General features: G+C 76.5%; 49 protein-coding genes and 3 pseudogenes (1 of these 52 running past the window's edge). 35 read left to right on the plus strand and 17 right to left on the minus strand.

Features of this window, described 5'->3' with window-relative positions:
• The 6 genes and pseudogenes from ABD994_RS22300 to ABD994_RS22325 form a co-directional block, all read left to right on the plus strand.
• A pseudogene (locus ABD994_RS22300) lies at nucleotides 1-460 on the plus strand (hypothetical protein); the annotation flags it as partial.
• 176 nt (nucleotides 461-636) lie between these two features.
• Nucleotides 637-2268 (plus strand): chaperonin GroEL, encoded by a 1632-nt coding sequence (gene groL, locus ABD994_RS22305; RefSeq protein WP_345420334.1) that lies wholly within the window; start codon nucleotides 637-639, stop codon nucleotides 2266-2268.
• Between the two features lie 80 nt (nucleotides 2269-2348).
• The gene (locus tag ABD994_RS22310; protein ID WP_345420337.1) at nucleotides 2349-3998 is read left to right on the plus strand and encodes an AMP-binding protein; all 1650 of its coding nucleotides are present in this window, start codon (nucleotides 2349-2351) and stop codon (nucleotides 3996-3998) included.
• 2 nt (nucleotides 3999-4000) lie between these two features.
• Nucleotides 4001-5026, plus strand: a complete 1026-nt coding sequence (locus ABD994_RS22315) for a zinc-dependent alcohol dehydrogenase family protein (protein ID WP_345420340.1) — start codon at nucleotides 4001-4003, stop codon at nucleotides 5024-5026.
• Between the two features lie 64 nt (nucleotides 5027-5090).
• Entirely contained in the window at nucleotides 5091-6389 is a 1299-nt protein-coding gene (locus tag ABD994_RS22320) for an MFS transporter (RefSeq protein ID WP_345420343.1), read from the plus strand.
• 44 nt (nucleotides 6390-6433) lie between these two features.
• Nucleotides 6434-6862, plus strand: coding sequence for a YccF domain-containing protein (locus tag ABD994_RS22325; protein WP_345420463.1), 429 nt, complete (start codon nucleotides 6434-6436; stop codon nucleotides 6860-6862).
• An 11-nt stretch (nucleotides 6863-6873) separates the two neighbouring features.
• Here ABD994_RS22325 and vapC read toward each other — a convergent pair whose 3' ends face one another.
• From vapC to ABD994_RS22345, 4 genes are read right to left on the minus strand one after another with little or no spacing between them, the layout of a single operon-like run.
• Complete coding sequence (gene vapC, locus ABD994_RS22330) at nucleotides 6874-7281, minus strand: type II toxin-antitoxin system VapC family toxin (protein WP_345420346.1); 408 nt, start codon at nucleotides 7279-7281, stop codon at nucleotides 6874-6876.
• Entirely contained in the window at nucleotides 7272-7484 is a 213-nt protein-coding gene (locus tag ABD994_RS22335; protein WP_345420348.1) for a type II toxin-antitoxin system VapB family antitoxin, read from the minus strand. The genes vapC and ABD994_RS22335 overlap by 10 nt, the downstream gene beginning before the upstream one ends.
• A gap of 36 nt (nucleotides 7485-7520) precedes the next feature.
• Nucleotides 7521-8048: a cysteine dioxygenase family protein gene (locus tag ABD994_RS22340; RefSeq protein ID WP_345420351.1), complete on the minus strand. Its 528-nt coding sequence runs from the start codon at nucleotides 8046-8048 to the stop codon at nucleotides 7521-7523.
• A 20-nt stretch (nucleotides 8049-8068) separates the two neighbouring features.
• Complete coding sequence (locus ABD994_RS22345; protein ID WP_345420354.1) at nucleotides 8069-8602, minus strand: GNAT family N-acetyltransferase; 534 nt, start codon at nucleotides 8600-8602, stop codon at nucleotides 8069-8071.
• A 240-nt stretch (nucleotides 8603-8842) separates the two neighbouring features.
• Here ABD994_RS22345 and ABD994_RS22350 point away from each other — a divergent pair, with 240 nt between their 5' ends.
• A complete protein-coding gene (locus ABD994_RS22350; protein ID WP_345420357.1) occupies nucleotides 8843-10099 on the plus strand; it encodes an NAD(P)-binding domain-containing protein in 1257 nt (418 codons plus the stop codon).
• Here ABD994_RS22350 and ABD994_RS22355 read toward each other — a convergent pair.
• The 5 genes from ABD994_RS22355 to ABD994_RS22375 all read right to left on the minus strand — a co-directional run bounded on the left by ABD994_RS22355 (nucleotide 10076) and on the right by ABD994_RS22375 (nucleotide 15305).
• Entirely contained in the window at nucleotides 10076-12646 is a 2571-nt protein-coding gene (locus ABD994_RS22355; protein WP_345420359.1) for an AAA family ATPase, read from the minus strand. The two genes, ABD994_RS22350 and ABD994_RS22355, sit on opposite strands and share 24 nt — an antisense overlap.
• Complete coding sequence (locus ABD994_RS22360; RefSeq protein ID WP_345420362.1) at nucleotides 12643-13086, minus strand: GNAT family N-acetyltransferase; 444 nt, start codon at nucleotides 13084-13086, stop codon at nucleotides 12643-12645. The genes ABD994_RS22355 and ABD994_RS22360 overlap by 4 nt, the downstream gene beginning before the upstream one ends.
• The gene (locus ABD994_RS22365) at nucleotides 13086-13478 is read right to left on the minus strand and encodes a hypothetical protein (protein WP_345420365.1); all 393 of its coding nucleotides are present in this window, start codon (nucleotides 13476-13478) and stop codon (nucleotides 13086-13088) included. The genes ABD994_RS22360 and ABD994_RS22365 overlap by 1 nt, the downstream gene beginning before the upstream one ends.
• Before the next feature lie 13 nt (nucleotides 13479-13491).
• A complete protein-coding gene (locus ABD994_RS22370; RefSeq protein WP_345420367.1) occupies nucleotides 13492-14670 on the minus strand; it encodes an NAD(P)/FAD-dependent oxidoreductase in 1179 nt (392 codons plus the stop codon).
• A gap of 62 nt (nucleotides 14671-14732) precedes the next feature.
• Entirely contained in the window at nucleotides 14733-15305 is a 573-nt protein-coding gene (locus ABD994_RS22375; protein ID WP_345420370.1) for an OsmC family protein, read from the minus strand.
• 213 nt (nucleotides 15306-15518) lie between these two features.
• Between ABD994_RS22375 and ABD994_RS22380 the strand changes: the two genes are divergently transcribed.
• From ABD994_RS22380 to ABD994_RS22400, 5 genes are all read left to right on the plus strand, one after another.
• Nucleotides 15519-17936, plus strand: coding sequence for an ATP-binding protein (locus tag ABD994_RS22380; protein ID WP_345420372.1), 2418 nt, complete (start codon nucleotides 15519-15521; stop codon nucleotides 17934-17936).
• Complete coding sequence (locus ABD994_RS22385; protein ID WP_345420374.1) at nucleotides 17933-18100, plus strand: LuxR C-terminal-related transcriptional regulator; 168 nt, start codon at nucleotides 17933-17935, stop codon at nucleotides 18098-18100. The genes ABD994_RS22380 and ABD994_RS22385 overlap by 4 nt, the downstream gene beginning before the upstream one ends.
• A 32-nt stretch (nucleotides 18101-18132) precedes the next feature.
• On the plus strand, nucleotides 18133-18597 hold the full coding sequence (locus ABD994_RS22390) for an ester cyclase (RefSeq protein ID WP_345420376.1): 465 nt from the start codon (nucleotides 18133-18135) through the stop codon (nucleotides 18595-18597).
• A 49-nt stretch (nucleotides 18598-18646) separates the two neighbouring features.
• Nucleotides 18647-21241, plus strand: coding sequence for an AAA family ATPase (locus ABD994_RS22395; protein WP_345420378.1), 2595 nt, complete (start codon nucleotides 18647-18649; stop codon nucleotides 21239-21241).
• 63 nt (nucleotides 21242-21304) lie between these two features.
• Nucleotides 21305-21721 (plus strand): MaoC family dehydratase, encoded by a 417-nt coding sequence (locus ABD994_RS22400; RefSeq protein ID WP_345420380.1) that lies wholly within the window; start codon nucleotides 21305-21307, stop codon nucleotides 21719-21721.
• A 10-nt stretch (nucleotides 21722-21731) separates the two neighbouring features.
• On the opposite strand, the gene ABD994_RS22405 is transcribed toward ABD994_RS22400, so the two are convergent.
• Nucleotides 21732-23441: a DNA repair helicase XPB gene (locus ABD994_RS22405; protein ID WP_345420382.1), complete on the minus strand. Its 1710-nt coding sequence runs from the start codon at nucleotides 23439-23441 to the stop codon at nucleotides 21732-21734.
• 512 nt (nucleotides 23442-23953) lie between these two features.
• Between ABD994_RS22405 and ABD994_RS22410 the strand changes: the two genes are divergently transcribed.
• From ABD994_RS22410 to ABD994_RS22425, 4 genes are read left to right on the plus strand one after another with little or no spacing between them, the layout of a single operon-like run.
• On the plus strand, nucleotides 23954-28417 hold the full coding sequence (locus ABD994_RS22410) for a nitrate- and nitrite sensing domain-containing protein (protein ID WP_345420384.1): 4464 nt from the start codon (nucleotides 23954-23956) through the stop codon (nucleotides 28415-28417).
• A complete protein-coding gene (locus tag ABD994_RS22415) occupies nucleotides 28414-28836 on the plus strand; it encodes a roadblock/LC7 domain-containing protein (protein WP_345420387.1) in 423 nt (140 codons plus the stop codon). The genes ABD994_RS22410 and ABD994_RS22415 overlap by 4 nt, the downstream gene beginning before the upstream one ends.
• Nucleotides 28837-28858: 22 nt before the next feature.
• Nucleotides 28859-29536, plus strand: a complete 678-nt coding sequence (locus tag ABD994_RS22420) for a DUF742 domain-containing protein (RefSeq protein ID WP_345420390.1) — start codon at nucleotides 28859-28861, stop codon at nucleotides 29534-29536.
• Between the two features lie 10 nt (nucleotides 29537-29546).
• The gene (locus ABD994_RS22425; RefSeq protein WP_345420393.1) at nucleotides 29547-30122 is read left to right on the plus strand and encodes a GTP-binding protein; all 576 of its coding nucleotides are present in this window, start codon (nucleotides 29547-29549) and stop codon (nucleotides 30120-30122) included.
• Nucleotides 30123-30244: 122 nt separating this feature from the next.
• Here ABD994_RS22425 and ABD994_RS22430 read toward each other — a convergent pair whose 3' ends face one another.
• Nucleotides 30245-32617, minus strand: a complete 2373-nt coding sequence (locus ABD994_RS22430; protein WP_345420395.1) for a helicase-associated domain-containing protein — start codon at nucleotides 32615-32617, stop codon at nucleotides 30245-30247.
• Between the two features lie 140 nt (nucleotides 32618-32757).
• Between ABD994_RS22430 and ABD994_RS22435 the strand changes: the two genes are divergently transcribed.
• From ABD994_RS22435 to ABD994_RS22455, 5 genes and pseudogenes are all read left to right on the plus strand, one after another.
• Entirely contained in the window at nucleotides 32758-32967 is a 210-nt protein-coding gene (locus ABD994_RS22435) for a hypothetical protein (RefSeq protein ID WP_345420398.1), read from the plus strand.
• Nucleotides 32968-33020: 53 nt separating this feature from the next.
• Nucleotides 33021-33563, plus strand: a complete 543-nt coding sequence (locus ABD994_RS22440; RefSeq protein WP_425550102.1) for a nucleotidyltransferase family protein — start codon at nucleotides 33021-33023, stop codon at nucleotides 33561-33563.
• Entirely contained in the window at nucleotides 33560-35023 is a 1464-nt protein-coding gene (locus ABD994_RS22445) for an NAD-dependent malic enzyme (protein ID WP_345420401.1), read from the plus strand. The genes ABD994_RS22440 and ABD994_RS22445 overlap by 4 nt, the downstream gene beginning before the upstream one ends.
• On the plus strand, nucleotides 35016-35504 hold the full coding sequence (moaC, locus tag ABD994_RS22450; protein ID WP_345420404.1) for a cyclic pyranopterin monophosphate synthase MoaC: 489 nt from the start codon (nucleotides 35016-35018) through the stop codon (nucleotides 35502-35504). Before ABD994_RS22445 ends, moaC begins: the two co-directional genes overlap by 8 nt.
• A 22-nt stretch (nucleotides 35505-35526) precedes the next feature.
• Nucleotides 35527-36407 (plus strand): annotated as a pseudogene (locus ABD994_RS22455) (molybdenum cofactor biosynthesis protein MoaE).
• 46 nt (nucleotides 36408-36453) lie between these two features.
• On the opposite strand, the gene ABD994_RS22460 reads toward ABD994_RS22455, so the two are convergent.
• The gene (locus ABD994_RS22460) at nucleotides 36454-37074 is read right to left on the minus strand and encodes a LysM peptidoglycan-binding domain-containing protein (protein ID WP_345420407.1); all 621 of its coding nucleotides are present in this window, start codon (nucleotides 37072-37074) and stop codon (nucleotides 36454-36456) included.
• 524 nt (nucleotides 37075-37598) lie between these two features.
• Here ABD994_RS22460 and ABD994_RS22465 point away from each other — a divergent pair.
• The 3 genes from ABD994_RS22465 to ABD994_RS22475 are packed head-to-tail and all read left to right on the plus strand — an operon-like array spanning nucleotide 37599 to nucleotide 40930.
• Entirely contained in the window at nucleotides 37599-38495 is an 897-nt protein-coding gene (locus ABD994_RS22465) for an AAA family ATPase (protein ID WP_345420410.1), read from the plus strand.
• A gap of 28 nt (nucleotides 38496-38523) precedes the next feature.
• Complete coding sequence (locus tag ABD994_RS22470) at nucleotides 38524-39765, plus strand: vWA domain-containing protein (RefSeq protein WP_345420413.1); 1242 nt, start codon at nucleotides 38524-38526, stop codon at nucleotides 39763-39765.
• Nucleotides 39758-40930, plus strand: a complete 1173-nt coding sequence (locus ABD994_RS22475; RefSeq protein ID WP_345420415.1) for an XdhC family protein — start codon at nucleotides 39758-39760, stop codon at nucleotides 40928-40930. The genes ABD994_RS22470 and ABD994_RS22475 overlap by 8 nt, the downstream gene beginning before the upstream one ends.
• Nucleotides 40931-40934: 4 nt before the next feature.
• Here the strand turns inward: ABD994_RS22475 and ABD994_RS22480 are convergent, their stop codons facing one another.
• A complete protein-coding gene (locus tag ABD994_RS22480; protein ID WP_345420418.1) occupies nucleotides 40935-41771 on the minus strand; it encodes a class I SAM-dependent methyltransferase in 837 nt (278 codons plus the stop codon).
• Between the two features lie 155 nt (nucleotides 41772-41926).
• Between ABD994_RS22480 and ABD994_RS22485 the strand changes: the two genes are divergently transcribed.
• The 7 genes from ABD994_RS22485 (at nucleotide 41927) to ABD994_RS22515 (ending at nucleotide 49879) form a co-directional block, all read left to right on the plus strand.
• Nucleotides 41927-44569: an AAA family ATPase gene (locus ABD994_RS22485; protein WP_345420421.1), complete on the plus strand. Its 2643-nt coding sequence runs from the start codon at nucleotides 41927-41929 to the stop codon at nucleotides 44567-44569.
• 82 nt (nucleotides 44570-44651) lie between these two features.
• Nucleotides 44652-45347 carry an AzlC family ABC transporter permease gene (locus tag ABD994_RS22490; protein WP_345420424.1) on the plus strand — a complete coding sequence of 232 codons (696 nt, stop codon included), beginning with the start codon at nucleotides 44652-44654 and terminating at the stop codon, nucleotides 45345-45347.
• Nucleotides 45344-45673 (plus strand): AzlD domain-containing protein, encoded by a 330-nt coding sequence (locus tag ABD994_RS22495; RefSeq protein WP_345420427.1) that lies wholly within the window; start codon nucleotides 45344-45346, stop codon nucleotides 45671-45673. Before ABD994_RS22490 ends, ABD994_RS22495 begins: the two co-directional genes overlap by 4 nt.
• A complete protein-coding gene (locus ABD994_RS22500; protein ID WP_345420430.1) occupies nucleotides 45670-46377 on the plus strand; it encodes a PIG-L deacetylase family protein in 708 nt (235 codons plus the stop codon). Before ABD994_RS22495 ends, ABD994_RS22500 begins: the two co-directional genes overlap by 4 nt.
• A 120-nt stretch (nucleotides 46378-46497) precedes the next feature.
• Nucleotides 46498-47808, plus strand: coding sequence for an iron-containing alcohol dehydrogenase (locus tag ABD994_RS22505; RefSeq protein WP_425550103.1), 1311 nt, complete (start codon nucleotides 46498-46500; stop codon nucleotides 47806-47808).
• A 5-nt stretch (nucleotides 47809-47813) separates the two neighbouring features.
• On the plus strand, nucleotides 47814-49205 hold the full coding sequence (locus ABD994_RS22510; RefSeq protein ID WP_345420433.1) for a MadS family sensor histidine kinase: 1392 nt from the start codon (nucleotides 47814-47816) through the stop codon (nucleotides 49203-49205).
• The gene (locus ABD994_RS22515; RefSeq protein WP_345420436.1) at nucleotides 49202-49879 is read left to right on the plus strand and encodes a MadR family response regulator transcription factor; all 678 of its coding nucleotides are present in this window, start codon (nucleotides 49202-49204) and stop codon (nucleotides 49877-49879) included. The genes ABD994_RS22510 and ABD994_RS22515 overlap by 4 nt, the downstream gene beginning before the upstream one ends.
• A gap of 100 nt (nucleotides 49880-49979) precedes the next feature.
• Here the strand turns inward: ABD994_RS22515 and ABD994_RS22520 are convergent, their stop codons facing one another.
• Entirely contained in the window at nucleotides 49980-50864 is an 885-nt protein-coding gene (locus ABD994_RS22520) for a sigma-70 family RNA polymerase sigma factor (RefSeq protein WP_345420439.1), read from the minus strand.
• A 78-nt stretch (nucleotides 50865-50942) separates the two neighbouring features.
• Between ABD994_RS22520 and ABD994_RS22525 the strand changes: the two genes are divergently transcribed.
• The gene (locus tag ABD994_RS22525; protein WP_345420442.1) at nucleotides 50943-51395 is read left to right on the plus strand and encodes a carboxymuconolactone decarboxylase family protein; all 453 of its coding nucleotides are present in this window, start codon (nucleotides 50943-50945) and stop codon (nucleotides 51393-51395) included.
• Nucleotide 51396: 1 nt separating this feature from the next.
• On the opposite strand, the gene ABD994_RS22530 is transcribed toward ABD994_RS22525, so the two are convergent.
• Nucleotides 51397-51933, minus strand: coding sequence for a winged helix-turn-helix transcriptional regulator (locus ABD994_RS22530; RefSeq protein ID WP_345420445.1), 537 nt, complete (start codon nucleotides 51931-51933; stop codon nucleotides 51397-51399).
• Nucleotides 51934-51998: 65 nt separating this feature from the next.
• On the opposite strand from ABD994_RS22530, the gene ABD994_RS22535 reads away from it, so the two are divergent.
• Nucleotides 51999-53381, plus strand: coding sequence for an MFS transporter (locus ABD994_RS22535; RefSeq protein ID WP_345420448.1), 1383 nt, complete (start codon nucleotides 51999-52001; stop codon nucleotides 53379-53381).
• A gap of 32 nt (nucleotides 53382-53413) precedes the next feature.
• Entirely contained in the window at nucleotides 53414-53938 is a 525-nt protein-coding gene (locus ABD994_RS22540; RefSeq protein WP_345420453.1) for an OsmC family protein, read from the plus strand.
• 114 nt (nucleotides 53939-54052) lie between these two features.
• Here the strand turns inward: ABD994_RS22540 and ABD994_RS22545 are convergent, their stop codons facing one another.
• Together ABD994_RS22545 and ABD994_RS22550 are read right to left on the minus strand one after the other, a co-directional pair.
• Nucleotides 54053-55159: an FAD-binding oxidoreductase gene (locus tag ABD994_RS22545; RefSeq protein ID WP_425550104.1), complete on the minus strand. Its 1107-nt coding sequence runs from the start codon at nucleotides 55157-55159 to the stop codon at nucleotides 54053-54055.
• A 792-nt stretch (nucleotides 55160-55951) separates the two neighbouring features.
• On the minus strand, nucleotides 55952-56776 hold the full coding sequence (locus ABD994_RS22550) for a hypothetical protein (protein WP_345420459.1): 825 nt from the start codon (nucleotides 56774-56776) through the stop codon (nucleotides 55952-55954).
• Nucleotides 56777-57325: 549 nt separating this feature from the next.
• Here ABD994_RS22550 and ABD994_RS22555 point away from each other — a divergent pair.
• Nucleotides 57326-57671: pseudogene (locus tag ABD994_RS22555) on the plus strand (hypothetical protein) (its annotated part continues 63 nt past the right edge of the window); the annotation flags it as partial.

Genomic DNA, 57671 nt, shown 5'->3' on the forward strand with positions numbered 1-57671 from the left:
CCGCCCGGGACCGCCGCCGGTGCCGCCGGTCGGCCGCGTCGCGCCCGTGCGACCGGCCCCGCCCGCCGCGCCGGTGTCGGCCGTGCCCGCGGCGACCCCGGTGCCGCCGGCGACGGACGACGGTCAGCGTGCCGAGCCGGTCGAGGCCCGCCGCCCGACGGACGAGGTCCCTCCGGAGCGGCCCCCGTCCGGCCCGCTCCCGGCGCGCCCCGGGCCGCCCCCGCCGCACGGCCCCTCCGGCCCGTTCCCGGCGCCGCACACCCACCCCGGCGGGCCGCCGTCCGGGCCGCTGACACGGTCGTCGGTGGCCCCGCCGATGCGGCTGCGCGACCCCCTGCCGCCCGACCGCGACGGCTCGTTCGCCCGCGACGGCGGCCGGGTCCCGGCGCCGTGGATCCCGATCACCGCCGGCGTCGTCGTGGTGCTGCTGGTCGTGCTGCTCGTCGTGCTCCTGGGGTGAGGCGACACCCCGGTGCGGGGTCGGTTGCACTCGCCTGACCCGAGTGCCAGCATGGACTTGGCACTCGGTATCGTCGAGTGCCAGGTCGGGACGGTGAGGCCGGCGCCATGGATGCCGGTCGTCCGTCGCGGGCACCGCGCCTGGCCGAGCACGTCTCTCATCGGAGGACCACCCGCATGGCCAAGATGATCGCGTTCGACGAGGAGGCCCGCCGCGGCCTCGAGCGGGGCATGAACAGCCTCGCGGACGCCGTCAAGGTGACCCTCGGCCCCCGCGGCCGGAACGTCGTCCTGGAGAAGAAGTGGGGCGCCCCCACCATCACCAACGACGGCGTCTCGATCGCGAAGGAGATCGAGCTCGAGGACCCCTGGGAGAAGATCGGGGCCGAGCTCGTCAAGGAGGTCGCGAAGAAGACCGACGACGTCGCGGGTGACGGCACGACCACCGCGACCGTCCTCGCCCAGGCCCTCGTCCGCGAGGGTCTGCGCAACGTGGCCGCCGGTGCCAACCCGATGTCGCTGAAGAAGGGCATCGAGAAGGCCACCGAGGCCGTCTCGCAGCAGCTCCTGAAGTCGGCCAAGGAGGTCGAGACCAAGGAGCAGATCGCCGCCACCGCGTCGATCTCCGCCGGCGACTCGCAGATCGGCGAGCTCATCGCCGAGGCGATGGACAAGGTCGGCAAGGAAGGCGTCATCACCGTCGAGGAGTCGCAGACCTTCGGGCTCGAGCTCGAGCTCACCGAGGGCATGCGCTTCGACAAGGGCTACATCTCGCCCTACTTCGTCACCGACCAGGACCGGATGGAGGCGGAGCTGGATGACCCGTACATCCTGCTCATGTCCTCGAAGATCTCGTCGGTGAAGGACCTCCTCCCGCTGCTGGAGAAGGTCATGCAGTCCGGCAAGCCGCTGGCGATCATCTCGGAGGACGTCGAGGGCGAGGCCCTGGCCACCCTGGTCGTCAACAAGATCCGCGGCACCTTCAAGTCGGTCGCCGTCAAGGCCCCCGGCTTCGGCGACCGCCGCAAGGCGATGCTGGCCGACATGGCCATCCTCACCGGCGGCGAGGTCATCTCGGAGGAGGTCGGCCTCAAGCTCGACACCGCCGACCTCAGCCTGCTGGGCCGCGCCCGCAAGGTCACCGTCTCCAAGGACGAGACCACGATCGTGGACGGCGCGGGCCAGGCCGACCAGATCCAGGGCCGCGTGCAGCAGATCCGGTCCGAGATCGAGCGCAGCGACTCCGACTACGACCGCGAGAAGCTCCAGGAGCGTCTCGCCAAGCTGGCCGGCGGCGTCGCGGTGATCCGCGCCGGTGCCGCCACCGAGGTCGAGCTCAAGGAGCGCAAGCACCGCATCGAGGACGCGGTCCGCAACGCCAAGGCCGCGGTCGAGGAGGGCATCGTCGCCGGCGGCGGCGTCGCCCTGCTGCAGGCCTCGGTGGGCGACGTCTTCTCGGGCCTCGGGCTCGACGGGGACGAGGCCACCGGCGCCAACATCGTGCGCACCGCGCTCGAGGCGCCGCTGAAGCAGATCGCCCACAACGCCGGCCACGAGCCCGGCGTCGTGGCCGAGAAGGTCCGTGGGCTCAACACCGGTGAGGGCCTCGACGCCGCCACCGGCGAGTACAAGGACCTGATCGCCGCGGGCATCATCGACCCCGCCAAGGTCACCCGCTCGGCGCTGCAGAACGCCGCGTCGATCGCCGCGCTGTTCCTGACCACGGAGGCCGTGGTCGCGGACAAGCCGGAGAAGGGCGGTGGCGCCGCTGCCGACCCGACCGGCGGCATGGGCGGCATGGACTTCTAGTCCACGCCGACACCGGCACCCGAAGGGCCGCACCCCCGCGAGGGGTGCGGCCCTTCGTCGTCTCGTCCACCATCGACCCGGTGACCGAACGCCCGGCCGTCGTCCCGCACCCGGTCTCGCACTTCCCCGCCCCGGGCGAGCGGCCCGCCGACCTCCCGGACCTGCTCGGGCGCCTCGCCCGCCGCGACCCCGACGTCACGGCCGTCATCGACACCACCGAGGACGGCGTGACGCACCCCGTGACCCGCGGCGAGCTGTGGCGGCGGGTCCGCGGGCTCGCCGAGGAGCTGCGGGGGCACGGCGTGGGCGCGGGCGACGCGGTCGGGGTGTGGATGCCGAACTGGAGCGACGCCCTGGTCTGGCAGTGCGCCGTGGCCGCGCGCGGGGCCCACGTCGTCGGGATCAACACCCGCTACGGCGTCGAGGACGTCGCGCACGTGCTCGGGCGCGCCCGGCCCGGGCTCGTCGCGGTCGCGCACGGCTTCCATGGTCTCGACCTGCGCGACCGCCTGCGCACGGCGGTCGAGCACAGCGGGGTCGTGCCGGCGGTCGCGGTGGTCACCGGGCCCGGGGGCAGCACGGCCGACCCGGCCCCTTACGACGTCGGCGCCGGCGCCTGGACCCCGCGGCGCGACGACGGCCCCGAGCCCGCCCCGTCGGACCCGGACGCCCTGGCCGTCGCCTTCACGACGTCGGGCTCGACCGGCCTGCCCAAGCTCGCGGCCCACACCACCGCGTCCGTGCTCACCCACGCCGTCGCCGACGCGGCCGTGCTCGGGCTGGGCGAGGGCGACGTCGTGCTCGGCGCGCTGCCGCTGTCGGGCGTCTTCGGCTACAACGCCGTGACGGCCGGGCTCGCGGCCGGCGCCACCGTGCTGCTCGAGCCGGTGTTCGACGCCGACCGCGTGCTCGACCACGTCGCGCGGCACCGCGTCACCCACCTGGCCAGCGGCGACGACCTCGTCCTGCGCCTGCACGAGGTCTGGACGGCGAGACCGCGCGACCTGTCGAGCTGGCGGTGGTGGGGCGTCGCCGACTTCCAGGGCCGCTCGGCCGAGCTCGCGGCGTGGCTCGGCGGGCACGGTGTGCGGGTCGCCGGCGTCTACGGCTCGTCGGAGGTCTTCGCCCTGGCCGCGACGTGGCCCGACGACGAGCCCGCGCCGGGGTGTGTCGTCGGCGGCGGGCGCGTGGTGCACCCCGGCATCGGCGTGCGCGTCGTGGACCCGGACACCGAGGAGCTCCTCGCGCCCGGCCAGGAAGGTGAGATCCAGTTCCGCGGGCCGAACGTCGTCGACGCCTACCTCGGCGCCGAGGTGCCCGAGGTGTGGACCGCCGACGGCTGGTTCCGCTCGGGCGACCTCGGCGCGCTGGTGGACGAGGGCGCGTTCGTCTACGTCTGCCGCCGCGGCGACGCCCTGCGCCTGCGCGGCTTCCTCGTCGACCCCGCCGAGATCGAGCTGCGGCTCGCGGCCCACCCCGGGGTCGCGACCGCCAAGGTCGTCGGCGTGCCCGGCCCGGACGGCGCCACGATCGCGGTCGGGTTCGTCGTCCCGGCGGCGGGCGCCGCCCCGGCGGGGGACGATCTGGTGGCGTGGTGCCGCGAGGCGCTGGCGGCGTTCAAGGTGCCGGCGGCGGTGCACGTCGTCGACGCGATGCCAACGACGTCGGGCACCAACGGCACGAAGATCCGGGCGGCCGAGCTCCGCCGCTGGGCCGCCGAGAGGAGCTGAGCGTGCGCGGTGTCTACCTCCCGGGCGGGCGGCGGATCGAGCTGCGGGAGGTGCCCGACCCCGTGCCGGGCCCCGGCCAGGTCGTCGTCGACGTCCGCGCCTCGACGATCTGCGGCAGCGACCTGCGGGCCATCTACCGCGAGCACCTCGGCGAGGGCCCCGAGGCCTACCAGGACGTCGTCGGCGGGCACGAGCCGAGCGGGCAGGTCGTCGCGGTCGGCCCGGACGTCGAGCGGATCCGCGTCGGCGACCGGGTGGTCGTCTACCACATCAGCGGCTGCGGCCAGTGCGACGAGTGCCGCCGCGGCTACCAGATCAGCTGCACCTCGCCGCGGCGGCGGGCCTACGGCTGGCAGCGCGACGGCGGGCACGCCGAGGCGCTGCTCGCCGAGGAGCGCGACCTGCTCGTGCTGCCCGACACGCTGACGTTCCTCGACGGCGCGTGCGTCGCCTGCGGCTTCGCGACGGCCTACGAGGCGCTGTGCCGGGTCGCGCTGGCCGGCGGCGAGCAGGTGCTGGTCACGGGTCTGGGGCCGGTCGGGCTGGCGGTCGGGATGCTGGCGTCGGCGATGGGCTCGCCGTGGGTGGTCGGCACCGACCCATCGCCCGAGCGCCGGGCGCTGGCCCGGGACCTCGGCGCGGTCGACGTGGCCGTCGAGGGCGACGAGGACGAGCTCGTCGACCTGCTCGGGGACGGTGCCGAGGTCAGCGTCGACTGCGCCGGCGTCGGCGCCGCCCAGCTCACCGCGCTGCGCCACACCCGCCGTCACGGCCGCTGCGCGCTCGTCGGCGAGGGCGCGACGCTGACGGTCGACGTCAGCGCCGTGCTCATCCACCGCCAGCTCACCGTGCACGGCTCGTGGGTGGCGCCGACCTGGCGGATGGCCGAGCTGCTCGAGCGCCTCGCCCGCTGGGACCTGCACCCCGAGCGCGTCGTCACCGACCGGTTCGCGCTCGACGACGCCGCCCGCGCCTACGAGGTCGCCGACGCGGGCCGCGGCGGGAAGGTGGGGATCGTCCGCGCGTGACACTTCACCCGCCTCACACGCTCGACTACGCTCCGTCGCACGGGGGCGAGCGGGAGGAGCACGGATGAGCCAGGTGTCCGATCGGACGAGTACCGAGCGCCACCGGTTGCCGGTACGCACGCTCGTCGCCGCGAGCGTCGGCAACGCGATCGAGTGGTTCGACTGGACGATCTACGCGACGTTCGCCGTCTACTTCTCGTCGCAGTTCTTCGACAAGTCCAGCCCGACGCTGGCGCTCATCGGCACGACGAGCACCTACGCGCTCGCGTTCTTCTTCCGCCCGCTCGGCGGGATCCTGCTCGGCCGGCTCGCCGACCTGCGCGGACGCCGGTGGGCGATGCTCGTGACGATCCTGCTCATGGCGGGCGGGTCGCTGATCATCGCGGTCCTGCCGACGTACCAGGCGGTCGGCTGGCTCGCGCCGATCCTGCTGCTGCTCGCCCGGATCGCCCAGGGTCTGAGCCTCGGCGGCGAGGTGTCCAACGCCAGCGCCTACCTCGGCGAGATCGCGCCCCCGGCCCACCGCGGCCGCTACTCGAGCTTCTTCTACATCTCGACGGGCATCGCGCTGCTGCTCGCGAGCGTCCTCGGCCTGCTGCTGACGACGACGCTCACCCGCCCGCAGCTCGAGTCGTGGGGCTGGCGGATCGCGTTCCTCGTCGGCGGCGTGCTCGGGCTGGTCGGGCTGTGGCTGCGCCGCACGCTGGCCGAGACCGAGCAGTTCGAGGAGAACGCCGAGCGGGCACGGGCGACGCGCAACCCGCTGCTGCTGACGCTGCGGGAGCACCCGAAGGCCGTGCTGCAGCTCTTCGGCTTCACGCTGCTCTCGACGCTGTGCTTCTACACGTTCTTCAGCGCCCTGACGCCGTTCGCCGTGCAGTTCCGCGGGGCCGACGGCGGCGAGGTGTTCCTCGCGCTCTCGATCGGCACGCTCGTGTTCATCGCGCTGCAGTACCCCATGGGCGCCGCCGCGGACCGGTGGGGACGCAAGCCCCAGCTGCTCGTCTGGTCGGGGCTGATGACCGTGATCACGGTGCCGCTGAGCCTGCTGATCACCGACCGGCCGCCGCTGCTCAACCTCGTCATCGTGTTCGTCGTCGGTCTCGGGCTCTACACCTTCATGTCCTCGATCGCGCCGGCGATCATGAGCGAGCTGTTCCCGACCGAGCTGCGGGCCCTGGGGATCGGTGCCTGGTACAACCTGACCGTCGCGCTGTTCGGCGGCACCGCGCCGCTGCTGATCGCGGTGTTCTCGGGCGCCGGCCGTCCCGACCTCTTCTTCTGGTACGTCGCGGCCGGCGCGCTGATCGCCTTCCTCATCATCCTGACGCTGCCGGAGACGAAGGGCCGGCAGCTGACGTAACGGACGATCCACGCGGACGGTGGCAGGCTGGGTCCATGAGCCTGCTGCGGACCCTGCTCAACCTCGTCTGGCTGGTGCTGGCGGGCGTGTGGATGGCGCTGGGCTACCTGGTGGCGGGCGTCATCTGCTGCATCCTCATCGTCACGATCCCGTGGGGCATCGCGTCGTTCCGGATCGCGCTGTTCGCGCTGTGGCCCTTCGGCAGCCGCATCGAGCGTCGAGCCGACGCCGGCGTCGGCTCGACGCTGGGCAACATCGTCTGGTTCGTCGTGGCCGGGTGGTGGCTCGCGCTCGGCCACGTCGCCACGGCCATCGCGCTCGCCGTGACGGTCGTCGGCATCCCGTTCGCGTGGGCGAACCTCAAGCTCATCCCGGTCTCGCTGACCCCGCTCGGCCGCCGGATCGTCGACGTGGACGACCCGGCGGCCTTCGGCGTCGGCGACCACCGGACCCCGGTGCCGGCCCGCCGCTGAGCGACGGTCGGTCAGCGGAGCGAGCGCACCCGGAGTGCGGGGAGCGCGCGGGCGAGCGCGTCGAAGTCCCGGTCCCGGTGGACCAGGACAGCGCCCGTGCGCGCCGCGACGACGGCGATGAGACAGTCGACGAGCGTCCGTACCGTGGCGCCACCGGCGCGGGCGGCCCGGTACACGTGAGCAGCGTCGTGGTAGTCCGCTCCGCCGTTCACCCGGAGCAGGCGCAGGCCGTTCGTCAGCGTCTCCAGCTGGGTGAGTGCCCGATCGTCGCGGGCCCCGGCGAGCAGCTCCATGACGATCGGCTCGGTCGTGACGACGTCGGAGAGCTGCTCGTGCAGGAGGCGGCGGACCTCGATGGCGGCCGGCGAGCCGGTGGCCCGTAGGTACTCGATCCAGGCCGACGAATCGATCAGCTCCACCCGCTCGCCTCGGCACCCCGCATCTCGTCCAGGTCACCGACCCACCCGATGCCCTCGAGGCTGTCCAGGAACTCCGGGGAGAGGCGTGGCCCGACCAGCCGTCTCAGGGCGAGGTCGACGGCATCCTTCTTGGTGGTCAACCCGTAGCGCCGCATGGCCTCGGCCACCAGCTCGTCATCGAGGTCGATGTTGGTGCGGGCCATACACCAACGATACACCTTCCTTGGGCGGCGCCCGGGTCAGCCGATGACGGGCAGGTCGTAGCGGCGGCGGATGCTCGAGCCGCGGCGGGAGACGTCGAGCCCGTAGACGTGCAGCGAGATCGCGGTGCCCGGCGCGGTGTTGGTGACGCGGTGGATGTCGCCGGGCGGCAGCAGGCCGGTCACGGTCCCCGGCCCGGCGACGGTCTCGCCGGTGACGACGAGGCCGTCGCCCGCGCGCCCGTAGGTGGTCTCGTGCTCCTCGCCGGTGTGGACGCCGACCACGCACCACGACAGGTGGTCGTGGATCGGGGTCGTCTGGCCGGGCAGCCACACGAGCGCCACCAGCGAGAACGCGCCGTCGTCGGCGACGTGCAGCAGGTGCTGGCGGTAGTGCTCGGGGTCCCCGACGCACTGGTCGGGCCGGAGCAATCGTGGATCGCCGAGGTGCGGGGCCAGGGCATGGGCGACGGCGTCGACGCGCTCGGCGCCGGGGACGCTGTCGCGCACGGCGGCGTCGAGGTCGGTGGTGAGGGCGGTCAGCGGAGTGGTGAGCGCGGTGGTCACGGCGGGTCTCCCGGGGTCGGTCAGGCGGCCGCGCGGGCGAGCGCGGTGATGCGGGTGGGCAGGGCGGCGCGGAGGTCCGCGACGAGGGTGGTCTCGGGCCCGTCACTCTCGACGGACAGGATCGGCAGCACCGAGGCGAGCAGGACGCGCATGCCGGTGTTCTCGGTGAGCACGTCGGCGACGAGGCGCGTGTAGCGCTCCTCGCGGCCGCGGGCGGCGACGGCGGTCAGCAGCCGGCGGCCGATGCCGCGGCCCTGCCACGCGTCGACGACCTCGATGCCCAGCTCGGCGTCGCGCAGGCCGAGGGACACCAGGCGGGCGATGCCGATCGGCTCGCCCTGCGGGCCGTGGGCAGCGACGGCCAGGTGGCGGCGGCCGTCGACGGCGGTCAGGTGGCGGCGCACCGCACCGGTGAGCCGGGGCGTGGCGCCGTGGAAGCGCAGGTAGCGGCTGCGGTCGGACAGGCCGGCGAACACCGCGTCGAGCACCTCGGTCTCGCCGGGGCGCAGCTCGCGCACGGTGACCGCGGGCGGCCGGAGCTCCGTGACGGTCATGGGGATTCCCCTCCTCGCGGGCCGGACGGGGGTCGTCCGGCGACGTCACCGAGCGTGGCCTTGGGCAGGGCCGCGCCTCGTCGGGAGCGACCACCCATCTCCGCTGCAGTACCTGCCCATGCCGGGCGGGACGTGGGGAGATGGGCAGTCGGGGCGCCCGGAGTGGGCACGCGCTCCCGATGGCCGCGGCGCCCGCCGTCCCTAGCGTCGGTCGCACCGACGGAGGAGAGGGAGACGACGATGGACGTCACGGACGTGGTCGTGATCGGCGCCGGGCAGGCCGGGCTCGCGATGAGCCGCTGCCTGACCACCCGCGGCCTCGGGCACGTGGTGCTCGAGAAAGGGCGGGTCGGACAGCGGTGGCGCCACGAGCGGTGGGACTCGTTCACGCTGCTCAGCCCGAACTGGCAGACCCGCCTGCCGGGCCGGCGCTACACCGGCGACGACCCCGACGGCTTCATGACCGGCCGCGAGGTGGCCGACATGCTCGCCGGCTACGCCGCCGAGACCGGCGCCGACGTGCGCGAGGGCGTCACCGTGGAGGCCGTCGAGTGGGGCACCGGCGGGTGGTGGCGGGTGCGCACCGCCCGCGCCGACGGGGAGAGGAGCGACGTGCTCGCGCGCGCCGTCGTCGTCGCCACCGGCGACCTGGACCGGCCCGTCGTGCCGGCCCTCGCCGCGTCGCTGCCGGCGCACGTGGCCCAGGTGCACACCCGCGACTACCGGCGTCCCGACCAGCTCCCGCCCGGCGCGGTGCTCGTGGTCGGCGCGGGCCCGTCCGGGCAGCAGATCGCGGGCGAGCTCGCCCGTGCCGGGCGCACCGTGCACGTCGCGGTCGGGCGGCACAAGAGCCTGCCGCGGCGCTACCGGGGCCACGACACCTACTGGTGGATGGACCGCATGGGCACGCTGGGTCGGACGCGCGCGTCGCTGCCGGACCCGTCGGCCACGCGCACCCCGAACGCCGTGCTGACGGGCGGCGTCCGCGACCTGGACCTGCACCGGCTCGTCGCCGAGGGCGTCGCGCCGCACGGCCGGCTCGTGGGGATCCGGGACGGGGTCGCGACGTTCGACGGCTCGTTGCCGGGGATCGTCGCCGACGCGGAGGCCAACGCCGTGCGCTTCCGCGCCCGGGTCGACGGCTTCGTCGCGCGCCGCGGGCTGGACTGCCCGGCCGAGGAGCCGCGGGCGGCCCGCGAGGCGCCCTGGGCGGCCGGCGCCGCCGCGACGCTCGACCTCGCGGACGTGGGCGGCGTCGTGTGGGCCACCGGGTTCCGGCGGGACTTCTCCTGGGTGGACGCCGACGTGCTCGACGCCGCCGGCGAGCCCGTGCACGACCGCGGGGTGACCGCCGCGCCGGGCCTGTGCTTCCTGGGCCTGAAGTGGCAATACCGGCGCTCGTCGAGCTTCCTCGACGGGGTGGGTGCCGACGCCGAGTACCTCGCCGACCACCTGGCCGTCGAGCTCGCCGCCTCACGCGCCCTGGTGGCGGCCTGACCAGCGCGCCGCGGCCTCGCCCCGCGTCCCCACGCCGAGCTTCTCCAGCACGGCCGACACGTGGTGGTCGACGGTGCGCACCGAGAGCACGAGGTGCTCGGCGATCGCCGCGTTGGTCAGCCCGTCGGCCAGGAGGGCGAGGATGTCGGCCTGGCGCGGGGTGAGGCCGTCGGGGTCGGCGCGGGTGCCGGCCTGCGGCCCGCGGGGGATGCGGCGCACCCCGCGGGCCTGCAGGCGCCGCCGAGCGAGCCGGGCGGCCGGAGCGGCGCCGAGCTCGTCGAGCGTCCGCAGGCCCTCGACCACCTCGGCGTCGGTGCCCTCGATCAGCTCCAGCGCCTGCTCGTAGGGGTGCCCGGACCAGGCCGCGGCGGCCGCGGTGTGGTCGCCCGCGAGGGCCAGGGCGTGCCGGGGCCAGAGGTCGTCGTCGGGCGCCGCGTCGAGGCCGCAGCGCCGGGCCTGGCGCAGCAGGTCGCCGCGGGGCCCGGCGAGGCCGGGGCGGCGGGAGCGGTCGACCAGCGCGCGCAGGCGCGCGTGCTCGCGCGCGCCGTCGCCGTCGCCCCAGGCCCGCTCGGCGAGCGCGGCCCCGGTCGTGAGCAGCACCGGGAGGCTGTCGGCGCGCGTCGCGAGCGCCCACGCCCGCGCCAGGACGTCGTCGGCGTCGGGGTCGCCGCGGCGCGCGAGGAGCCGGCCCAGCGGCGGCAGCGTCTCGCGGGCCAGGATCCCGGCCTCCGGCACCGTGGCCACCAGCCGCCGCAGGCCGGCCTCGGCCGCGTCCCACCGGCCGTCGTCGACCATGAGCTGCAGCCCGAACGCCTCGAGCGAGTAGCCGTGCGAGAGGAAGTCGCCCGACCGCGTGCGGGCCAGCCCCTCGGCGACGGCGGCCGGGACCTCGTCGTCGCGCCCGAGCCGGCGCAGCGCCTTGACCAGGCTGGTGTAGCCGCGCGCGACGTGCTCGCCCTGCCCGGCGGCCTCGGCGGCGTCGAGCCCGGCGCGCACGAGCGCCGGCCCGTCGGCCTGCCCGAGGAACGCGCGGCCCAGCCCGCGGTAGACGGTGCCCAGGGCGGCGAGGCCGGGCTCGGCGGCGGCGCCGACGTCCGCGAGCTCCGCGATGCCGGCCTCCTCGTCGTCGGCGAGCACGCGCAGCACCCCGCGGTGGGTGCGGGCGAGCACCGACGACGGGTCGAGCGCGACCGCCCGCTCGAGGGTGGCGGCGGCGTCGGCGACGTCGCCGCGGATGTAGAGGTGGCGTGAGAGCCCGACCAGCGCGCGGACCGTCGCGGCCGTGTCGTCGCCGGTCTCGCGCAGCGCCACCGCGCGGCGGGCCATCGCGACGGCGTCCTCGACGCGGTGGGCGCAGTAGAGCTCCCACGCGTGCTCCAGCGCGATCGCCGCGCGCTCGGCGTCGGGGAGGTGGTCGACGTGCGGCTCGAGCTGGACGAAGAAGGCGAGCGCCTGCTGGTGGGCGCCGGCCGCGGCCGCGGCGCGGGCGGCGAGGGGCGCGTGCGCGAGCACCGCGTCGACGTCGACGCCGGGCGCGGCGTGGTGCAGCACGCGGGCGTGGTCGGTCGGGTCGCGCCGCCGCAGCGCGTCGAGCACCGCCTGCTCGCGGGCGAGCCTCCGCGCCGCCGGCAGGGACACCTCGACGGCCTGGCGCGCGAGCTCGTGGCGGAAGGCGACGGCGTCGCCGGGCAGCTCGACGATCCCGCGTCGCTCGGGGACCTCGAGGGCCGCGGGCCAGCCCGGGGCCAGCTCGTCGAGCAGCGCCCGCTCGGCGCGGCCGGGCACGACGGCGAGCAGCTCGAGCAGCTCGCGCGACGGCGCGGGCAGGTCGGCGACCCGGGCGAGGACGGCGTCGCGCACCGACACCGGCAGCCCCTCGCCGCGGGCCGCGACGAGCTCGGTGACGAGGAACGGGTTGCCGCGGGTGGAGGCGTGCACCCGCAGCCCGCCGTCGCCGGCGAGCTCGCCGACGGCGGCCACCGACAGCGCGGGCAGCGGCGGGCGCCGGGTGGCCCGCGCCGGCAGGCCTCCGAGCAGGCGCTGCAGCCGGGAGCCGGCGTCGACCTCGTCGTCGCGGTAGGTCAGCACGAGCACCGCGGGCAGGCGCTCGATGCGCGCGGCCGCAACGGCGAGGACGTCGAGCGTGGCCTCGTCGGACCAGTGCACGTCCTCGACCGCCAGGACGGTCCCCGGCTGTGCCCCGTGCGGCAGCTCCGCTCCGCTGCGTGCCGCGGCCAGCTCCGCGAGCACCGCGTCGTGCACCGCCCCGGCGTCGCCCGCCCGCAGCGCTGTGCGCAGGCCGTCGGCGGCGTCGCGGGCCAGGTCGTGCAGGGGGCCGAACGGGCGGGCGGTGACGAGGTCGTCGCACGCGCCCGCCAGCAGGCGGGTCCCGCGGGGCAGTCCGGCGGTGAACGTCCGCAGCACGGTCGTCTTGCCGATGCCGGCCTCGCCGGCGAGCAGCACGACGCGGCCCTCGCCGGCGCGGGCGTCGGCCAGGGCCGCGTCCAGCTCGGCGAGGGCGGCGTCGCGCTCGAGGACCGGGCTCACAGGAGCATCTCCATGCGGATCGCCGGGCCGAACCGCGTCGGCGCCGACCCGACCGTGCGGAAGCCGGCACGCACGTAGAACCCCTCGGCCCGCGGGTTGGCCGTGACGACCATCCGCGCGGCACCCGCGGCGCGGGCCCGGCCCGCCGCGTCCGCGACGAGCCGGGCCCCGATGCCGCGGCGCATGTGGGCGGGCCGCACGAACAGCCCGTCGAGCTCGACGTCGCCGTCGGGCAGCGGCAGCACGGCGGCGAAGCCGGTGACCTCGCCGCCCTGCTCGTCCACCCGCACACGAAGCGCGCGGACCTGCGCGACCGGGACCTCGATGGCCTCGGGGTGCGCGAGGAGGTCGGCGCGGTACTCGTCCCAGATCAGCGACGCCTCGCGCTGGACGTCCTCGAGCAGCGCGACCTCGTCCTCCCGCGCCCACCGGCAGCCCATCACACGATCGTGCCCGCCGTGTCGAGCAGGATCACCGCGGCGGCGAGGCGGCGGCCGGTGCGCCGGTGGTGCTCGATCCGGGGCCGGGTGCCGGCCCGGCCCTCCCGCCGGTCGTCGACCCGGTCGTGCGCGTCGAGCAGGCCCGCCAGCCGGTCGAGGTCGGCGTCGGGCAGCGGGTGCAGCGCGAGGGCCGCGACGATCTCTCGGGCCGGCGGGTCGGGGTCCCGGCCCACGGCCCGCCAGTGCAGGCCGCGGGCCACCTCGAGCGCCTCGGCCTGGCGCATCCCGCGCCAGAGGAAGGCGGCGGTGGCGTAGTCGTGGATGCGGGCGACCTCGTCGGGGTGCAGCGACCCCAGGCGGACGGTCAGTTCGGGGTCGATGATGGTGGTCACGGCGGTTTCCTCCTCAGGCGGCGAGCGTGGTGGGGGTGTCGAGCGCGGTCAGGGCCGCGGTCTCGGGACGCATGGCCCGGCTCAGGGCGGGCAGCAGGTCGCGCAGCTCGGCGAGGTCCCAGGCGTAGGACGCGATCCGTTCGGTGATCGCGGCGACGTCGGCCGAGAGCCGGTCGCGGGTGTCCTGGTAGTCGCGCAGCGCGTCGCGGCGGGCGGTCCCGCCGCCGGGTGACGCGGTGACGGCGCGGGCCAGCAGCTCGGCGTCGCGCAGGGCGTCGGTGATGCCGTGGGCGGTCAGCGGGTCCTTGAAGTAGCCGGCGTCGCCGACCAGGGCCCAGCCGGGCCCGGACGCGGTGCGGTGGAAGCCCGCCGCGCCAGGGAAGCCGCGGACCGGACCCTCGACGGTGCCGGCGGCGACGTCGGCGGCCAGCGCCGGCGAGGTCTCCGCGAGCAGCCGGCGGAAGCCGCCGTCGAGGTCGTGGTGCAGCTCGGCGAACCGGGCCGCGGGGGCGCCGGTCCACACGCAGGCCAGGCCGTCGTTGGTGGGGACGACGCCCGCGGTGCTGCCGGGGCGGTAGCACCACCGGTAGCGGTCGCGCGGCAGCCCCGCGACGTAGGTGTAGAGCACGGCGCTCGACGCGGTCCCGGCGTGCTCGACGGGGGCGTCGACCGCGGCGGCGATCGTGGAGCGCCGCCCGTCGGCGCCGACGACCAGGGGGGCGTGGGCACGGCCGGCCGCGCGGGTCCCGCGCGTCAGGTGCTCCACGCCGCACACCGCGCCCCGCGGATCGCGCAGGACGCCGGTGACCCGGGTCGAGAAACGGACCTCGGCGCCGGCCGCCGCGGCCGCGTCCACGAGGACGCGGTCGAGGACGGTGCGCCGGGGGGCGCGCAGCGGGCTCTGGCCGGGACGGACGTGCACGGTGGTGACGTCGTCGTCCCCGTCGTCGAGGTAGTGGAACTCGGTGGCGCGCACGGCGGGGGTGCCGGCGCGGTCGATCGCGCCGGTGAGCCCCCAGCGCTCGAGCTGGACCACCGCGCCGCGCATGAGCGCGTGGGTGGAGAGGGTGTCGGTGCCGGGGCGCCCGGTCTCGAGGACCAGGACATCGAGCCCGGCGCGGGCCAGCAGCAGGGCCGTCGCGGCACCGGCAGCCCGGCCGCCGACGACCACGACGTCGTGGCGGGTGGTCATGGCGTACCTCCGTGGGTGGGGCCGCCGGTGGCCGGGCGGGTCGCGCCCGGCCACCGGGGAGCTCAGTCGGTGACGACGTCGACGGTGACCGGCACGCCGTGGGTGATGCTGTCGAACACCACCGAGCGGTCGGTGCCGCGCTGCACGACCTCGCGCAGCTTCTCGGGCGTGGCCTCGCCGGCGATCCGGATGGTCATGCGGATCTGCTGGAAGCCGTTGCGCACGTCGTCGTCCAGGCCCATCGCGCCCATGACGTCGAGGTCGCCCTCGAGCGTCGAGGAGACCGCGGTGAGCTTCACCTTGCGGGCGGACGCGGCGTAGACCAGCGAGGTCGTCACGCACGCGGCCAGGGCGTGCAGCAGGAACTCGGCCGGGTTGGGCCCGTCGTCCTCGCCGATGAGGATCGCCGGCTCGCCGGCGTCGAGGGTGAACGGCGCCTCCCGGGAGGTGTCCTCCCCGCCCGCGGCGTAGAAGTCCTTGATCGTGCTGCGGTTGTGCGAGCCGCCCATCCAGGTGTTGTTCGCCCGGAACCGGAACTTGGCGAGCTCGGGCTGGCCCTTGAGCACGTCGAGCGTGGCGAACAGGTTGGTGGTGTCCACGCCGTTGCGGACGGTGTGGGTGACGGTCTCGGTCATGGTGGGCTCCTCGGGGAGTGTGTGGCTGTCGGTGTCTTCCGATGGCCACCACGGTCGGCCCCCGACCCACCCCCGGGCATCGGTGGCACCTACCCATCCCGGCGCGGCCGGTGCCCACGTCGGCACCCGTTGCGAGAGATGGGTACCGACGCGCGAGATGTGGGTGGTCCGGCCGCTTCTCGGCCTCCGTGCCCGTCCCTAGCGTCGGGCGGCGTGGACGGGACGCTGCTGGAGCGCGCGGGGGAGCTGGCCGCGCTGGACGCCGCGCTGGAGCGCGCGGCGGGCGGCGCCGGCTCGGTCGTCCTCGTCGCGGGCGAGGCCGGGATCGGCAAGACGAGCCTGGTCCGCGCCTTCCTCCGCGCCGTCGGCGACCGGGCCCGGGTCCTCCAGGGGGCCTGCGACGACCTGGTGACCCCGCGGACACTCGGCCCGCTGCGCGACGCCGCGCGCACCACCGACGGCCCGCTCCCGCGGGCGCTGGCGAGCGGCGACCGCGACGCCGTGCTCGCGGCCGTCCGCGCCGAGCTCGGCGACGGGCGCCGGCCGACGGTGCTCGCCGTCGAGGACGTGCACTGGGCCGACGGCGCCACCCTCGACGTCCTGCGCTACCTGGGGCGGCGGATCGACGCGCTGCCGGCGGTGCTGGTCCTGAGCTACCGGGACGGCGAGGTGGGCGACGAGCTGCAGCGCCTCCTCGGCGCGCTGGGCGGGGCGTCGGTGCACCGCCTGCGTCCCGCGCGGCTCTCCCGCGCGGTCGTGGCGCGCTGGGCGGGCGGCACGAACGTCACGTCGGCCGAGCTGTACCGGCTCACCGGCGGCAACCCCTTCTACGTCTCCGAGGTGCTCGCCGGCGACGGCGCCGACCTCGCCCACGTGCCGCCGACGGTCGTCGACGCGGTGCTCGCGCGCGTGCACCGCCTGCCGGCGGAGGCCGCCGGGGCCCTGGAGCAGCTCGCCGTCGTGCCCGCCGCGGTCGACCTCGCGCTGGCCCGGGAGCTGCTGGGTGACCTCGCGGTGCTCGGCCCGGCCGAGGCGGCGGGGATCGTCGAGGTCAGCGCGCAGGTCGTGGGGTTCCGCCACGAGCTCGCCCGGCGGGCCGTCGAGTGCGCGCTGCCGGCCACCACCCGCATGGCCCGCCACGCCCGGGTGCTCGCCGCGCTGGCGGCCCGGCCCGACGCCGACCCCGCGCGCCTCGTGCACCACGCCGTCGCGGCGGGCGACGACGCCGCCGTCGTGGCGCACGGCCCCGAGGCGGCACGGCAGGCCGGCCGGGCCGGGGCGCTCGCGCAGGAGATCGCCCTCTACGAGCACGTCCTGAGCCGCCGGCACCTGGTCCCCGACGCCGACCGCGCGGCCATGCTCACCGCCTGCGCGTCGGCGCACTTCACGCGCAACCAGCTGGCCCTCGCGCTCGTGGCGGGGGAGGCCGCGGTACGGCTGCGCGAGCAGCTGGGCGACCCGGTCGCGCTCGGCGAGGCGCGGGTGCCGCTGGGGCCGACGCTGTGGGGCCTGGCCCGGCCGGCGGAGGCGATGGCCGCCGCGGACCGGGCCGTGGCCGACCTGGAGCAGGGCGGCCCCGGGCCCTCGCTCGCGTTCGCGCTGTCCTACCGGGGCCTGCTGCTCTCGACCCTCGACCGCTACACCGAGGCCCTCGCGGTCGCCGAGGTCGCGCTGCCGATGGCCCGGGCCGTGGGGGTGCCGGCACTCGAGGCGCTGGCGCTGATGCTGCGCGGCCGGACGCGGGTCCTGCTCGACGACCCCGAGGGCGACGCCGACATGACCCGCGCCCGCGAGCTGGCGGTGGCCGCGGGGCACCACGTGTTCGCGATGCACGGCTTCGTCCTCACCGTCCAGGACCTCTGGGAGGTCGGCCGCTGCGCCGAGGCGGTGGCCGTCGCGGAGGAGGGCATCGCCTACGTCGAGGAGCGCGACCTCGACCTCTACCGGGAGCACCTCGAGGCCCACCTCCTGCGGTGGCGGGCCGTGCGCGGGGAGTGGGACGCGGCGGAGGCCGGGCTGCGGGCGTTGGCCGGCCACCGCGACGGCGGCGAGTCGGCCGCGACCCGCTACACGCTGCCCGGGCTCGCCCGGCTGCTCGTGCGGCGGGGCGCCGACGACGCCGCGGACGTCGTCGCGTGGGCGCTGGACTACGGACACCGCGCCGACAGCCGCTACGAGCTGGTGCCCGCGCTGCTCGCCGAGGTCGAGCAGGCCTGGCTCGCCGGCGACACCGCCCGCGCACGAGCCGCGCTGGACCGCCTCGGCGCCCGCCTCCGCGGGCCCGGCCCGGCCCGCCAGCGCGCCGAGCTGGTGCGCTGGCGACGGCGCCTCGGCGACGACGTGACGCCGTTCCCGGGGTGCCCGGAGCCCCTGGCCGCCGGCATCCGCGGTGAGCACCGGGCCGCGGCCGCGGGGTGGCGCGACCTCGGTGCGCCCTACGAGCAGGCCCTCGAGCTGCTCGAGGGCGGCGTCGACGACGTCCTCGAGGCCCTGGCCCTGCTCGACGGCCTCGGCGCGCGGCCCGCGGCCGCCCGGGCCCGGCGCCGCCTGCGCGAGCTCGGCGTGCGGTCGGTACCCCGGGGCCCGGGACGCGCACGAACCCCGCGGGCCTCACCGAGCGCCAGCTCGTGATCCTCGGCCGCCTCGTCGCGGGGCGCACCAACGCCGAGATCGCCCAGGACCTCGTGCTCTCCGTCCGCACCGTCGACCACCACGTCTCCGCCGTGCTCCAGAAGCTCGGCGTGCCCGGGCGCCGCGAGGCGGCCGCCGTGGCCGCCGGGATGGACCTGCCCTGACCCGCACCGCCCCGTCCGATCGGAGGACGATCATGAACCCGACCACCACCGACCTCGTCGACCGGCTCATGGACCTGTGGTCCCGCCCGCTGCCCGACGACGACGCGGCCGCGCTGGCCGCGTTCGGCGCGCTCTACACCGACCCGGTGGAGGTCAACGGCGCGAGCCTCACCCTCGCGGACATGCTGGCCCGCGCCCGCGCGGTCCAGGCCGCCTACAGCGACATGGACCGCGTCGTGCTCGAGCGGGTCGAGGCCCCCGGCAAGCTCGTCGTCGCCTTCCGCATGCTCGGCACCCACACCGGCCCGCTGCCGACGCCGCTGGGCGTCGTGGCCCCCACCGGCGGACCCGTCGACCTGCGGGTCATCGACGTCCTGACGCTCACCGGCGACGGCCGGATCCGCGGCATCGTCGTGGTCGGCGACGAGCTCGGGAACCTCGTCCGCCTCGGTGCCGTGGCCCTCGCCGGTCATGAGCCCGTCGGACGCCACGGGTAGGCAGTACGGACGGTAGCGACCGTCCGGCGTGTCGCGGGACCATCGGTGCGTGTCGGGGGGACTGCTCGAGCGGGACGTCGCGCTCGGTGCTCTCGAGGCCGCCCTCGCGGGCGCCGAGGCGGGCACCGGCGGGCTGGTGCTCGTGTCCGGCGAGGCCGGCATCGGCAAGACCACCCTCGTGCGCGCCTTCGCCGCGGCCGCGGCCGACCGGGCCCGCGTCCTGCTCGGGGCGTGCGACGACCTGCTCACGCCACGCGCGCTCGGCCCGCTGCACGACGTCGTCGCCGCGGCGCCGGGCGGGCCGCTCGCCGCCGCCCTCGAGCGCGGGCGGGACGAGGCGCTCTCCGCGCTCGGCGCCGAGCTCAGCACGCCGGGGCGCCCGACCGTGCTCGTCGTCGAGGACGTGCACTGGGCGGACGAGGCGACCCTGGACGTCCTGCGCTGGGTCGGGCGGCGCGTGGCCGGGCTCCCCGCCGTCGTCGTGCTGACCTACCGCGACGGCGAGGTGGACTCGGCCGCCCTGCGCCGCACCCTCGGCGAGCTGCAGGGTCCCGCGGTGCACCGGGTGCGGCTCGAGCCGCTGTCCCGGAGCGCGGTGGCCCTCTGGTCGGGCGGTACCACCCTGACCACCGCCACGCTCTACGCGATGTCCGGGGGCAACCCCTTCTACGTCTCCGAGGTCCTCGCCGCGCCCGACGGCGCGGTCCCGCCGACCGTCGTCGACGCCGTGCTGGCCCGCGTCGGGCGGCTCGACCCGGTGTCGCGGAGCCACCTCGAGCAGCTCTCCGTGGTCCCGTCGCGCGTCGGGCTCCCGCTGGCGCGCGCCCTGCTCGGCGACCTGGACGCCGTGGGCGACGCCGAGCGCCACGGCATCGTCGAGATCCGGGAGCACGCGCTCGCCTTCCGCCACGAGCTGGCGCGCCGGGCGATCGAGGGCGCGCTGACCGCGGGCGAGCGGATCCGGCTCAACGCCCGCGTGCTCGCCGCGCTGCTCGCCCAGGACGGCCCGGACCCGGCGCGCGTCGTGCACCACGCGGCGGCGGCCGGCGACGACGTGGCCGTCGTGCGCCACGCCCCGCGGGCCGCGGCGCTGGCGGTGCGGGCCGGGGCCCCGCGCCAGGGCGCCGGGCACCACGAGCAGACCCTCGCCCGGGCGCACCTGCTCGACCCCGCCGAGCACGCGCGCGTCGCCGAGGCCTACGCGTGGACCCAGTACCACGCCGACCGGCCCGGGGCGGGCGTCGCCGCCGGGGAGACCGCGGTCCGGCTGCGCGAGGAGCAGGGCGACCCGGAGGCGCTCGCGACCGCGCTGGCCAGCCTCTCGGTGCTGCAGTGGGCCGATCTGCGCATCGACGCGGCCCTGGCCTCCGGCGAGCGCGCGGTCGCCCTGCTCGAGGGGCGGGGCGACACCCCGGCCCGCGTCTACGCGACGGTCTTCCTCGGCACGCTGCTGGTGAACATCGACCGCGAGGCCGAGGCGATCACGCTGTTCGACACGGCGCTCGCGGCGGCCCGCCGGTCGGGGTGGCACGACCTCGACGGGATCGCCCGCGTGTTCCGCGGGCGATCGCTGATGCAGCGCGGCGACCCGGACGGCCTGGCCGACTGCGACGCGGGCATCGCGCTCGCCCGCCGGGCCGCCGACCACCAGGGCGTCATGATCGGCTACCTCAACACCGTCTGCGGCCTCTGGCGCGCCGGCCGGTACGACGACCTCGGGCGCTACCTCGACGCGGGCGCCGCCTACGGGCGCGACCGCGAGTACCGCACCCTCGACCTCAACCGGGAGTGGTACCGCTACCAGGACCTGCTGCGGCGCGGTGACTGGGACGCGGCCGAGGCCGGGCTGACGGCGATGCGCGGCCCGGAACCGGGCGACGACGGGCTCGACCGGTTCGCGCTGCCCGACCTCGCACGCCTCGCGGTCCGCCGCGGCGACGACGGGGCGGCGGCGCTGCTCGCTGCCGCGCGGGCGAGCTCGGCCCGCTCGCGCAGCAGCTTCACCTCGACGACCACCGCGCTCGCGGGGCTCGAGCACGGGTGGTCCCTCGGCGGCGCCGTCGCGCGGCGCGCGATCGCGGACGCCACCGCCCTGCTCGCCGAGCACCGGGGCCCGGGACGTGGGCAGCCGCGCGGCGAGATCGCGCGGTGGCTGCGCCGGGTGGGCGAGCCGGTGGCGGTCCCCGCGGGCTGTCCCGAGGAGTGGGCCGCGGGCCTGCGCGGACGGTGGCGGGACGCGGCCGACGCGTTCGAGCGCCTCGGCGCGCCCTACGAGCGGGCGCTCGAGCTGGCGGAGTCGGGGGACCTTGCCGCGACCGCAGAGGCCCTGGAGGTGCTCGACCGCCTCGGCGCGGCCCCGGCCGCCGCGTGGGCGCGGCGCCGGCTGCGCGCGCTGGGCGCCCGGACGGTGCCCCGCGGGCCGCAGGCCACGACCCGGGCGCACCCCGTGGGTCTCACCGGGCGTCAGGCCGAGATCCTCGGCCTGCTCGCCGACGGCCTGACCAACGCCGAGATCGCCGACCGCCTGGTCGTCTCGGTCCGCACCGTCGACCACCACGTGTCGGCGGTGCTGGCCAAGCTCGGCACGACGTCACGGCGCGACGCCGTCGCCGCGGCCGCGCGGCTGGGCGTGCTGGCGCGCTGAACCCGCCGGAGATGGGTGGTCGTCACCCATGACCGGCACCCGGCCGGTCCCGAGACTCGTGGCATGACCACCACACAGCACCCGACGGTCGGCGCGCGGGCCACCCGCTCCCGCCGCGTGACCACCGCCGACATCGAGCACTTCACCGCGATCTCCGGCGACCGCAACCCGCTGCACTACGACGAGGAGTACGCCCGCGCCTCGCGCTTCGGCGGCATCGTCGTGCAGGGCGGCGTCACTACCGCGGTGCTCAACGCCGTCGTCGCCGAGGACCTGCCCGGGCCGGGCAGCGTGTTCCTCCAGCTCGACCTGCGCTTCCTCGCCCCGGTCCGGCCCGGCGACGTGATCACCGGGTCGGCCGAGGTGACGGCGGCCCGCACCGACAAGCCCATCACCGAGCTGGCCGTGGCCGTGGCCCGCGACGACGGGGTCACCGCCGTCGAGGGCCACGCCGTGTGTTGGACCGAGCGGCCGGCCTGACCTGCTCGACCTACTCGGGGCCCTGGCGCTCGCTGTCCGGCTCGCCCTCGCTCTCGACGTCCGGCAGCACCGGGCCGAGCAGGTCGTCGGCGTCGACGATGCGGTAGGCGTAGCCCTGCTCGGCGAGGAAGCGCTGGCGGTGCGCCGCGTACTCGGCGTCGACCGAGTCGCGGGCCACCACCGAGTAGAAGTGCGCCTGGCGCCCGTCGCCCTTGGGGCGCAGGAGCCGGCCGAGGCGCTGGGCCTCCTCCTGGCGGGAGCCGAACGTCCCCGACACCTGGATGGCCACCGACGCCTCGGGCAGGTCGATGGAGAAGTTGGCGACCTTCGACACGACCAGCACCGGGATCTCCCCCCGGCGGAACCGGTCGAACAGCACCTCGCGCTCCTTGTTCTTGGTCGAGCCCTGGATCACCGGGGCGTCGAGGGCCACGCCCAGCTCGTCGAGCTGGTCGAGGTAGGCGCCGATGACCAGCGCGGGCTCGCCCTCGTGGCGGGCGAGGATGCTCTTGACCACCGGGATCTTGGTGCGCGCGCAGGCGCAGAGCCGGTAGCGCTCCTCGGCCTCCGCGGTGGCGTAGATGATCCGCTCGTTGTCGGTCATCGTGACGCGGACCTCGACGCAGTCCGCGGGCGCCACCCAGCCCTGGGCCTCGATGTCGCGCCACGGGGCGTCGTAGCGCTTGGGGCCGATGAGGGAGAAGACGTCGCCCTCGCGGCCGTCCTCGCGCACGAGCGTCGCGGTGAGGCCGAGGCGGCGGCGGGACTGCAGGTCCGACGTCATGCGGAACACCGGCGCGGGCAGCAGGTGCACCTCGTCGTAGATGATCAGGCCCCAGTCGCGGGAGTCGAAGAGCTCCAGCGCGCGGTACTCGCCCTTGGTCTTGCGCGTTATCACCTGGTAGGTGGCGATGGTGACCGGGCGGATCTCCTTGCGCTCGCCGGAGTACTCGCCGATCTCCTCCTCGGTGAGCGACGTGCGGGCGATGAGCTCGCGCTTCCACTGCCGCCCGGCGACGGTGTTGGTGACGAGGATCAGCGTCGTGGCGCCGGCCTTCGCCATCGCCGCGGCGCCGACGAGCGTCTTGCCGGCCCCGCAGGGCAGCACGACGACGCCGGATCCGCCGTGCCAGAACCCTTCGACGGCGTCGGCCTGGTAGTCGCGCAGCTCCCAGTCGCTCTGGTCGAGCTCGATGGGGTGCGCCTCGCCGTCGACGTAGCCCGCGAGGTCCTCGGCCGGCCAGCCGACCTTGAGCAGGGCCTGCTTGAGACGCCCGCGCTCCGAGGGGTGCACCGCGACGGTGTCGTCGTCGATGCGCTCGCCGAGCATCGGGGTGATCTTCTTGTTGCGCAGGACCTCCTCGAGCACGGCGCGGTCGTTCGACAGCATGACCAGGCCGTGGACGGGGGAGTTGGTGAGCTGCAGCCGCCCGTAGCGGCCCATGGTGTCGACGACGTCGACGAGCAGGGCCTGGGGCACCGCGTAGCGGCTGTACTGCACGAGCGCGTCGACGACCTGCTCGGCGTCGTGGCCCGCGGCGCGCGCGTTCCACAGCGCGAGCGGCGTCACGCGGTAGGTGTGGACGTGCTCGGGAGCGCGCTCGAGCTCGGCGAACGGCGCGATCGCCTGACGAGCGGCGGGGGCGGCCTCGTGGTCGACCTCGAGCAGCAGGGTCTTGTCGGACTGGACGATGAGCGGTCCGTTGCCGGGCTGGCTCAACCTCTCGACCTCCGGGCGCATCGACGGGTGGTCCCACCCATTGTCCTCCGGGGGACCGACAGTCCGTCGGGCGGAGCAGGGACACCGCTCGGGGAGCGCTCCGACGGTCCCGCTCATTCCGTCGGGTGCGACGGATACAGTGACCCTGCCCGACCCACCCCGCGGTCGACCCCGCCCTCGAGGAGTGACCGACCGAACCCGATGGGCTCACGGCGCGTAGGCGTCGGTGCCCGCCCCGCAGCGACGTGTGCGCGCGGTCCTGCCGTCCGCGCCCGTCGTGCCGACCGCTACGGACGCCTGACCACCCTGATGCGCCTGCCCGCCTCGCACCTCGTCCATCGTGCCGCCGTGTCACCACACGGACGCGCGGTGTCACCCGTGTGCCACCGCGCTGTCCGGTCTGAGCCGACCCTAGCCCATCCCTGGTCACCCAGCGTGGACCAGGGACGCGTTCGGCGCGTGGGGTCGCCGGACGCCGTCCGACCGACCGGCGGAACCGGGAGGACCTCCCCGTGACCACATCCGAGCGAGGACCCGAACGGGCACCCGAGCGCACGCCGGTGCGGTACGGCGAGGACCGGGGCGTCCGTCCCGGCGGCAGCGACCACGGGGCCGACTGGACCGAGCGCCTGGCGCTGCGCAACTGGAGCCTGCCGGTCAAGCTCACGGCCGTCCTGCTGGTCCCGACGATCTTCGTGCTCACGCTCGGCGTGCTGCGCATCGTCGAGCAGACCGAGGAGGCCGCGTCCTACGACGGCGTCCAGCAGGCGGTCTCGCTCGAGGACCGCACGTCGCGCCTGCTCGGCGAGCTCGCGTCCGAGCGCTCCGCGGCCGCCGTGTTCGTCGCGGCCAACCGCGCCGGCGGGTCCGCGCCGGTCGACCAGCGCGTCGAGGTCACCAACCGGGCCGTCACCGAGCTGCGGCAGGCCGACGGCGGCGCCGACTCGCTCGACGAGCAGACCCGCCTGGCGTTCGACCAGGCCAACGCCGAGCTCACCCAGCTCGACCGCATCCGCGACGACGTCCTCAACGCCCGGGTCGACGCCGCCGGCGCGATCGCGCGCTACACCGAGTCGATCGACGCCCTGGAGGTCTTCGACCGCTCGCTGTCCCGCGAGGCGGCCGACCCGAGCGTCGCCGGCCTGTCGGCGGGGCTCTACTCCCTCGCGGTGGTGCGCGAGGAGGACGCCTACGTCCAGGCCGTCGTGGCCGCCGGCATCGCCGCCGGCCGCATCGACGCCCCCTCGATCGACCAGGCGCGCAACGCCACGCTGCGCCGCTCCATCGCCGTGGACGACTTCCGCTCGGCGATCGGCACCGACAACGCCGGCCTCGCCGACGCCGTCGTCGGGCCCGACGTCGACCAGCGCGACCTGCTCGCCCAGGTGGTGCTCGGGCGCGGCGCCGCGGGTCTCCCGCTGCAGGTCTCGGGCCCGGACTGGGAGCGCGCGTCCGCGGCCGTCGAGGACCGCGACGCCGCCACCGCCGCGCAGCTGCGCACCCAGCTGCAGGAGCGGGCCGGCGCGCTGCAGGCGTCGGCGCGCAGCGGGGCCGGCATCGCGTCGGTGATCCTGCTGCTCGCGCTGATGGCCGGCGCCGCGGTGGTCTTCTTCGTCACCCGCTCGCTCCTGCGCCCGCTGCGGCTGCTGCGCCGCACCGCGCTCGACGTCGCCGAGCGGCGCCTGCCGCAGGCCGTGCGCAGCCTGCGCGAGGGCGAGACGCCGGACACGACGATCGTCCCGACGCCGATCAACACCCGCGAGGAGATCGGCCAGGTCGCCCGCGCGTTCGACCAGGTGCACGAGCAGGCGGTGCGCCTGGCCGCCGAGCAGGCGGGCCTGCGCTCGGCGTTCAACTCGATCTTCGTCAACCTGTCGCGGCGGTCCCAGGCGCTGGTCGAGCGCCAGCTGCGCCTCATCGAGCAGCTGGAGAACTCCGAAGAGGACCCGGAGGCGCTCTCCAACCTCTTCCAGCTCGACCACCTCGCGACGCGCATGCGGCGCAACTCCGAGAACCTCCTCGTGCTCTCGGGCACCGACCTGTCCCGCCGCGGCAGCCGCCCGGTGCCGCTGGCCGACGTGTTGCGCGCCGCGGCGTCGGAGGTCGAGCAGTACCAGCGGATCGACCTCGCGCCGCCGCCGCAGGCACAGCTGCTGGGCCGCACCGCCAGCGACGTCGTGCACCTCGTCGCCGAGCTGCTGGAGAACGCCACCACGTTCTCGGCGCCGGACACCCGCGTGCAGATCCGGGCGACGCAGAACGGCGACGGGTCGGTGCTCGTCGAGATCCTCGACTCCGGTGTGGGCATGAGCGAGGAGGACCTGCACGAGGCCAACGTGCGGCTCGACTCGCCGCCCACGGTGGACGTGTCCGCCTCCCGGCGCATGGGCCTGTTCGTGGTCGGCCGCCTGGCGACGCGGCACCACATCGTCGTCGAGCTGCGCAACCGCGACGAGGGCGGCGTGGCCGCCGGCGCCCGCATCCCGGCGTCGGCGGTGCTCGCCGGCAGCGCCGACGGCCCGGCGGGCCCGGCGTCGCCGGCTGCCCTCGGCGCGGGGACCCGCGAGTCCGGTCCGCGGGGCAACGGCGCCGGTCACGGCGTCCCCGAGCAGGCGCGCAACGGCGCCCCCCACGGCGCGGCGAACGGCGCGGCGGCCCTGCCGCAGCGCAGCCGGCGCACGGCCGGCGCACCCGGGGCGTTCTTCGACCCGGAGCGCGGCGGCGACGGTGAGGGCCGGCCGGCCGGTCCCTCGCTCCCGCGGCGCGGCACGCCGACCGGCGCCCCCGGCACCAACGGTCACTCCGGACCCGGCGAGCCGGGCGAGCGCCCCGGCGCGGCCGGTCCCGGCGGCGCGATCCGTCGTGGTCCCGGCGGCCCGGGGCTGCGGCGACCGGAGGGCCCGACCGGTCCCGGCGGGCCCGAGCGGCCCGGGCCGGCGGGGGAGAGCCCGGCGGCGGGGTCCGCCGAGCTCGCCGAGCCGGCGGAGGCCCCGGAGAGCGCCGTCGAGCAGTCGGCGGCCGAGCCGGCGGCGGCGGGCCCGGCGCCGGTCGAGGAGCGCGAGGCCGCGTCCCCGGACGTCGCCGAGGCCCCCGAGGCCGCCGAGCCCGCTGAGCCCGCTGACGAGCAGGAACAGGAGCACGGCCGCCACGGGCTGATCGGCGGCGGGGTCGCCGCCGGTGCCGCGGCGCTCATCGGCGCGGCCGCGGCCCGCCGGCGCAGCCGCCGGCCCGAGGACGGACCCGAGGACGGCGCGGAGCGCGAGCCCGCCGACGCGGCGGGCACCGAGGGCGACGCCGAGCCCGACGAGGCCGCCCCCCGGGAACAGCGGGACGAGGCCCCGCCCGCGCGGCACGGCTTCGCCCCCGGTGGCCCGCAGGGTCGTCCGCAGGGGCCGGTGCCGGGAGGGCCACCGCTGCCCGGCCGTCCGGGGCAGCCCGGCGGCAGCGGGGGTCCGGGCGGGCCCGGCGGCCCGAGTGGGCCGGAACGCCCCGGCGGCCACGGTGGCCCCGTCTGGGGTCCGCCGCCCGGGGCGCGTCCGGGGGGCCCGCCCCCGGGGTGGCGCGGACCGGGGCCCGCCGGCCCGGCCGGTCCGCCGCCCGGTGGACCGGAGGGGCGGCCGCAGCAGCCCGCCGCCGGCCCGCCGATGTGGAACGGCGCGCCCGTCGTGCCGCCGCCCGTGCCCGACGCACCGGACGAGGCCGAGCAGGTCGAGGAGATCGTCGACCAGACCCCCGAGGCGGTCACGCCGGACGTCGCCGAGACGCCGGAGAGCGGGGGCACCCCCGACGCCGCCCCGTCCGACGGGGACGCGGCACCGCTGCCGACCCGGCGCGGGACGCTCCCGCTGCGGCCGCGCGTGCTGCGGCCCCAGGCACGCCCGGCGTCGGGCGTCCCCGCGGCCGACGAGGAGCCGGCGGCGACCCCCGAGGCCCCCGCGGCCGAGGAGGCCCCCGCGGACGCGGAGGCCCCGGCGGCCGAGGAGACCCCCGCGGCCGAGGTGGCGCCGGTCGAGCCCCCCGAGCAGGACGACGCGGCGGCTCACGAGACGGGCGACGAGGCGCCGGAGGGTCGTGGGCTGCGTCCCGGCCGACGGCTCAGCCCGGGCGCCGCGCCGTTCTCGCCGGGCACGGCGCCGCGGCTGCGGCCCCGCCGCACGGGCCCCGGGGCCTCCGCACCGGAGACGCCCGAGGAGCAGCCGGCCGAGGTGGCCGGGGTGGCCGGGACGGCGCAGCCCGACGCGCCGGAGACCCCGGGTGCGCCCGACGTCGCGCCCGACCCGGCGGCCTCGGCCGGTCCGGGGCTCCCGCAGCGGCAGCGCTCGCAGGGCCCGCCCGGCGGGCTGCCGACACGGCAGGGCCCGCCGGCCTTCGGGGCCCCGGCCGCCCCGCCCGGCGAGACGGGCGAGCGCCTGTTCGACCCGGTCCCGCCCGGCCCCGGCCCCGGCACGAACGGCAACGGCAACGGCAACGGACACGGCCCGGGCGGCCTCCCCGGCCGCGCGATGCCCGAGCGCCTGCCGTCACGGCCGGGCGCACCACGACGCGAGCGGACGCCGATCTACGACGAGGTCGCGTCCGCCTGGTTCCGCGAGGCGCCCCCCGCGGCCGGTCCGGACGAGGCCGAGTGGGCCTCGACGTCGGGCGACGAGGGCTGGCGGGCGGCCGCCGCGACGGCGGACGCCCTCGACGCCGGGGTCAGCCCGGGCGGCACCACGGAGGCGGGGCTGCCCAAGCGCCGTCCCCGGGCGCAGCTCGTGCCCGGCGCGGCCCGGTCCGGGTCGGCCGGCGCTCCGGGCGGGCCCGGTGAGGGCGTGCCGGCCGGGGGCCCGCGGCGCAGTGCCGAGGCGATCCGCGGACGCCTCGCGAGCTATCAGCAGGGTGTGAGCGACGGGCGGTCGACCCGCCGGCCCCGTCCCGGCGAGACCATGGGCGAGCCGCCGCACGGCGACCGTCCGGGGGAAGAGGAGGACCAGTGACCGAAGTCCAGTCGCAGCCGAGCCGGTTCGGCTGGTTGGTCTCGAACTTCGCCGAGCGCGTGCCCGGGGTGGCGCACGCCGTGGTGGTGTCCGCCGACGGCCTGCTGCTCACCGCGTCGAACCGCCTGCCGCGCGACCGTGCCGACCAGCTGGCCGCCGTGGCGTCGGGGCTCGTGAGCCTCACCCAGGGTGCGGCGCGCTGCTTCGAGGCCGGCGACGTCGTGCAGACCGTCGTGGAGATGGAGCGGGGCATCGTCCTGCTGATGTCCATCAGCGACGGCTCGTGCCTGGCGACCCTGGCCGCGCCCAACTGCGACATCGGGCTGGTGGGGTACGAGATGACGCTGCTGGTCGACCGGGTCGGGCAGCTGCTGACCCCCGAGCTCCGCGCCGAGCTCCAGGGGTCGGCGGTGCGATGACCGCGCGAGGGGGTGACGACCGGTGAGCGACGAGCCCGGCGAGTCCTTCGCCGACGTCCTCAACGGGATCAGCGGGCCGGCGCGGCCGAAGGGCCGCCGCGGGCTCTTCCGGCGGCGTCGCGAGGAGGAGCCCGCCGACGCCGGTGCCGCCGCCGACGGCTCCGGCGAGCCGTCGGACGCCGGTCTCGAGACCGGCGGCATCGTCGCCCCGAACGGTTACCTCTACGGCGACGGGGACGGCGCCGACGGTGCGCACGCCTGGCAGCCGGGGGAGCCGCAGACCGCCCCCTACGGCACGCCGCGGCCGGGGCCGCCGCGCCACGAGCTCCCCGAGCCCGAGCCACCCGCCGAGCGCGCCGAGGACGTCGCGATCGTGCGCCCGTACGCCTGGACCGGCGGTCGCACCCGGCCGGTGTACGACCTCGCGATCGAGACCCTGGTCTCGGTCGGCACGGCGGGCCGCGACCCGTCGCGCATCCCGCAGTACGAGCACCGTGCGGTCGCGGAGCTGTGCCGCGAGCCCCGGTCGGTCGCCGAGGTGGCCGCGATGATGTCGATCCCGCTCGGCGTCGCCCGCGTCCTCATCGGTGACATGGCCTCCCAGGGCACCGTGGTGGTGCACGAGACCGCCTCGACCTCGGGCGACGTCCCGGACATGGCGTTGATGGAAAGGGTGTTGAGTGGACTTCGACGGCTCTGACGCAGCGGTCGTGGCCGAGCCCGCCCCGACGACCACCTCCGCGAAGATCGTGGTGGCCGGCGGGTTCGGCGTCGGCAAGACGACGTTCGTGGGGTCGGTCTCGGAGATCGACCCCCTGACCACCGAGGCCGTGATGACCGACGCCAGCTCCGGCGTCGACGACCTCTCGGCGGTGCCCAACAAGCGCACCACCACCGTGGCGATGGACTTCGGTCGCGTGTCGCTGGACTCCGACCTGATCCTCTACCTGTTCGGCACCCCGGGGCAGGACCGCTTCTGGTTCATGTGGGACGACCTGGTGCGCGGCGCGATCGGCGCCGTCGTCCTGGCCGACACCCGCCGCCTCGCCGACTGCTTCGCCGCGGTCGACTTCTTCGAGGACCGGCGCCTGCCCTACGTCCTGGGCGTGAACTGCTTCGACGGCGTCCTGCGCCACGAGCTCGAGGACGTGCGCGAGGCGCTGGCCATCGACCCGTCGGTGCCGATCCTGACCGTCGACGCCCGCGACCGGGAGTCGACCAAGCAGGCCCTCATCGCCCTCGTCGAGCACGCCATGCAGGTCTGGGCCGTCGGCGCCCGCGCCTGACCCCGCCCCGACGAACGAACGGCGCCCTCGCTGCTTCCGAAGCAGCGAGGGCGCCGTTCGTTTCTCGGGGTGCGGCGCGGACGGACGTACGTCAGCAACCGAACGGGCGAAGGGGGCGGGGGTCAGCGGTCCGCGAGGACGCTGACCGAGGTGATGCGGTGCAGCGCGAAGGAGAGCGGGGCCGCGCCGACCGTGGTGCCGTTGGTCTCGCCGTCGTCCTCCCCCGTGTCCTCCAGGCCTTCCAGCACCCCGCCGCCGACGCGCAGGGGGCGCACGACGCGCTGGGACGCCGTGCCGTGGGCGTCGACGTAGCCGATCCACACGCTGCGCCCGGTGCGGGCGGCCTCGGCCAGGACGGCGACGGTCGCCGACGCCGCCGTGCGCGTGGAGCCCGCGCCGGTGGTGCGCCCGCGGGCGGCGGTGGCGGCCCGGTCGCCGGCGCGGAGCTGGGCGACGAGGGCCGCCACCTGGTCCCCGGAGAGCGACGGCGTGGTGCCGATCGCCCGCTCGGGGCGGCGGGCCGGCGTCCGCCGGCCGCGGGGGCGCAGGTCCAGCACGCCGCCGACGTCGTCCTCGGCCACCGGTGACAGCCCGGCGGCACGCAGGCCCTCGAGCACCTCGACCAGCGGCTGCTGGCTGACGAGCACGGTCGGCGCGATGCGGCGCATCTCCAGGCGCTCGGCCTCGGGGTGGGCGAGCACCTCGGCGATGAGCGCCTCGTCGTCCGAGCGCAGGAACGACGCGGCCGCCCCGCCGCGCAGACGGCCGTGGCGGCGGGCGACGTCGTCGACGAGGTAGGTCAGGCCCTGGGGCACCGGGGTGGCCGACCGGGTCGCGAAGAGCTGGTGGAGGTCGCCGGCGGTCTGCCCGAGGTCGAGCGCGCGGCGCACGGTGGCCTCGGTGATCCGGTAGACGGTGGCGCTGCCCGCGGACTCGACGTCGGCGACGCGGTCGAGCGCGGCGGCGAGCTCGGGCTCGAGGCGCCCGGGCGCGATGGCGGTGAGGTCGGCCTGCAGCAGCACGTGGTCGACCGGGTCGGGCAGGGCGCGCCGCAGGGCGGCGGCGGCCGCGCCGTCCGGGTCGTCGCCCGGTCCCCGCGCGACGGCGAGCAGCTCGCGTGCCGCCGAGGTCAGGGCGTCGTGGGCCACCAGGCCGACCGTCGTGGCCTCGCGCAGCACCGTCCGGATCATCTCGTCGCGCTGCCGCCCGCCCCGGCGCGGCGCCCGCCAGGCCAGCGAGGCGACGAGGTCGTCGGCGCTGCGGGGGCCGTCGCCGTCGGCGAACTCGGCCAGCCGCTCGAGCACCCGACGGCGCAGCGCCGGCGCCCACGGCCGGCGGGCCTCGTCGGACAGCGGCCCGATGAGCTTGTCGCCGATGTCCCGAGCGCCGACCAGCGACGGCGCCCGCGGCGTGTCGAGCCAGCCCCGGGCCAGCACCACCCACCGGACGTCGGGTCCGGAGGCGAGCCAGCGGTCGACGGTGACGGTGGGCGTCCAGGCCGCGGCCCCACGTCCGTTCTCCGGGCCCTCGGACACCGCGACCAGGCCGGCCCCGGCGAGCACCTCGACCAGCAGCGCCGCGTCCTGCTCGGTGATCCCGAGGTCGCGCGCGACGCGGCGCAGGTCGCGCACCCCGAGCCCGCCCGAGCGCAGCACGGCCGGCGGGTGGTCCGACCACGCGGTGAGCACGGCCTCCGCGTGCCGCACCAGCTCGAGGACCTCGCCCGCGGCGGTGGCGTCGACGTCCCCGGCGGCGTGGTGGCGGGGCGGCGGCATCGGGTCGGTGACCTCGACGTCGCCCAGCGGACGGTCGCCGCGCACGGCGAGCGCGGCCTCGCGGGCGAGCTCGACGGTCTCGTGGTCGACGCGGTGCAGCAGGCCCGCGGCGAGCAGGCGCCCCACCGGACCGTCGTCGGTGTCCTGGGCGCGGCTGCGCCCGATCGGCCCGTCCGCCGAGAGCGCCTCGACGACGCCGCGCTCGTCCTCGGGCAGGGCGTCGACGATCGTCGCGGGGTCGTCGGCCGTCGCGATCGCGGAGAACTCCGGGGCGGGCCGTCCGAGGCCGCCGGGGTAGCGCACCGACACGTCGCGCAGCGCGGGCACCGCGCGCAGGCCGGTGGTGACCGACGGGTCGGCGCGGGGGAGCACGGTCGCCACCGTCGAGCCGTCGGGCCAGGCCAGCGCGCGGCGCTCCAGCTCGGCGAGCGCGGCGCGGCCGGCCTCCGCGCGGTCGGGGCCGAGCAGCGCGAGGACGTCCCCGGCGGCCGCGGGCGCCTCGTCGGCGCGCAGCACGAGCAGGGCGTCGGTGACCTGCAGGGTGAAGGCGTCGAGGTCTTCGCACGCGCGGCCCACGGACATGCGGACGCCGGCGCGGGTGGCCACGACGCCGGTGTCGGCGGGGGCGGGCAGCGCGAGGTCCGGGCGCGCGCGCAACAGCGCGCCCAGGGTCTCGTCGTCCTGGGCGCGCAGGTGGTCGAGCAGGGTCCGGCCGGACATCGTGCCCCCTACGGTAGTCGGGGCCGGAGACGCAGCGCAGCGGAGCTCGACCCTCCGAGCAGCGCGGGCACCCCCGAGGTGCGGCAGACTGGAGCCCCGCCGACCGGGCGGGAGCACGCCGACGCGGGAGGAGCCCAGGGATGGCCGACCACGAGGAGACCCACGGGGAGTCGGCGGAGACGCAGCCCCGCCAGGACCCGTGGTGGCCGGAGCTGCAGCCCGGCGAGCACCCGGTCACCGAGCTGATGGCCCCGACGCAGGGGTCGCCCTCGCCGTTCGGGGACACCGAGTTCCCGCTCCCGGCCGACCAGCTCGGCTACGAGCACCCGGTCACCGAGATCAACCGCTGACCACCACGCGCGCCGTCGCCGGCCTTCTGCTCGCCGCCGGCGGCGGGCGGCGCATGGGCGGGCCCAAGGCCGCCGTGGAGCTCGACGGCGAGCCGCTGGTGCGCCGGGGCGTCCGGGCGCTGCGCGGGGCGGGTCTCGACCCCGTCGTCGTGGTGCTGGGCGCGGGTCTTCCCGGCACCGCCGACCTGCTCGAGCCCGGCACCTCCTGGGTGCCCGCCCCGGGGTGGGACACCGAGGGCCAGGCGGCGTCGCTGCGGGCCGGTCTCGACGCGCTGGCGGGGAGCGACGCCGTCGCCGTGCTGGTCGCGCTCGTCGACACCCCGGGCATCGGCCCGGAGGCGCTCGCCCGCGTGGCCGAGCGTGCCCGTCCGGACGCCCTGGCCCGCGGCGCGGTGGGCGGCCGCACCGGGCACCCCGTGCTGGTGGGGCGCGACCACTGGAAGGCTGTGCGTGCGGCGGCCACGGGCGACGCGGGGGCGCGGGGCTTCCTGCGCGGCCGGGACGACGTGGTGGCCGTGGAGATCGGTGACGTCGCGGTGGACGACGACCTCGACACCCCCGCGGACCTGCAGCGTTGGAGGGAGACAGCACGGTGACCGTTCCCGGACCGGGTTACGCCATCACGGCCCGCGTGGAGGCGCCGGCGAGCGCGACCGCCGCGGGCGACCTCGCGGTGGCCGTCGGCCGCGTCGGTGGGGTGATGACGGCGTTCGACGTCGTCGAGTCGCGGACCGACTCGATCATCGTCGACATCAGCTGCAACGCCCTCTCCGAGGACCACACCCACGAGATCACCGACGCGCTCGACGCCCTCGACGGCGTCCGGGTGCGCAACGTCTCCGACCGCACGTTCCTCGTGCACCTCGGCGGGAAGATCGAGGTCAACGCGAAGGTCGGCCTGCGGACCCGCGAGGACCTCTCCCGCGCGTACACGCCCGGCGTCGCCCGCGTCTGCCAGGCGATCGCGCGCCGCCCCGAGGACGCCCGCAGCCTGACGATCAAGCGCAACACGGTCGCGGTCGTCACCGACGGCTCGGCGGTGCTCGGGCTGGGCAACCTCGGCGCGGCCGCCGCGATGCCGGTGATGGAGGGCAAGGCGGCGCTGTTCAAGCGCTTCGCCGGCGTCGACGCCTGGCCGGTGTGCCTCGACACCCAGGACACCGAGGAGATCATCTCGATCGTGCGGGCGCTGGCCCCGGTGTACGGCGGGATCAACCTCGAGGACATCGCCGCGCCGCGCTGCTTCGAGATCGAGGAGCGGCTGCGCGAGCTGCTCGACATCCCCGTCTTCCACGACGACCAGCACGGCACCGCCGTCGTCGTGCTCGGCGCGCTGCGCAACGCGCTGCGGGTGGTCGGCAAGGAGATGAACGACTGCCGGATCGTCGTGTGCGGCGTGGGCGCGGCGGGCTCGGCGATCATCCGCCTGCTGCTGCCGCTCGCCCCCGCGGACCTGCTCGCGGTCGACGTCGACGGGATCATCCACCCCGACCGGCCGGGCCTGCACCCGAGCCTGCACTGGGTGGCCGAGCAGACCAACCACGAGAACCGCACCGGCGACCTGCACGACGCGATGCCCGGCGTCGACGTCTTCATCGGCGTCTCGGCGCCCGACCTCCTCACCGAGGACGACGTCGCCGGCATGGCCGAGAAGGCCGTCGTGTTCGCGCTGGCCAACCCGGACCCGGAGATCGACCCGGCGGTCGCCCAGCGCCACGCCGCGGTCGTGGCCACCGGGCGGTCCGACTACCCGAACCAGATCAACAACGTGCTCGCCTTCCCCGGCATCTTCCGGGGGCTGCTCGACGCGCACGCCCGCGGCATCTCCGACGACATGCTGCTCGCCGCCGCGGCGGCGATCGCCGACGTCGTCGCCGAGCCCAACCCGCTGTTCATCGTGCCCAGCGTGTTCGACGCGACCGTCGCCACGGCCGTCGCGGGCGCGGTGCGCAAGGTGGCCGAGCAGCACCCCGGCGACGAGCGCGGCGTCTCCGTCGGCGACGCCCTGGCCCTGGGGGCGGAGACGGCGAAGGCGGCGGAGGGCGCGGATGAGTGAGCAGTCCGGTCTGACCCACGTCGACGCCACCGGCGCCGCGCGGATGGTCGACGTCGGCGACAAGGAGGTCACGCGCCGCACGGCGACGGCGACCGGTGTCGTACGCACGACGTCCGAGGTCACCGCGGCGCTGCGCGACGACACCGTCCCCAAGGGCGACGCGCTGGGCGTCGCGCGGGTCGCGGGCATCATGGGGGCGAAGCGCACGCCCGACCTCGTGCCGCTGTGCCACCCGATCCCGCTGGCCGGCGTGACGGTGGACCTCGAGGTGGGCGACGACCACGTCGCCATCACGGCCACGGCGCGCAGCGCCGACCGCACCGGGGTGGAGATGGAGGCCCTGACCGCCGTGGCGGTGGCCGGGCTGACGCTGCACGACATGATCAAGGCGCTCGACCCGGCGGCGACGCTGGACGCCGTGCGCCTCGAGCGCAAGGAAGGAGGCCGCTCCGGTGTCTGGACCCGACCCGACGGCCGCTGATCCCACCCGTCGCGCGCGGGTCGTGACGGCCTCCAACCGCGCCTCGTCGGGCGTCTACACCGACCGGGGCGGCCCGATCATCGTCGAGTGGCTGCGCGGGCTGGGCTTCACGACGCCGGATCCGGTGGTCGTGCCCGACGGCGAGCCGGTGGCCGCGGCGCTGCGCGAGGCCGTCGCCGACGGCGCGCACGTCGTGGTGACCACCGGCGGCACGGGCATCGCGCCCACCGACGCGACGCCCGAGGCGACGCGCTCGGTCATCGACTACGAGGTGCCCGGCCTCGCCGACGCCGTGCGGCGCGCGGGCGCGGACAAGGTCCCGACGTCGGTGCTCTCACGTGGCGTGGCGGGCGTCGCCCGGCGCACCCTGGTGGTGAACCTGCCCGGCTCGCCGGGCGGCGTCCGCGACGGCCTGGCCGTGCTCGAGCCGGTCCTGGCCCACGCCGTGGACCAGATCCTGGGAGGGGACCACGCATGACCGCACGGGTGCTGCGCGCCACCGTGACCGAGGAGCCGCTGGACGTCGCCGAGCACGCCGCCCTGGTGGACGACCCGGCCGCCGGTGCGGTGGTGACGTTCGCCGGCGTCGTGCGCGACCACGACCACGGCCGCGGGGTGACCGCGCTGGACTACGAGGGCCACCCGACGGCCGCGACGGTGGTGGAGAAGGTCGCCGCCGAGGTCGCGGGGCAGTTCGCCGGCGTCCGCGCGATCGCCGTGACCCACCGCGTCGGCCCGCTGGGCATCGGCGACGTCGCCCTGGCCTGCGCCGTGGCCGGCGAGCACCGCCGCGAGGCGTTCGACGCCTGCAGCGAGCTCGTCGACGCCGTGAAGCGCGAGCTGCCGGTGTGGAAGCGCCAGGAGTTCACCGACGGCACCGAGGAATGGGTCAACTGCCCCTGAGGTGAGCGGACCCCGGGGCTGTGGCCCCGGAGTCCGCTCACACGGGTCAGCCGAGCTTCAGCTGCTGCCCCACGGAGATCGCGTCGGGGTTCGCGATCCCGTTGGCCGAGGCCAGGGCGCCCGCGGTGGTGCCGTGGGCGGACGCGATGCCGCTCAGCGTGTCGCCGCTGGCGACGGTGTAGGCGCCGCCGGCCGGGGCCTGCTGCGCCGGGGTGCTCGTGACGCTCTCGGTGCCGCTCGCGGAACTCGAGGACGACGACGAGGACGACGACGACGACGAACCCGAGTCGGACCCCGTGTTCGGGGAGTCGTCGGTGTTGCCCGTCTGCTGCGAGCAGCTCGGCCAGGCGCTCATGCCCTGCTCGGCCTTGACGCGCTCCGCGACCTGGATCTGCTCCTCGCGGCTGGCGTCCTCGGGCTGGCCCGAGCCGCCGAAGGCGTGCCACGTGGAGTCGGTGAACTGCAGCCCGCCGCCGAAGCCGTTGCCGGTGTTGGTGTTCCAGTTGCCGCTGCTCTCGCACTGGGCGAGCTCGTCCCAGTTGGTGTCCGCGGACGCGAGGCCCGTCGTCAGCGCCAGCGGGGTCGCCGCCATCGCGCCGAGCAGCACGACCTGGGCGGCCCGCCGTCCCAGGGCGCGCGACAGCGACACATCGGTGTTCCGAGCCATGACCTCTCTCCGTACCGCGCCTCGCGGGCGGGACCTCGCGAGCGGGTCGACGGCCGGTTCCACGCGGCCTCACCGCCCGTGGTGCTTCGGGGGCACCCGGGTCTCACGTCCTCGCGCTCGTCCGGTCCGCCACTTTCGTTTCGGGGCAGGTCACCCGGGAACGCTGGACGAGCGTCGGCGCGGCGCTCCCGGGGTGTCCGGCCCTCCGCACCGGTCGGGTGCTCGGGAGGGCCGCTGTCGGACGGTACGGAGCACAGTTCGTCTTTCAACCCGGCCGTCGTGCGACCACCGTCACCGGTACGACACGGTTTCGTGACCGTCAGGGCGGAACTCCCGCAGCTCCACGCCCAAGACGATCACCGTGAACAGCGTGTTGCGCCGGTGTGTCGCCGTCCCCGCCTGTGCGGGGCCTCACGCGTTGCGCACGACCGTTCAGAGCAGCGGATCTGAGAACGCCCAGGTGGGGAGCCACCCTGCCCGACCGTCCGGTGGCTGCCGGTACCGGGCTGCGGGATGCTGGACGGGTGACCGCGAGCACCGCACCTTCCAGCCCGGACGACCTGGCGAGCGCCCTCGACGGCACCGGTTACCTCGCCGACGCGGGCCTCGCGTCGGCGGCGTTCCTGGCGCTGCGCATGGGCCGCCCGCTGTTCTGCGAGGGCGAGCCCGGAACGGGCAAGACGGCGCTGGCGCAGGCGCTGTCCGAGGCGCTGTCGCTCCCCCTCGTGCGGCTGCAGTGCCACGAGGGCATCGACGCCTCGCAGGCGCTCTACGACTGGGACTTCCCCCGCCAGCTGCTGCACCTGCGCGCCCTCGAGGCCTCGGCGAGCGCCTCGCACACCGACCTCGACGTCGACGCCGTCGAGGCCTCCCTCTACGACCGGCGCTTCCTGCTCGCGCGGCCCGTCCTGCAGGCGCTGCAGGACGCGCCGTGCGTGCTGCTGGTCGACGAGGTCGACCGCGCCGACGACGAGTTCGAGGCCTTCCTGCTCGAGGTCCTCGCCGAGAACTCCGTGACGATCCCGGAGATCGGCGTGGTGCGGGCCGCCACGCCCCCGCTGGTCGTCCTCACCTCGAACCGCACCCGCGAGGTGCACGACGCCCTCAAGCGCCGCTGCCTCTACCTCTGGCTCGAGCACCCGGACCTCGCGCGCGAGACCGCGATCCTGCGCCGGCGCCTGCCCGACCTGCCCGCGGAGCTCGCCGAGCAGGTCGCCCAGGCCGTGCAGGGGCTGCGGCGGCTCGACCTGCTCAAGCCGCCCGGCGTCGCCGAGTCGATCGACTGGGCGCAGGCGCTGCAGCTCGTCGGGGCCCGTCACCTCGACCTCGAGTCGGCCACCGCGACGCTCGGGGCCGTGCTGAAGTACCGCGAGGACGCCGACCGGGCCCGGGACGCGCTGGACTCGCTGCTCGCGTCATGAGCATCGAGGGCGAGCGGAGCGACGGGGAATGAGCACCGGTGATCGGGGTGGGAGCAGCGACGCGCCGGCGCCCCGCCAGCACGCCGGGGCCGTGCTCGCCGGGGGCGTCGTCGAGTCGCTCGGCGGCGGCACCGCCACCGCCGTTCCCGACGACGACGACGCCGTCCTCCAGGACTTCGTCGCCTTCACCCGCCTCGTCCGCAACGCGGGCGTGCCGGTGACCACCGACCGCGTGGCGGCCTACCTGCAGGCGCTGCGGCTCTCCGACCTCACCAGCGAGGTGTCCACGTACTGGGCGGGCCGGCTGACGCTGTGCGCCGACCCCGACGACGTCGTGCGCTACGACCACGCCTTCGCCGCGTGGTTCTCCGCCGACCCGCGCGACCAGCGGATGGGTCGCCCTGCCCAGCCCAAGCCGCGCATCTCCACGATGGCCGCGCTGACCGAGCCACCGCCGGGCTCGAGCAGCGACGGCGACGAGGAGGAGACCCCGGAGCTGCGCGTCGCGGCGTCCGGCGAGGAGATCCTCCGCGACCGCGACATCGCCGAGCTCTCGATCGGCGAGCGCGAGCACCTCAAACAGCTGCTCGCCCTGCTCCGCCCGGCCCCGCCGCGCCGCCGCGCCCGCCGGCGCCGCCCGGCCCGCAAGGGCGAGCCCGACCCGCGGCGGACCCTGCGGGCGGCCCTGGCCAACGGTGGCGAGATCGCCGAGCTGCGCCGGCGCGCCCGCCGCCAGCGGCCCCGGCGCGTGGTGCTGCTCATCGACGTGTCGGGCTCGATGAGCCCGTACGCGGACACGCTGCTGCGCTTCGCCCACGTCGTCACCCGGCGCACGCCGCAGGCGGTGGAGACGTTCACGCTCGGCACGCGCCTGACGCGCGTCACCCGCGAGCTGCGCCAGCGCGACCCCGAGCGCGCGCTCGCCGACGCCGGGCGCGCGATCCCGGACTGGTCGGGCGGCACCCGGCTGGGCGAGGTGCTGCGCGCGTTCCTGGACCGCTGGGGGCAGCGCGGGGTCGCCCGCCGTGCGGTCGTCGTCGTGTTCTCCGACGGCTGGGAGCGCGGTGGCGCCGACCTGCTCGGCGAGCAGGCCGCCCGCCTCGCCCGCCTGGCCCACAAGGTGGTCTGGGTGAACCCCCACGCCGGCAAGGCGGGGTACGCGCCGGTGCAGGGGGGAATCGCGGCGGCCCTCCCGCACGTTGACCGGTTGTTGGCGGGCCACTCCCTGACGACGCTCGCCGAGCTGCTGGAGGTGCTGCGGGATGCGTGACGTACTGCCGACGCTCGAGTCGTGGTGGGCCGAGGGCCGGCCGACGGCCCTGGCCACCGTCGTGGGGACCTTCCGGTCGGCCCCGCGCCAGCCGGGCGCGTCGATGCTCGTCGGCGACGACGGGCAGGCCGTGGGCAGCGTGTCCGGCGGCTGCGTCGAGGGCGCGGTCTACGAGCTCGGCTCGGGGATCCTCGAGGGCACCGACGAGGCCACGCTGCAGCGCTACGGCGTCTCCGACGACGACGCGTTCGCCGTCGGGCTGACCTGCGGCGGCATCCTCGACGTCTACGTCGAGCAGGTCGACCGCGAGTCGTTCCCGCAGCTCGGCGAGATCGCGAAGGCGGTGCGCGAGCACCGCTCGGTCGCGGTGGCGACGGTCGTGTCGGGTCCCGCCGACCGCCTCGGGCGCCGGCTGGTGGTCTGGCCCGAGTCGGTCGAGGGCAGCACCGGCTCGGCCCGGCTCGACGACGCGCTGCGCGACGACGTCCGCGGCCTGCTGGCCGCCGGTCGCTCCGCGCTCGTCTCCTACGGCACCGACGGCGAGCGCCGCGGCGAGGGCCTGCAGGTGTTCGTCGAGTCGTTCGCGCCGCCGCCCCGGCTCATCGTCTTCGGCGCCATCGACTTCGCCGCCGCCGTCGCGCGCATCGGCACGTTCCTCGGCATGCGCGTGACGGTCTGCGACGCGCGCCCGGTGTTCGCGACGTCGAGCCGCTTCCCCGAGGCGCACGAGGTCGTCGTCGAGTGGCCCCACCGCTACCTGGCCGCCGAGGCCGAGGCGGGGCGGATCGACTCCCGCACGTCGCTGGCCGTGCTCACCCACGACCCGAAGTTCGACGTGCCGCTGCTCGAGGTCGCGCTGCGCCTGCCGCAGATCGGCTACATCGGCGCGATGGGCTCGCGGCGCACCCACCTCGACCGGCAGGAGCGCCTGCTCGAGGCGGGCGTCACCGAGGTCGAGCTGGCCCGCATGTCCAGCCCGATCGGGCTCGACCTCGGCGCCCGCACACCCGAGGAGACCGCCGTGTCGATCGCCGCGGAGATGATCGCCCAGCAGTGGGGCGGGCGCGGCACGCCGCTGTCGGACCGCGAGGGCCCGATCCACGCCGAGTCCAACGTCGAGCCGGCCATCTCCGCGGCGTCGCTGTCGGCGGCCGCGGGCTCGTAGGACCTCAGACGACCCGAGCGGTCAGGAGCAGGTACTCCCAGCTCATGACGCCGGTCGTGCCGCCGTACCGGGCGGCGAGCCCCTCGAGCGCCGCGTCGAGCTCGGCCGTGCGCGCCGGGTCGTCGGCGACGGTGCGGTAGGCGACGATCGTCGGCCCGTAGGTCTCGCGCCAGTAGGCCCGGAACGCCTCCGGGGTGTCGAACGCCGAGACCGTCACCGTCCGCTTCTCGGTGACGACGTCGGTGACCCGGTCGCCGAGCAGCGCGCGCACGTGCGCCTCGTCGCCCCACCGCGGCGGTGGCATGGCGCCGGGCGGGGGCGGCGGCACGAACGGCTTCATGGCCGCGAACAGCTCGCCGACGAAGCCCTCCGGCGTCCAGCTGATCAGCCCGATCCGCCCGCCGGGACGGGTGACGCGCACGAGCTCGTCGGCCGCCTGCTGGTGGTGCGGCGCGAACATGACACCGACGCAGGACAGGGTGACGTCGAAGGTGTCGTCGGCGTAGGGCAGCGCCTCGGCGTCGCCCTCCTCCCAGCGGATGGTGACCCCGCGCGCCGCGGCGGCCTCGCGCCCGGCGACGAACAGCTCCGGCGTGAGGTCGGACGCGGTGACGTCCGCCCCGGCGCGCGCGGCGGGCACGGCGACGTTGCCCGTGCCGGCGGCGACGTCGAGCACCCGCTCGCCCGGGCGCACGCCGGCGGCGCCGACGAGGACTGGGCCGAGCTCGGCGATGAGGCGGGCGGCCACGTCGGGGTAGTCGCCGAGGCCCCACATCGTGCGGTGGCGGGCCTTGAGGGCACGATCGGCCGCCTGGTCGGCGGTCACGTCGGTCTCGGTCATCGCGATCTCCTCACGCTGGGTGGTCCTGGCTGGTCACCAGGGTCGCGCGCGGGCGCGGAACCGCACATGGGGAGCCGTTCCCCATCTTTCCTCGACGTCCTTCTGGGCCGTTCGGACGTTCCGACGAAGAGATTGATCACGTACCGTCACCATCTGTGGAGCTGCTCGAACGGTCGGACGAGCTGCGCCTCCTGGACCGGGCGTGGCAGGAGGCGCGGGCCGGATCGGGCTCGGTCGTCGTCCTCGCGGGCGAGTCGGGCATCGGCAAGACCTCGCTGGCGCGCTCGTTCGCCGACGGCCTGCGCGACGCGGAGGTGCTCTGGGGCGTCTGCGACCCGCTGGGCGTGCCGCGCCCGCTCGGCCCGCTGCACGACGTCGCCGCCGACCTCGGCGAGCCCGTCGCCGGGCTGCTCGCCACCGGCGTCCCGCCCCACGAGATCCACCGCGCGCTGCTCGACACGCTGGCGGCGCGCTCGCTCGTCCTCGTCGTCGACGACCTGCAGTGGGCCGACGAGGCGACGATCGACCTGCTGCGCTTCCTGCTGCGCCGGGTCGCGGGGTGCCGCTCGCTGGTGCTCACCACCCACCGCGACGACGAGCCGGACCCGCAACCCGCGCTGCGCGCCCTGCTCGGGGACGTCGCCCGGGTCCCGTCGGCCCAGCGGGTGGAGCTCGGGCCGCTCTCGGTCGACGCGGTCTCGGCGCTCGTCGGGGAGCGCGGGATCGACCCGGTCGACCTGCACCGGCGCACCCGGGGCAACTCCTTCTACGTCACCGAGATCGTCAGCCGCGGCGGGGCGCCGGACGGCGAGCTCCCCACCTCGGTGCGCGACGCGGTGCTGGCCCGTACCGCCGGCCTCGACCCCACCGCCCGCGACCTCGCCGACCTCCTCGCCTGCGCCTCCGGGCCGGTCCCCGACACCCTGCTGCCCGCGCTGGGCGTCGGGCTGCCGCCGCTGCGGGCCCTCGACGGCGCGGGCCTGCTCGCCCGCGACCGTCGCGGGCTGACCTTCCGCCACGACATCTGCCGGCTGGCCGTCGCGGGCGCGATCCCGCCGGGCGGCGAGGTCGCCCTGCACCGGCGGATGGTCGACGCCCTCGAGACCCTTCCCGACCCCGACCCGGCCGTCCTCGTCCACCACGCGCTGGGCGCCGGCGACGACGGGCGCGTCTTCCGCTACGCGGGGCGGGCCGGGCGCGTGGCGACGGCCGCGGGCGCGCACACCGAGTCGGCCCGCTTCTTCGCCCTCGCGCTCGAGCACGCCCCGCCGGACGCCGCTGCCGCGCGCGCCGGGCTGGAGGAGATGCTCGCCCTCGAGCTCTTCCTCACCGACCGGCTGGACGACGCGATCGCCGCGTGCCGGCGCGCGGTCCGGTGGTGGCGGGCGGAGGGCGACCTCGACGGCGCCGCCGCCGCGTACGAGGCCCGGGCCGTCTTCGAGTGGTACAACGCCGCCCGCGCCGACGCCGACACCCACGTGGCCACCGCCGTCGAGCTGCTCGCCGACCGGGCCGCGCCGGGCAGCCGGGCCGCGACCGTGCTCGGTCACGCCCTGGCCACGCAGGCGTTCCTCGCGGTCCAGGACAACGACGTCGCCACCGCCCGCGCGCTGCACGACCGCGCGCGGATCGTGGCGGACGGGGCCACCGACGAGCGCCTCGAGGTCCGGCTCCGCGTGGTCGACGGGATCGCCGCGATGATGGCCGGGGACACCACCGCCCGCGAGCAGCTCCTGGACGCCGTGGACGTGCCCGGGCACGACTTCCGCGTCGAGCACTCGACGGGCTGGAGCAACCTCGCCAACCTCGACGTCGAGCACCGGCGCCTCGATGCGGCGGCGAAGGCCCTCGAGCACAGCCTGCCGATGACGGTCCACTGGGAGTTCCCGCTCTGCTACGGCTGGCAGCGCGGCGTCCGGGCCCGCCTGCACCTCGAACGCGGCGACTGGGACGAGGCCCGGCGGGACGCCTGCGCGGTCCTGCGCGAGAGCGCCGCGCCGCTGACCCACACCTGGCCGTACCTCGTGGACGGGCTCGTCGCCTTACGCCGGGGCGACGCCGCGGCGGCCGCGGCCGTCGACCGCGGCTGGGACCTCGCGGTGCGCTACGGCGACCCGCTGCGGCTGCTGCCCGCCGTCTCCGCGCTGGCCGAGCGCCAGTGGCTCACCGGCATCCCCGACCCGCGCCTCGCCGACGCCGCGGCGATCCTCGCCGACGCCGGGTCCCGCCCGGGCACGGCGTGGTCGGCCGGGGAGCTCGCGCTGTGGTTGCGGCGGCTCGGCCGGGAGGACGCGACCTCGGTGCCGCCCGTCGCGCCGCCCGACGGCCCGTACCGCGACGCCCTCGCGGGCGACCACCGCCGGGCCGCCGCGGGCTGGGGCGCGCTCGGCGCGCCCTACGAGCAGGCGCTGGCGCTGGTGGACGCCGGCGAGCCCGCCGACGTGTTCGCCGCGCTGGAGATCCTCGACCGGCTGGGCGCTGACGCCGTCGCCGCGAAGGTGCGCCGCGACCTGCGCGAGCGCGGCGTCACCGGCGTGCCGTCCCGGCCCCGCGCCGCGACCCGGGCCAACCCCGCCGGGCTCACCGAGCGGCAGGTCGACGTCGTGCGCCTGGTGGCCGAGGGCCTGACCAACGCCGAGATCGCCGCGCGGTTGTTCATCTCGGAGAAGACCGCCGACCACCACGTTTCGGCGATCCTCGGCAAGCTGGGCGTCGCCACCCGCCGCGAGGCCGCCGCCGCGGCCCGCGGCCTGGGCATCGCGCACGACCGGCGCCGGACGCCGCGCACCCCGGTCTGACCCCGATCTAGGGGGTCACGCAGCGCAACGTGGGGAGCCGTCGCCGATGCCCTGACCTCGGACCCGGCGCCATCGTCGACGCATGGACACCACCCTGCGTCACACCCCCACCCGCGAGGTGCGGGCCGCGCTCCGCGACCTCGGGCCCGTGGCCCTCGGGCTCGCACCGTTCGCCGTGCTCATCGGCGTCACCGGCGTGCGGGCCGGGCTCGGCGGCGGCGCCGGCGTGCTCTCGTCCGCGCTGCTGCTCGGCGGCAGCGCCCAGATCACCGCGCTGACGATGCTCGCCGGCGGCGCCCCGCCGCTGGCGATCCTCGCCGCCGTCGTGCTGGTCAACGCGCGCTTCCTCCTCTACGCCGCCGCCCTGGAACCGTGGTTCCGCGGCCAGCCGGCGTGGTTCCGGTGGCTGGGTCCCCAGTTCGTCGTCGACCCCACCTACGCCCTGGCGGCCCGCCGCGACGACCTCGACGCGGCCGGCCGCCGGCGCTACTGGCTCACCGCGGGCACCGGGCTGCTGGCGGCGTGGGTCGGCCTCACAGCGGCCGGCGCCGCGCTCGCCCCCGTGCTCCCGGCGACGGCGGCGCTCGACGTCGCCGCACCCGCGATGTTCCTGGCCGTGCTCGTCCCCCTGCTGCACGCCCGGCCCGCCCGGGCGGGCGCGTCGGCCGCCGCCGTCACCGCGGTGGTCGCCTCGCCCCTGCCCGACGGCTTCGGCCTGCTGTGCGGCATCGCCGCCGGCGTCGTCGCGGCCACCCTCGCCGATCGGAGCTCGCGATGACCACGACCGTCGTCCTGCTCGCCGCCGCCGTCGCCACCTCGGCGCTGCGCACCGTCCTCGTCACCGTCGTCCCGGCCCACCGCCTGCCCGCCGCCGCGCGCCGGGCCCTGGGCCACCTGGCCCCGGCCGCGCTCGTGGCGCTCGTCGCGGCGGCCGTCGCCGGGCGCCGCGGCCCGGCCGCGCTGCTGCACCCCGGCACCGTCCCGGTGCTCGCCGCCCTCGCGGTGGCCGCCCTCGTCGCCTGGCGGACCCGGCGACGGCCCCGCCCGGCGCTGCCGATCCTGGCCGCCGTCGCCGTCATGATCATCTGGGAGGTCCTGTCGTGACCCGCACCCTGCTCGGCGTCTGGGCCCACCCCGACGACGAGACGTTCCTGTCCTCCGGGCTCGTCCTGGACGCCCACGAGCGCGGCGACCGCGTCGTGCTCGTCACCGCGACCCGCGGCGAACGCGGCACCGACGACCCCGTCGCCTGGCCGCCCGAGCGGCTCGGCCGGTTGCGCGAGCGCGAGCTCGAGGCGGCCCTGGCGGTGCTGGGCGTCGACGAGCACCGCTGGCTCGGCCACGTCGACGGCGCCTGCGCACTGGCGGACGAGCGGATGGCCGCCCGCGCCGTCGCGACCGTCATCGAGGAGGTGCGGCCCGACACGATCGTCACGTTCGGGCCCGACGGCGTCACCGGCCACGACGACCACCGCGCCGTCGGGCGCTGGACCACCCGGGCCCGCGACGCCGTCGCGCCGACCGCGGAACTGCTGCGCGCGGTGCTGGTCCCCGGCTTCACGCGGCGCTTCGCCGACGTCAACGCCGCGCTGGGCATCTTCATGGACGAGCCCGCCGACGACGTCGCGCCCGATCGCCACACCGTGCTCACCGGCGACCGGCTCGACCGCAAGATGGCGGCGATGCTCGCGCAGGACAGCCAGACCCGCCGCCTCGTCGAGGCCGTCGGGTTCGCGGCGTTCCGGCGGTGGTGGGCGGAGGAGGCGTTCGTGCGCACCGCGCCGGCCGTCCGGGCCGCCGCAGCGTGACCAGGTCGTCACGGCGTGTGGTCCATCGGGCGCGACCGAACGCGTTCGTCACCCTGCCGCCGCCCGGTGCTCGTCTGTAACGTGGACAACATCGTGTTCCGGGGCAGGGGAGGGGGCAGCGTGGTCCTCGTCGACAGCGTCACCCGCGCGGGCGGCTCGGTCATCGCACACCGCCGCTCCTCGGAGGAGCCCGCGGTCGGTGCCACCGGTCCGTCGCGGAGCCCGGCCGACCGGGCGCTGACGCGGGCGACGTCGCGGCAGGCCACGCCCCGGCTCGCGAAGTTCCACGTCCCCGAGATCCTCTTCGGTCCCGGGTCGCTGTCGGAGGCCGCGCACGCCGCGGTCCGGCTCGGCGCGCGCCGCCCGTTCCTCGTCACCGACCCGGGGCTGTGCGCGGCCGGCTGGCCCAACCAGCTGTGCGCCCACCTCGCCGAGGCGGGGCTGCGGCCCACCGTGTGGGAGGGCGTCACGCCCAACCCGAAGGACCACGAGATCGCCGCGGGGCACGTCCGCTACCTGCAGGAGGGGTGCGACGTCATCATCGCGCTCGGCGGCGGCTCGGTGATCGACGCGGCCAAGGGCGTGGCGCTGCTCGCCGGCAACGGCGGCACGATCCTCGACTACGAGGGCGTCGACCGGATGGGCCTGCCCATCCCGCCCATGGTGATGGTGCCCTCGACGTCGGGCACGGGCGCGGACGTCTCGCAGTTCTGCATCGTCACCGACACCGCCCGCAACACCAAGATCACGATCTTGGGTCGGGCGCTGGTGCCGGACGTGTCGATCGTCGACCCCTACCTGCTCACCACGATGCCGGACTGGCTCAACGCCGCCACCGGCCTCGACGCGCTGACCCACGGCATCGAGGCCTACGTCTCGCGCGCCCACAACCCCCTCACCGACCACCACGCGCTGCAGGCGATCGCGCTGGTCGGCGAGAACCTCGTGCTCACGATGGACCACCCCGCCGAGGAGGCCCCGCGCACGTGCATGGCGCAGGCCGCCCTCGAGGCCGGTCTGGCGTTCACCAACGCGATCCTCGGGGCCACGCACGCGATGAGCCACCAGGTCGGGGGCCTGCTCGACCTGCCGCACGGCGTCATCAACGGCGTGCTGCTGCCCCACGTCATCCGCTTCAACGCCGCCGCCGAGCCGCACCGGTTCGTGCCGATCGCCCAGGCCCTCGGGCTGCCGGGCGACATCGTCCCGGACTCCGACGCGGGCGCGGTCGAGGCCGCCGAGTGGACCGCGTGCGAGGTCCGCCGCCTCGCCGACGAGCTCGGCGTCCCGAAGGGCCTCGGCGAGATCGGCGTCACCGACGCCGACGTCCCGCTGCTCGCGACGATGACGCTGGCCGACGCGTGCCTGTCCACCAACCCGCGCGGGGCCGACGCGGCGGACATCGAGACGCTGTTCCGGGCGGCCCTGTAGCCCCGATGTCCGTCGACCACCACGATCTGGACCAGCTCACCGGGATCCGCTCCGGCAAGCCGTCCTTCTACATCGAGTACCTCGCCTCCGCCGAGCGGCTGCGGCGGGTGATCCACGCCCTCGACCGGATCTCCCGGGCCCTGGTGCGCACCACCGAGGGACCGGGCACGCTCGTGCGCTCGGTCGCCGAGGCCGCCGCCGAGCACCTCACCGCGCACTGGGTGGTGTTCGCGCTCGCCGAGGGCGCGCTGCCCGAGGCCGCGCCGCGCCACCTGGTGCTGGGGCCGCAGGGCACCGAGGTCGACGCGGCCGACCCGGAGCTGCCGCCGTGGGTCACCGCGCACCTCGACGCGGTGCGCTCGGGGGAGGGCCACACGCACGAGGCGGTGGACACCGCCGACGACGACGGCACCACCGGCACCACCGACGCCGCCCACGACCCGCACCACCTGCACGTCCCGGTGCACCTCGACGGCGACGTCGTCGGTGAGATCGTCGCCTGGACCGGCGCCGAGCGGGCCATCGACGCCACCGACGCCTCGGTGCTGCGCGTGCTCGCGAGCCAGACCGCGGCGGCGCTGCAGAACTCGGCGCTGCACCAGCGCACGATGCGGCTCTACGGCGAGGCGAGCCGGCACGCCGAGGACCTGGCCGCCCGCAACGACCAGCTCCAGCGCACCCGCGACGCGCTCACCGTCGCCCGGCAGCGCGAGGTGCTCGACGCCGAGCGCCACCGCATCGCCCGCGAGCTGCACGACTCGGTGACCCAGTACGCGCTCTCGGCCGGCATGCAGATCGAGGTCGTGCGCTCGGAGATGCGCGACGAGCGCCAGCGCGAGCGCCTCGAGACCGCCAAGGCGCTGACCCGCCGCGCGGTCGAGCAACTGCGGTCGGCGATCTACGCGCTCAACCACTCCGGCGACCGCGGCCCGCAGAGCCTGCCCGCCATGCTCGAGGAGCTCTCCACCGTCCACATGCCCTCCGACCTGCGGGTCGAGGTGCGGCTCGAGGGCCGGCCGGTGGCGCTGTCGTCGGGGGCCGAGCGCTCGCTGTTCCGCGTGGCCGGCGAGGCGCTGTTCAACGCCGCCGTGCACGCCGAGGCGACCGTGGCCGTCGTGCGCCTCGCCTACCGCAAGGACCGCCTGGTGCTCTCGGTGTCCGACGACGGCACCGGCGACCCCGAGCACGTCCGCCGCTCGCTGCGCGTCGCCGCCGCCGGCGACCTCGACGGCTCCCACCGCGGCCTGGTGAACATGGCCGAGCGGGCGCGCGAGATCGGCGGCACCCTGCGCATCCGCCGCGCACCCCAGGGCGGCATCCGGGTGGAGGTGGGCGTACCCCTCTGCCCGTCGCCCGCGCCCGCCGAGATCTCCGAGGAAGCGAGGAACGGGTCATGACCGAGATCCGCGTGCCCGCCCGCAGCACCGCCAAGCGCGGCGAGGTCCGCATCGTTCTCGTCGACGACCACGCGATCGTCCGCCAGGGCCTGCGCTCGGTGCTCGAGCGCGAGCCCCAGTTCTCGATCGTCGGCGAGGCCTCCAGCGCCGCCGAGGCCCTCGCCGTCGTCGCCCACCAGCGGCCGACGATCGTGCTGCTCGACCTCAAGCTCTCCACGAGCTCGGACTCCGAGGGCCTGCAGCTGTGCCGCCAGCTCACCCAGGCGCACCCCGGCGTCGGAGTGCTCGTGCTGACGACGTTCCTCGACGACCGCCTCGTGGTCGAGGCCGTGCACGCGGGCGCGCGCGGCTACGTCGTCAAGGACGTCGACACCACCGAGCTGACCAGCGCCATCCGCGCGGTGTCCCGCGGCGAGTCGGCGTTCGACTCGCGCTCCGCGGCCGCGGTGGTGCGCTCGCTGAACGGCCAGCAGCCCCACGGCGACCCGCTGACCGGCCGCGAGCTCGACGTCCTGCGCCTGCTCGCCCGGGGCATGAGCAACCGCACCATCGGCCGGGAGCTGTTCATCTCCGAGACGACGGTGAAGTTCCACGTCGGCAACCTCATGCGCAAGCTCGACGTCACCCGCCGCGCCGAGGCCGTCTACGCCGCCTCGAAGATGGGCCTCATCTGACGCACCTGCCGGTGCGAGCAACGCGGCATTCTGCTGGCGATCAGTTCTGCACGCCGATAGGGCCAGGATCGCCACATCCTCGCCGGCGCGACACGCCGTATCAGAGCAGCTCGACGTCCAGGCCGGCGAGCACGTCGGGGTCGGCGATCATCTCCAGCGCGACGATGCGCCCGTCGACGACGACGAGCTCGAACGCCGTGTAGACCGTCCCGCCCGGGGCGAACACCGCGCCGACGGCGCCGTCGAGCAGCGCCGGCTGCGCCTCGCGGGCCCGGCCGCTGAACACCCGCGCCACGGCCTCGGCGCCCTGCAGCCGCTCGGCGATCTCCGGGGCGCCGCGGTCGCGGTTGGCCTCGGCGGCGGCGACGGCGACGCGGTCGGCGCGCAGCTCGACGTCGGGGTCGAGGACGGCGAGCAGCCCCGCGAAGTCGCCCTCGCGCGCAGCCGTGAGGAAGGCGTCGACGACCTCCCGGCGCCGTGCCGGGTCGGCCTCCGCGGCGTCCGACCCGCCCTGGACGCGCCGCCGGGCCCGGCTCGCGAGCTGGCGGGCCGCGGCCGGGCTGCGCTCGACGACCGTGGCGATCTCGGCGAACGGGACGCCGAACAGGTCGTGCAGCACGAACGCGAGCCGCTCGGCCGGGTCGAGCCGCTCGAGGACGACGACGAGCGCGGCGCCGAGGGCGTCGGCCTGCGCCGCGCGGGCCTCCGGGTCCGGCTCGGGGTCGGCGGCGTCCGGGGCGTCGTCGAGCGCGGACTCGGCGCGCGTGCCCCGCGAGCGCAGCATCGACAGCGCCACCCGGCTCGCGACCGTCGTCAGCCAGGCGCGGAGGTTCTCCACCTCGGCGACGTCGGTGCGTGCGAGGCGCAGCCACGTCTCCTGCACGGCGTCGTCGGCCTCGGCGGGGCTCCCGAGCAGGCGCAACGTCACCGCGCGCAGGTGCGGGCGGTGGGTCTCGAAGGTGTCGGCGAGCTCGGCGGGGTCCATCGGTCACATCCTCGCGTCGTGGGGCGTCACCACGGAGACCGGCGCGCGCCGGTCGATGTGACAGCGAGGGAGACCACCGTGACCGGACGACTCGAGCACTTCACCCGCGCGCTGCCCGGCTTCGGCGAGGCCGTCGGCGGGATGATCGGCACGATCCGCGCGACGGGTGTGTCCGACACCGTCCGCGAGCTCGTGCACCTGCGCGTGAGCCAGATCAACGGCTGCGCGTTCTGCGTCGACTCGGGGACGAAGACGCTGCGCAAGAACGGCAAGTCCGACGAGCGCCTCGACATGCTGCCCGTCTGGCGCGAGGCCCCGTGCTACTCCGACGCCGAGCGCGCCGCGCTGGGCCTGGCCGAGGCGGCGACGCGGATCGCCGACCGCCCGGACGCGGTGCCCGACGAGGTCTGGGCCGAGGCCGCGCGCCACTTCGACGAGACCGCGCTCGCGGGGCTGGTGGCCCAGATCGCGCTGACCAACCTGTTCAACCACGCCAACGTCGCCATCCGCCGGCCGGTCGGGGCTTGGTAGATCAGGGCAGCGGCGTCAGCAGGCGGTGGGGGCGGCGCAGGGCGCGGCTCACCGCGTCATCACGGGCCTCGCGCTCGCCCTCGGTGTCGGGGTCGAGCCGGCGCGTCTCGAGCGCGGACGGCGGCGGCAGCGTCCCGCACGCGGGGCACAGCCCGCCGGTGGCGAGGTCCGCGCCGCCGGCCGGGCAGTCGGCGTGGCGGAACCGCCGGCGGCCGCCACCGGGCCCCACACGGTGGCGGTCGCCCCAGCGGGCCAGCGTGAACAGCGCCGGCCAGAGGTCGAGCCCGGTGTCGGTGAGGACGTACTCGTCACGCCCGGCGGCGTAGGGTCGGCGCTCGAGGACACCGGCCTCGACGAGCGTCGCCAGCCGGTCGGTGAGCACGGCCCGCGGGATGTCGAGGTGGGCCCGCAGGTCGGCGAAGCGCCGAACGCCGAAGAAGCAGTCGCGCAGCACCAGCAGGGTCCAGCGCTCGCCGACCACCTCGAGGGCACGGGCCAGCGCGCAGTCCTGGCGGTCGTAGTCGCGGCCGAGCGGCACGGCGCCCACGGTAGCCGCTCACAGATGGTTCAATCAACGAACCGATACTGCTAGCGTCCCGGCACGTGACCTCGCCCCGCGCCACCCTGTCCGTCGCCGCGGCCGCCACGTTCCTCGCGCTCGTCGTGTTCACGACGCCGCTGTCGACGCTGCCGTCGACGGCCGCGGCACTCGGGGCCGGTCCGGAGGCGCAGGCGTGGATCCTCAGCTCGATGAGCATCGGGCTCGGTGTCGCCCTGCTCTCGGTGGGCGCCCTGGGCGACGACCTCGGTCGCCGCCGCGTGCTCGTGCTCGGCGCCGTGGTGCTGGCCCTGGCCTCGGTGCTCGGGGCGCTCGCGCCGAACGCGCTCGTGCTGGTGGTGGCCCGGATCCTGCAGGGCATCGGCGCCGCGGCCCTGGTCGCGTGCAGCCAGGGCCTGCTCGGCCACGCGTTCCCGGCCGGGACGCCCGAGGCCCGCTCCGCCAGCGGCATCTGGGGCGCCAGCCTCGCCGCCGGCATCGCCGTCGGGCCGTTCCTGGCGTCGGGGATGGACCGCGCGGTGGGGTGGAGCGGGGCCTACTGGGTCGCCGCCGCGGCGGCCGCCGTCCTCGCCGTCGCCACCCAGCGGCTGGTGGCGGAGTCGCGGGCCGACGAGCCGCGGCCGATCGACCTGCCCGGCGTCGTCGTCCTCGCCGCCGGGCTCGCCGCGCTGCTGGCCGGGCTGACCGAGGGCCGGTCGGGTTTCGGTCGTCCGGGGGTCCTGGCGCTGCTCGTGGCGGGCGTCGTCCTGCTCGTCGCCTTCGTCGTCGTCGAACGGCGGCGCAGCGCCCCGATGCTCGACATGTTGCTCTTCGCCACCCCGGCCTTCGTCGCCGCGACGGTCGGCGCGCTCGCCACCGGCCTCGGCATCATCGCCTCCTCGTCGTTCCTCTCGACCGTCGTCGAGCGCGGGCTCGGCAGCACCGCGCTGGTGGGGGCCACGCTGCTGTTCGCGTGGTCGGGCACCAGCGTCGTCACGGCCCTCCTGGCGCGCCGCCTCCCGGCGGCCTGGTCGGGGCGCCTGCTGCTCGCCGCCGGGCTGGTCGTCATCGCCGCCGGCCAGCTCCTGCTCCTCGGCCTCGACCCCGGCGACTCCCCGGCCACCCTCGCCCCCGGGCTCGTGCTGGCCGGCGCGGCCACCGGCGTCGTCAACGCCGCCCTCGGGCGCGAGGCCGTCGCCAGCGTGCCGCCGGGACGGGGAGCGATGGGCGGCGGCGCCAACAACACCGCCCGCTACGTCGGCTCCGCCATCGGCGTCACCATCGTCGCGGTCGTCGCCACCCGCCCGTCGCTCGGCGCCGGCCCGGCCGCCCTCGTCGCGGGATGGAACGACGCGGTGCCGATCGCGGTGGTGTTCTCGCTGATCGGCGCCGCCGCCGTCGCGGCCTGCCGGCCCCGACGGGTGCGCACCCCCGTGACGACCGGGTGACGCAGCGCCACGTCCGGGGGAGGATCACGGGTATGGACAAGACGAAGCTCGCCGAGACCCAGGGTCCGCTGAAGTCGCAGTACAAGGACGACCCCGAGTCGGCGGTCGTCACGCTCAAGGCCGACGGCGACGTCGACGGCTCGGGCATCGCCTGCCGCGTGCAGACCGCCCAGGCCATCGCCGAGGCCGGCCTGCACCCCGCCACCGGCGGCGACGGCACGCAGCTGTGCTCCGGCGACATGCTGCTCGAGGCGCTCGTCGCCTGCGCGGGCGTGACGCTGCGCGCGGTGTCGACGTCGATGGGCGTCGACGTCCGTGGCGGGTCCGTGCACGCCGAGGGCGACCTCGACTTCCGCGGAACGCTCGGCGTCGCCAAGGACGCGCCGGTCGGGTTCCGCGAGATCCGCCTGCGGTTCGACCTCGACACCGACGCCGACGCCGACACCCTCGCGACGCTGCACAAGCTCACCGAGCGGTACTGCGTCGTCTACCAGACCCTCGCCAAGCCGCCGGAGCTCTCGGTCGAGCTCGCCCCGCGCGAGGCCGCGAGCGCCTGAGGGTCCGGCCCCGGGAACGAACGAACGGCGAGTTCGCTGCTTGCGTAGCAGCGAACTCGCCGTTCGTTCGTCAGGGGCGCGCGCACACGGCCGAGCGCGATCGTCCGGGCGGCGTCAGTCCGTGTGGTACGGGTCGTAGTGGATGTTGAGGAACGGCGTGCCCGCGTCGAGCAGGGCGCTGACCGTCGCGCGGACCATCGGCGGCGAGCCGCTGACGGTGATCTCGCGGTCGGCCCAGGCGCCGTAGCGGGCGACGACCTCGCCCAGCGTCCCGGTCTCCGCGCCGTAGGGCCGGCCGTCGTCCTCCACCACGGGGACGACGGTGAGCCAGGGGTTCTCCTGGGCGGAGCGGCGCAGCGAGTCGATGTCGTAGAGGTCGGGCCAGGTGCGGGCGCCGACGAACAGCGCGACCTTGCGGTCGGTGCCCTCCACGACGAGCTGCTCGATGAGCGCGCGGGCCGGGGCGAGCCCGGTGCCACCGGCGACCATGAGCAGGTCCGAGCGCCCGCGCGGGTCGAGCGTCATCTGGCCCATGGGCGGGCCGATGCGCCACACGTCGCCGACGCGCGCGTGGGACACGATCGCCCGGCTGACCCAGCCGCCGGGCACCGTGCGGACGTGGAACTCCAGCACGCAGTCCGGGCCGGGGGCGTTCGCCGGCGACATCGAGCGCCACATGCGCGGCCGTTGCGGGGTCTCGACGCTGACGTACTGGCCGGCAAGGTAGGGCACCGGCTGGCTGGTCTGCACCCGGACCACCGCGAGGTCCTGCGAGATGCGGCGGTGCTCCATCACCCGCGCCATCCACACCGCGGGGCCGCGCTCGGCGTCGGCGGCCTCCTGCATGGCCTGCGACACGATGCCGTAGGCGCCGACCCAGGCGTCCTCGATGTCACGGGTCCACACCGCGGTGCCGGCGGTCTCGCGCAGCGCGCCGACGAGGGCCTCGCCGACCTTGTCGTAGTGCTCGCTGACCACGCCGAACTTGCGGTGGTCGCGCCCGAGCTGCCGCAGGAACGTCGTGAGTTCGTCGGGCCGGTCGACCATCTGCACGACGTGCACCAGCGCGCGGAGCAGCCGCGTGCGCTGCAGCTCCATCGTCACCGGGAACAGGTCGCGCGTCTCGGGTGCGATGCGGAACAGCCAGCCGTAGAACAGCTGCGTCAGCTCGTCCGACCGGTGGGAGACCGCGGCGAAGCTCGAGCGGATCAGCGACACCATGTCGTTGACGTCGTTCGAGGCGCTCGCGTCGCGGGGGGCCGGCATCCCGGTGTCGGGCGCCCACGCCGACATCGACGTCGTCGGGGCGTTGACCGGGGGCGGCGGCGGGGGCGGCGCGGTGGGCACGTGGAACGGCCCCGACGAGTGACGGGTCACGGGTCCGGGCGGTGCCGCCGCGGGGGCCGAGCCCGGGTACGGGGAGCGCGCACCGCCCGGCGAGCCGTACGGGCCGGACGGGTAGGTCATCGAGCTCCCCTCGGGGTGGTGGGCCGGACGCCCGGGTCCGGGTACGGACAGCGGCCGGTCGTCCGCGATGTCGAAGACCGAGCTGTCGTCCTCCGCGGGGCCGCCGTGGCGACCACCGCCGAGCTGTCCGGAGGAGGTCTCGTAGCCGTCGGGCTCGGGCCGCCCACCGAAGCGGGCCTCGCCGGTGCGCTCGTCGGCACCCGCGGCGCGGTCCCGGCCGAGTGGTCCCCCGGCCAGGGAACGTCCGTCCCTCGCTGCGGTCACGTCTGGTCGACTCCTCGTCCCGGATGACTGGGCTCCCCCGGCGCCGCGCCACCCTAGCGGTTGGTTCCGCCGGCCCGACGCTACTCCGTGTCGCACCCCGTGCCGCTCGGTCGTGTGTTCGTGCGGTCAGCGTACGGCGACGCCCGGTGAGCGGGGCGGATCGGCGACCGGATCGGGTGACGCGGCCGAACGGAGGCGTCACCCGTCGGCGGGGGGCGACCGCTCCCCGTGCGAGGGGTGCCGCCGAACCCCGGGACGCCGCCCGCGATCGGCGGGCGGGCCTCACCCGGCGGCGGTCTCCTCGTCGTCCCGGTCCAGGTCACCGAGGTCCCGACCGGCGGCCGGGCCCTCGGCGCGCGGCGTCGGGCGCGGGGAGGTGGTCGAGCGCGGCGTGGACGTCGTCGGTCGCGGGGTCGTCGACCGGGCCGTGGTCGGCGTCGGCCGCGGGCGTGTGGTCGGGGTGGTGGCGCGCGGCACCGCGGGCGCCGTGCGCGGGGCGGTCGCGGCGGCCGACGAGGGCCGGGGTGCCGGCGCGCCCGCGTCCGCCGGCGGGCGGGGGACCAGCGCGCCGACGATGCCGGCGTCGACCCTCGTGACGGTCGTGGAGCCGCCGGGCTCGGGCACCGGCGTCCCGCCGTCGGGGATCGTCGGCGCCTGGGGCAGGGCGAGCTGCTGGCCGGCGCGCTGGGCGTCGAGGCCCAGGGCGATGCCGACGCCCCCGACGGCGACCGCGGTGAGCACGGCGGCGGCCGCCGGCAGCGAGTGCAGCCCCCGGCGGGCGGTCCGGCCGGACGGGGCGGCGCGGGCGAGCAGGCGGGCCATCTCGTCGGCGCGGGCACGCATGTGCCGTGAGGGGCGGCGCCGCCGCCCCGGCGCCGGCGGTTCCTCCGGGGTGACGACGGCCTCCACGGCCGGCCGCCCCGGAGCGGCGATGTCGGCGAGGGCCGGGACCTCGGGGACCGCGGGCGCCGGCCGTGACGGCGGCGGCGCGGACGGGCGGAAGGCGACGGTGGGCGCGTCCGGGGAGGCGTCCGGGCCGGACGTGGACGCGCGCGTCCCCCCGTCCTCGCCCGGCTCGCGGGCCGCGGGCCCCGGGGCTCGCGTCACGGTGCACCTCCCGGCCCCGCCCGCGCCGTCCCCGACGACGTGACGCGCTGTGCACGAGGCCATCACACGTTGTTGATCGGGGCAGGGTGCCAGACGGGCCGTGGGGGTGGCGGGGGACCCGGTGCGCGCGGTCGGTCCCGGCGACCCCGGTGTGTGCGGGGCGTGACCGCCGGACCCTCTAGGGTGCTCGCACGTGGAGTCGTCACCGGTGGCCGACAGGGTCGCGGCGACGCGCCGGCCACGGTGGGTGCGGGTCGGGCGCGAGTGCCACACGATCGTGGTGATCCGGGCCCGGAGCGTCCGGTGTCTCGGCGGGCGGCGGTGTCGCCGCGACGAGCGCGTCCCGGATCCGACGCGGGGCACCGAACCGGACCGCCGCCCCGGTCGCCGCACACGCGGTCACGGCGAGCGCGGTGCCCGTGCGACCGCCCGTCCGTCGCGGTACGGATGATTCCTGGGACGCACCGGACGGGCGAGACGCGCTCCACGCGGTGGAGCAGTGCAGACGACCGACGGCCGCACGGGACGGCCCCGGGACACGGAGGTTTCATGGCGCGCGGCGTGGCGGTCGACCTGGTCGACGGCGGGGTCGGCACCGGCGGTGGGCCGGTCCCCACGCCCTACCCGCGGGAGCACCGCCCGCGTGTCCCGTCGGCCTCCGGGACGGCCGGACCGGCGGCCGGGACCGCCGCGGGGCCCGACACCGAGGCCGCCGAGGCCGGCGCGGCCGCGGACGGGGACGCCGGCACCGACGTCGCGACCCCGGCGCGGGGCGGAGCCGTCACCCCCGGGAACACCACCGCGACCACGCCCGCCATCCCGGCCCCCGCCGGCGAGCCCGACCCCGGCCCCTCCACCGGGCCGCTCACCCGCACCGCCGACGGGCACTCGACCG

The sequence above is a fragment of the Actinomycetospora chlora genome (assembly GCF_039542135.1).
GTDB lineage: Bacteria > Actinomycetota > Actinomycetes > Mycobacteriales > Pseudonocardiaceae > Actinomycetospora > Actinomycetospora chlora.

Bases quoted from the DNA above. Each gene is read 5' to 3' on its own strand.
- ABD994_RS22460 (WP_345420407.1), bottom strand. From the start codon at position 37,074: ATGGCTCGGAACACCGATGTGTCGCTGTCGCGCGCCCTGGGACGGCGG.
- ABD994_RS22540 (WP_345420453.1), top strand. From the start codon at position 53,414: ATGGACAAGACGAAGCTCGCCGAGACCCAGGGTCCGCTGAAGTCGCAG.
- moaC (WP_345420404.1), top strand. From the start codon at position 35,016: ATGAGTGAGCAGTCCGGTCTGACCCACGTCGACGCCACCGGCGCCGCG.
- ABD994_RS22345 (WP_345420354.1), bottom strand. From the start codon at position 8,602: ATGACCGTCACGGAGCTCCGGCCGCCCGCGGTCACCGTGCGCGAGCTG.
- ABD994_RS22335 (WP_345420348.1), bottom strand. From the start codon at position 7,484: ATGGCCCGCACCAACATCGACCTCGATGACGAGCTGGTGGCCGAGGCC.
- ABD994_RS22480 (WP_345420418.1), bottom strand. From the start codon at position 41,771: ATGACCGAGACCGACGTGACCGCCGACCAGGCGGCCGATCGTGCCCTC.
- ABD994_RS22390 (WP_345420376.1), top strand. From the start codon at position 18,133: ATGAACCCGACCACCACCGACCTCGTCGACCGGCTCATGGACCTGTGG.
- ABD994_RS22475 (WP_345420415.1), top strand. From the start codon at position 39,758: ATGCGTGACGTACTGCCGACGCTCGAGTCGTGGTGGGCCGAGGGCCGG.
- ABD994_RS22520 (WP_345420439.1), bottom strand. From the start codon at position 50,864: ATGGACCCCGCCGAGCTCGCCGACACCTTCGAGACCCACCGCCCGCAC.
- ABD994_RS22370 (WP_345420367.1), bottom strand. From the start codon at position 14,670: ATGACCACCCGCCACGACGTCGTGGTCGTCGGCGGCCGGGCTGCCGGT.
- ABD994_RS22400 (WP_345420380.1), top strand. From the start codon at position 21,305: ATGACCACCACACAGCACCCGACGGTCGGCGCGCGGGCCACCCGCTCC.
- ABD994_RS22490 (WP_345420424.1), top strand. From the start codon at position 44,652: ATGGACACCACCCTGCGTCACACCCCCACCCGCGAGGTGCGGGCCGCG.
- ABD994_RS22440 (WP_425550102.1), top strand. From the start codon at position 33,021: ATGGGCGGGCCCAAGGCCGCCGTGGAGCTCGACGGCGAGCCGCTGGTG.
- ABD994_RS22495 (WP_345420427.1), top strand. From the start codon at position 45,344: ATGACCACGACCGTCGTCCTGCTCGCCGCCGCCGTCGCCACCTCGGCG.
- ABD994_RS22435 (WP_345420398.1), top strand. From the start codon at position 32,758: ATGGCCGACCACGAGGAGACCCACGGGGAGTCGGCGGAGACGCAGCCC.
- ABD994_RS22360 (WP_345420362.1), bottom strand. From the start codon at position 13,086: ATGGGCTGCCGGTGGGCGCGGGAGGACGAGGTCGCGCTGCTCGAGGAC.
- ABD994_RS22470 (WP_345420413.1), top strand. From the start codon at position 38,524: ATGAGCACCGGTGATCGGGGTGGGAGCAGCGACGCGCCGGCGCCCCGC.
- ABD994_RS22515 (WP_345420436.1), top strand. From the start codon at position 49,202: ATGACCGAGATCCGCGTGCCCGCCCGCAGCACCGCCAAGCGCGGCGAG.
- ABD994_RS22350 (WP_345420357.1), top strand. From the start codon at position 8,843: ATGGACGTCACGGACGTGGTCGTGATCGGCGCCGGGCAGGCCGGGCTC.
- groL (WP_345420334.1), top strand. From the start codon at position 637: ATGGCCAAGATGATCGCGTTCGACGAGGAGGCCCGCCGCGGCCTCGAG.
- ABD994_RS22375 (WP_345420370.1), bottom strand. From the start codon at position 15,305: ATGACCGAGACCGTCACCCACACCGTCCGCAACGGCGTGGACACCACC.
- ABD994_RS22320 (WP_345420343.1), top strand. From the start codon at position 5,091: ATGAGCCAGGTGTCCGATCGGACGAGTACCGAGCGCCACCGGTTGCCG.
- ABD994_RS22545 (WP_425550104.1), bottom strand. From the start codon at position 55,159: ATGGTGTCGCTGATCCGCTCGAGCTTCGCCGCGGTCTCCCACCGGTCG.
- ABD994_RS22510 (WP_345420433.1), top strand. From the start codon at position 47,814: ATGTCCGTCGACCACCACGATCTGGACCAGCTCACCGGGATCCGCTCC.
- ABD994_RS22430 (WP_345420395.1), bottom strand. From the start codon at position 32,617: ATGTCCGGCCGGACCCTGCTCGACCACCTGCGCGCCCAGGACGACGAG.